Below are 57,671 nucleotides of genomic sequence, written 5' to 3' on the forward strand. Positions count from 1 at the left end.
AATTATATAACTTAATCTAAGTAATATAAATTATATATAAGGAGGAATTTTAAATGATTATTAAAATTTTAGGTTCAGGATGTGCTAATTGTAAAAAATTAGAGGAAAACGCTAAGAAAGCTGTGGCTGAATTAGGAATTGAGGCTAATTTTGAAAAAGTTACAGACTATAAAGACATTGTTTCTTATGGTGTAATGAGAACGCCAGCACTTGTTGTTGATGAGGTACTAAAAGCATCAGGAAGTGTTTTATCAGTAGAAGATATTAAAAAATATTTGTAAAAAAGATATATCACCCTTAAATTAGTAAGGGTGATATTTTTTTTATTATATATATTTAATTATCATTAGAATGAATACATCTTAATAAGAAATATGTATGGAGTATTATGCAAGCAAATATTATCTAATTATGATATATTATAAATAGAAGAAGTGTAGGTGATAAAATGAATAATTTGAATATATTAAATCCTAAACGTTTAAAAGGTGGTGTATATAATGAAATCAGAATTTTTGATCAATTATCTGTTTTAGAATACTTAAAGTGTCAATTGATAGAGATTTATCATGAAGCAACTTTTGAAGGAAAACTAGAATCAAATAAGTTATTTATTTCTGGAATATCATCTTTTTATAAGCCGGTTATTGCCTTGGAAGTAATGATTTTAGGTTCAGCTTATTTTTATCAAGATATAAATACAAATCAACTCATTGTAAAAAATGAAATTAAAGTGAGAAACGGTAAATTAAATGCTAATCAAATTGAATTAAAAGGAGTCGCAGATATTGATTTTTTAGATACTGCTCAATTAATAGTCGATGGCACCATCTATTCATCTGGTACAATTCGTTCTCAAACAATTGATTTTAAGGATAGTTCAAATGGAAAATTAAATTAAGTGATAGGTTCTATGGTTAATATTAAGCCGAAAAATCATATTATACAAATTAATAGCGTATTAGCTTATGAGGTGCATTTAGACAATGCATTGATTAATTCTTTAAAAGCTAAAAACATTCATTTAGGTGAAAATTGTGTGGTTAAAAATATTGAATATTTATAAAGATATTTAGAGATATTTGAAATTAGAAAAATCGTCATTTTTATGGTATAATTAAGTATATGAAATAAAGGTGATGGTTATAATTAATTCATTACCTTAGGATTACTTAAATAATAATGATTAATTTATAAGAATATCTTATAAACTTGCATACAATACAACCAACATTTACCACAATAATCATTATATTGTGGATTTTTATTATTATAAGAGGTGATTAAATGAACCATTGTTTAGGTTATTACTTACTGCCACATCCCCCAATAGCGATACCTGAGATTGGTAAAGGAGAAGAACAAGAAATTCATAACACGATTGATGCATGTAAGTTTATTGGAAAAGAAATTAGTCAATTAGCGCCAGAAACGATTATTATGATTACTCCCCATGGACCAGTTTTTAGTGACGCCATTGCTTTAAGTCATGAGAAATTAATTGAAGGTAATTTATCACGATTTAATGCACCAAGTGTTAATATGAAGCTAGATATTGACTTAGTATTAACTGAAAAGATAATGAATTTAGCTAAATTGACTGATATTCAAACAGTAGGTACTACAGAGAAATTTTTAAATAATTATAATAGAAAATATGAACTAGACCATGGCAGTATTGTTCCGCTATATTATATTAACCAATTCTATAAAAATTATAAGATTGTTCATATTACTTATGGTATGCTTTCTTTTATTGAACTATATCATTTTGGGATGTTAATAAAAGAAGCCATCTCACAAACCAATCATAAAGCTGTTATCATCGCAAGTGGTGATTTATCCCATCGATTAAGTGATGAAGGACCTTATACATATTCAGCTAAAGGATCAATCTTCGATGATAAAATTCTCAACTATTTAGAAACTGGTGATTCATTAGAAATATTTAATATGGATAAAATTGATATTGAAGAAGCAGGAGAATGTGGGTTCCGTTCTATTTTAATGTTATTAGGAGCGATGGGTCAATTCAACGGGAAGAAGTTATCATATGAAGGACCTTTTGGTGTTGGATATGGTGTTATGTCTTTTCAAAAAAATAATCAAGATGATAACTATAGTGTGAATTTATTAGCTAAATTAAAGAAAAATGAAAAAAATAAATTTATTTTTAAAATGCAAAATTCTGATATTTATGTAAGACTAGCACGACACAGTCTTGTCTACTACTTTGAAAATGAAAAAATTATGGATATTCCAGAAGATATTCCTGAGGAATTAATAAATAAGCATGCTGGTGTATTTGTTTCTCTTAAGAAATATGGAAGTTTAAGAGGTTGTATTGGTACTTTTTTACCAACTAAATCAACTTTAGCTGAAGAAATAATACATAATGCGATTGAAGCAGCATTTGAAGATCCACGGTTTAGTCCACTTGAGGAGAAAGAATTAAAAGAGATTGATATATCGGTTGATGTATTAAGTGAACCAAAAAAAGCTAGTATAGAAGATCTTGACCCTAAGATTTATGGTGTTATAGTGAGTTTTGGAAGAAAAAGAGGACTATTGTTACCTAATTTAGAGGGTGTAAATACCGTTAGTGAACAATTAGAAATTGCTTGTCAAAAAGCAGGGATTGACCCTAATAATCATTTTGATATTGAGCGTTTTAAAGTAGTACGTCACATTGAAGGTGAAGTTTAATTGACTCGTAAAACCATGTTTTCGTCAGTAGAAAATAATAAAATTAGGTGTCAACTATGTCCACAGTTTTGTTTAATTAGTGAAGGACAGCTTGGATTATGTCAAACAAGAAAAAATATTGATCAACAGTTGTTTGCGATTAATTATGGGGAAACAACTTCAATTGCATTAGACCCTATTGAAAAAAAACCACTATATCATTTCAAACCAGGTAGTAAAATATTATCGATTGGGACGTTTGGGTGTAATATGAAATGTAGTTTTTGTCAGAATTATCAAATATCTCAAATTAGGGCAAAATCTGATTATATTAAGTGTGACGAACTATTAAGATTAGTTGATACTGTAGAAAATAATATTGGTATCGCATTTACTTATAATGAACCATTTATGTGGTATGAATATATTTATGATATGGCTTTGAATATGAAAGCAAAAGAAAATGATAAGTCAATTGTGATGGTGACAAATGGTTATATAAATCCTAAACCATTGGAAAAATTATTACCATTTATTGATGCCTTAAATATTGATTTAAAAGCATTTGATTCTAGGTTTTATCGTGAAATATGTAAAGCAGATTTAGAACCAGTTTTAAAAACAATTGAAATTGCTCAAAAATATTGTCATGTTGAAGTGACTACTTTGATGGTAACAGAAAAAAATGATTCAATTGAAGAAATTGAAATGATTGCGAAATATATTGGAAAAATAAATAAAAACATACCTTTACACTTAACAAGATATTATCCAAATTATAAAATGAACCAACAACCAACGAAACTAACAAAAATGTTTGAAGCAAAAGAAATAGCACAAGAGTATTTGAATTATGTCTATTTAGGTAATATTCCTAATGAAGACCAAAATACTTATTGTCCAAATTGTCATAAGTTAGTCCTAGATAGAAGGCAATTAAAAAAATCTATATTAGATGGAAATAAATGTTTACATTGTGGTGAAATAATACCAATTGTACTTTAATTTCTAAAATATTCAGTTGATTGGTATCAAATGATTTTACTCAATAAAAAACGTTTATTTTAAAAAAAGATATATGAGTATGGACTATATTTTTATTTATAAATTTAACTGTTTATTTAATAGGTCTTCAATTCTTTTAAGTTGATTTTTTATATCTTCAATTTCTTTTTTTTCTTTTTCTTTTTGATTTTTAATTTGTTCTCTAATGAGGGCTTCTTTACATTGTTCTTCAATTAATTTTTGTTCTTCTTGTGCTGTTTCTATTAAGAACTTTTGTGAATCAAGTAAAAATATATTACTTGCTAATGTGGATAAAAAAGAACCAATAACATCTTTTTCTTCATATGTAAAACAATTTGAAATAATTATTGCTAAAATAGTCGCAATTATAGTCAATTCCTCAGGTGTAAAAATTAATAAAAAAGAACAGATGTTTCTTAAATCAAGGGGTTCGCATTCTTCATCTTCAATCAGTTCTTCTAAATCTGGTATATTATTTGCGATAAAGTCATTTAAATTTCTTTTTTTATTATTAGTTTCTTTTTTATTCATTTGTTGTTTTTTTTTATTCTTGTAACTCATCACCTCACCTCATTTATTACACTAACTTATCATATGATAAGTTAAATTAAGTTGTGATTTGCATAAAATAAAACAGAAGGTAAAATTTAAACTTTTCAGATTTTAAAGAGAACTAGAAAGAGGGGATGTTCCTTATGAAAAATACAATTTTTAAATTAATTAAGGATATTGAAGTTTATGATCCTATTTATCAAGGTGTACAAGATATTTTAATTTGTGGTGATAAAATTGTTAAAATAGAACCTAACATTAATTATGCAGATGCACTAGTTATCGATAAAAAGGGCTTTAAAGCCATTCCTGGTATAATTGATCAACATATTCATATTACAGGGGGTGGTGGAGAAGGAGGTTTTCATACAAGAACACCTGAGGTTTCCTTTATTGATTTAATTAAAGGTGGTGTAACAACAGTCGTTGGCATGTTAGGAACGGATTCTTTAACACAAGGAATTGAAACATTAGTTGCTAAAACCAAGGCTTTAAAAACAGAAGGGGTTACAGCTTATTGCTTAACAGGTGCTTATCATTTTCCCTCGCCAACCTTAACAGGAGACTTAAGGAAGGATATCGCCTTCATCGATGAAATAATTGGTGTAAAATTAGCTTTATCTGATCATAGAGAACCTTTGATTAATCAAGATGAATTGAAAAAATTAGCATCCATTGTGAGGGTTTCAAGCATGATTGCTTCTAAACCTGGAATCATTACTGTGCATATGGGAAATGACAAAAAAGGTTTACAACCAATATTTGATATTCTTTCAGAAACTAGTCTCCCAATCAATCACTTTAGACCAACGCATGTAAACAGAAATGAAAGATTATTTTCAGATGCTTTAAAGTTTTTATCACTAGGTGGATACATTGACATTACAGTGGGTTCTTCATTTGAGAGATTAAAATCTGATTTGACTAAAATAGATGAACAAGATCTTCATCATGTCACATTTAGTTCCGATGGAAATGGAAGTAGATCAAAATATGACGCATCAGGTAAATTAGTAAAAATTGGTGTTCAAGGTTGTGATGGAATCCTAAAAACAATTAAATACCTTGTTAATAATGATGTATCGATTGAAAAAAGTATCAAATTTGCAACAAGTAATGTAAGTGATGCTTTGGATTTAACAAATAAAGGATATCTTAAAGAAAACAAAGATGCTGATATACTAATTATAGATGATAATTTTGATTTAGACAGTGTTATATCATTAGGAAGAGTGATGATGTTAGATAAAGAATTAAGGGTTAAAGGTATGTATGAAAGATGATATCTTCAATTAATTTTCTATATATTATTTATTATTATAATAATTATGTAGTATAATTATTATAATCCAAAAAAATGGAGTGATAGTATGGCTTATGAATTAACTAGTTATTTAGTTGTTGGCATTTCTTCAAGTGCATTATTTGATTTATCAGTTGAGAATAAGATTTTTGAAACAAAAGGGTTAGAAGAATATTTGAATTATCAAAGTGAACATGAAAAAGATATTTTAAAGCCTGGACCAGGTTTCCGCTTAGTTAAAAACTTATTACGACTTAATGAATTAATCCCAGATAAACGATTAGTTGAAGTCATTATAATGAGTAGAAATAGTGCAAACTCAAGCTTACGTTTTTTTAATTCAATAGAACATTATGGTTTAGATATTACTCGTGCAGCCTTAACATCTGGTATACCTATAAAACCATATGCTGAAGCCTTTAATGTCAATTTATTTTTATCAACAAATGTCGAAGATGTACAAGATGCGATAAATGGAAATATTGCCGCTGGTCTCATTTATAATTATGGGTATGAATATTCAGAAACAAATAATGATATAAGAATTGCTTTCGATGGAGATGCAGTATTATTTTCTGATGAATCTGAGAGAATTTATCAAAAAGAGGGATTAGAAGCATTTGCCAAACATGAAAAAATGAATGCCTCTAAACCTTTACCAGAAGGTCCATTCGCAAAATTATTGAAATCAATCTCCCATATTCAAAAATTATTTCCTATAGATGAAAAACCAATTAGAACAGCACTTGTGACTGCGAGGTCATCTCCAGCACATGAAAGAGTAATCAGAACACTTAAAGTTTGGGATGTTAAAATAGATGAAATGTTCTTTTTAGGCGGTGTACGTAAAGCTGAAATTTTAAATGCCTTTGGTGCTGATATTTTTTTTGATGATCAAGATTCACACTTGAAATATTCAGCTAATGTTGTTCCCTCAGCAAGGGTACCTTATAAAAATTTATCAGAACAAATCAGTCTATTTGAAGAAAATGGTGAACACAAAAACAATAAGAAAAAGCCTTGTAAATAAGGCTTTTTTTATTCTTTATCGATATAATGATCCCATATTACAACTTTTTTATGATTTGAGAACTCAAATCCCATCTTTTTAGCGAGTATATTAGATGCTTCATTAAAATCCCAACAAGACCACATAACTTGAAAGTTTCTTTTTAGGGACTCAGTAATCAAAGTCTGGCAAACAATACTTGCAAAACCTTGTTTTTGATAAGATTCAATTGTATCAATGCCAATTTCAATTAGGTTTTTGTGACGATAACAGGTTATGCACTTTGAAATAACTTGTTTTTCTTTAATGATACAATAACCTAATCCATGGTTTAAAAAGAAATCTTCATTCATCCAAGGCTTTATTGAAATATCGAATTCATTGATTAAATCTTTTGTAATTTTTTTTAATTGAAGATTAGGTTCTAGATTTTTTACGTTCACTTTTTTAAATGAATTTTCATTTAATTGATATTCATTACGATTTAACATGATATATTTCTTTTTTCCTAATATCGAGGACAAATCATTCATTAACTGTTCTGGGTAAATAAATAGTTCTAAAATATCAACCTTCCAATCTTCAAAAAATAATTGATTTAATGATTGGAAAAACGTAGTATGGTTTTCAGTTGAAAAAATATAATAAAAGCCATCCTTTGGATAAATTAAAGCTGATTTTGGTAAATTTATATCATCTACAAAAATAACACCTGGGCTCATTCCGTCTACCACAGCATTAACAACCACTTGATTATGACAAATATCTTTGGCTAAATGTTTAACTTTATGGTATTCTGTTTGATTTAATTGATAAAGCATATTTCCCCCCTTTGTATGTAATAAAAAATATTTTGTAACATTATTTATAATTATAGTAGTTTTACATAATCTCCTCCCAAATAAATAATTATCTATATTTTATATAAGAACAAAGAAAATGTCAATATATGGTAGAATTTATGCCTGTTAATAGAAAAAGACACCTATTTAGTGTCTTTTAGCTATTTCTAGAGTTGATCAATTTCTTCTATTAATTCTGTCCATGAATGGATTTTATCATCTAATTGTTTTTGCTTATGCTCTATTGTATCATGGACATCTTGTGCTTTTTGATAGTCAGAATAAACTTCTTCAGTTTGTTGATATATTTTTAGTTGATGTAATTCATCTTCTAGCTGAGCGATTTCTTCTTCTAAATTATCGATTTTTTTTTGTCGCTTTTTTTGTTCACTTTTTAATTTTTTTTGTTCCATGAAGTGATTAGCGTTTGTTTCTTTCTTCGTTTCTTCTATTAAATTTGCTTCTTTTTTCTTTTCTATATAATAATTATAATCACCAATGTATTCTACTACTTCGTCAATTGTAATTTCAATAATTCTAGTTGCGACTTGATTAATGAAGAAACGGTCATGGGATACAAAAATAATAGTTCCAGGAAAATTAATTAAAGCAGATTCTAACACTTCACGACTTAATATATCTAAATGGTTTGTAACCTCATCTAAAATAAGTAAATTCGCTTTAACAAGTGTTAATTTAGATAGAGCTAAGCGAACTTTTTCTCCACCTGATAAATCATTTACACATTTAAAAACATCATCACCTGTAAATAAGAAGGAACCTAACACCCCTCTAATATCTTTTTCAAGCATCATCCTATTTTCATCCCATAATTCATCAAGTACTGTGTTATTAGAATGTAACATTGCTAAATCTTGATCAAAATAGGCAATATTTACACCTGCCCCATACTTAATATTCCCACCAAGTGGATTGATTGCTTTATTAAGTGTTTTTAATAAGGTTGATTTTCCAATACCATTTGGCCCTAGGATGGCTACTTTTTCTCCTTTTTTTATTAGAAAATCAATGTTATTTAAAAAGGGTTCTTCATAACCGATGGAAAGGTTTTGTACATCTAAAACGATATTTCCTGTATTTCTTGAAAAGTCAAAATTGACTTTTATATTTTTATTATCAACATTTGGATTCTCTAGAACCTCTATTTTTTCTAATTTTTTTCTTCTTGATTTTGCTCGACTGGATGTCGTAGCCCTAACAATATTTTTATTAATAAATTCTTGTTCTTTTTGAATCATTTTTTGTTGTAAATCAAATTGTTTTTTCATATGTTCATAACGTTCATTTTTTTGAGTAAGATAGCTATCATAATTACCTTTATATAGAAAACCTTGATTAAACTCAATTTCATAAACTTGATTAACTACTTGATTTAGAAAATAACGGTCATGAGAAATAATGATAATTGCATGCTTATAGGATTTTAAAAAGTTTTCTAAAAACTCTACTGTTTCAAGGTCTAAATGATTTGTTGGCTCATCGAGGATTAATAAATCTGGTTCACTTAACAATAATTTTGCCAGTGCAAGTCTCGTACGTTGACCACCACTTAATTGATTTACTTGATGATGATAATAATCTTTAAAACCAAATTTATTTAGAATTGTTTCGATATGATACTCAAAGGTATATCCACCAATTTCTTCAAATGTTTGAAGCATATTCGTATATTTTGTGAGTGTTTCTTCATCAGAAGTAGTATTTAATTGGTTAGCAAGTTTGTCTAATTTTTTCTTTAAAGTAATTTGTTTATCAAAAACAAGACTCATCTCGTCAATAACTTTTTCCTCAGAATTGATTAAACTATCTTGTGAAAAATAACCTAGTTTTAGATTGGATGAAAGATAGATATTACCACTATCATAGGTCTCTAATCCACAGATGATTTTAACTAAAGTAGATTTTCCAGCTCCATTTCGACCTACAATTGCCATTTTACCATGACTATTTAAACTTAGATTTATATTATCTAATATAGATGTTACGCCAAATGATTTCTTTAAATGATTAACTGTAATTAAATTCATATATATCACCTTTAAAATTTCTCACTCTATTTTAGCATACTTTCGTAAGTTTTAAAAACATTAATCATTTTTATTGGTAATAATAAGCAGAAAAAGTATCTTTTAATTTACTTTTAAAATAAATAGTGATATATTATTACTAAAAGGTTGTGAAAAAAATAATAATGGTGGTGTTAACATGTATAAAATTTCAAAAGCAACTGTTAAGCGTCTCCCTTTTTATCGTCGCTGTTTTGAAAGCTTGCACGAGCAAGGTATAGAAAGAATATTGTCATCTCAACTTGGTGAAATGTTGAAGATTGATCCCGCGACAATACGTCGAGATTTTTCGTATATAGGAGAATTAGGAAGACAAGGGTATGGTTATGAAGTAGATGTAGTATTAAATGCATTAAATGATTTTTTAGATTTAAATAATGTTGAACAATGTGTCTTAATTGGTGTAGGTAACTTAGGTAAAGCATTTTTACAGTATAATGTAATGAAATCACAGACAAAAAATAGTATTAATCCAATTAAGATAAGTCATGCTTTCGATATCTCTCATGAAGTAATTGGAAAAAATTATAGTGGTGTCGAAGTTGTTCATATTGATAGACTAGAAGAAATAATTAAAGAGAATAAAATTAGAATCGCTATTGTCTCAGTGCCTCCAAAAAATGCGAATGAGATAGCAGCAAGATTAGAATCAAGTGGTATTAGAGGTATTTTTAATTTTTCATCTATGAGTTTAAATGTGTCAAGAAACGTATATGTATATGATGTTGATTTGTTGAATGAATTACAATCATTTTTGTTTTTTGTTAAAAACAAATATCAATAAATAATAGGATAATTAATTAACGTTGATTATTGTTGTAAAAAGATTATTTTATAAATTATAAAATAATCTTTTTACAGTTTATGGAGAAAAAATAGAAAAAAATGTATAAAAAAACCTTGCAAAAATATAATATATATGTATAATTATATATGTGATTAGCACTCGAATATCATGACTGCTAACAAGACTTATTAAAGGAGGGTACTGTACGAATGATTAAACCTTTAGGACAAAGAGTACTTTTAGAAAAATTAGAAGTTGAGAAGAAAACATTAAGTGGTATTATTTTACCAGACAATGTAAATGAAGAGAAAAATTTTGCTAAGGTAGTTGCAATAGGGACTGGCAAAAAATTAGAAAATGGAAAAAGAGAAGAATTTGATGTGAAGGTTGATGACAAAGTTATTTATTCTCAGTATGCAGCAACTGAAACAAAAATAGATGGAAAAAAATATTTGGTTGTTGATGAAAAAGACATTTTAGCTATTTTAAATTAATTGAAAGGAGAGAATATAAATGGCAAAGGAAATTAAATTCGGCGAAGATGCACGTCGTAAAATGTTAGACGGAGTGAATCAACTTGCTGATGTAGTAAAAGTAACATTAGGGCCAAAAGGACGTAATGTTGTATTAGAACAAAGTTTTTCTGCACCGATGATTGTAAATGATGGTGTAACAATTGCGAAAGAAATTAAATTAGAAGATAAATATGAAAATATGGGAGCTCAATTAGTTGCTCAAGTTGCAACTAAGACAAATGATATCGCTGGTGATGGAACGACAACAGCAACGATTTTAGCACAAGCGATGATCAAAGAAGGATTAAAAAATATTACTTCTGGAGCTAATCCGATGGTTGTTCGTCGTGGAATTGATAAAGCAATCAAAGTGGCTACAGAAGAACTTCAAAAAATATCTCGTAAAATTCAAAGTAAAGAAGAGATTGCTCAAGTTGCTGCAATTTCAGCTGGTGATGAAGAGGTTGGACAATTAATTGCTGAGGCAATGGAAAAAGTGGGTAACGAAGGTGTTATTACTTTAGAAGAATCTCGTGGTTTAGAAACTGAATTAGAAGTCGTTGAAGGAATGCAATTTGATCGTGGTTACCTTTCTCCTTATATGGTTACTAATTCAGATAAAATGATTGCTGAATTACAAAATCCATATATTTTAGTTACAGATGGTAAAATCTCTAATCTACAAGAAATCTTACCAATCTTAGAACAAATTGTTCAAGAATCAAAACCTTTCTTAATCATTTCTGAAGACGTAGAACAAGAAGCATTAGCAACTCTTGTTGTTAATAAATTACGTGGTAGTTTCCAAGCAGTTGCTGTTAAAGCTCCAGGATTTGGGGATAGACGTAAACGTTTATTAGAAGACATTGCTGCTTTAACTGGTGCAGAATTTATTACCTCTGATTTGGGATATGAGTTAAAACAAACAAACATCGCTCAATTAGGTCGGGCTAGTAAAGTTATTATCACAAAAGATAACACGACTATTGTTGAGGGTGCTGGTTCACAGGAAGCATTAGAAGATCGTATTAATCAAATTCGTTCTGAAATCGTCGAAACATCTTCAGAATATGATAAAGAGAAATTACAAGAACGTTTAGCAAAATTATCAGGTGGAATAGCAGTTATCAAAGTTGGAGCTGTTACAGAAACTGAATTAAAAGAGCGTAAATTAAGAATTGAAGATGCTTTAAATTCAACACGTGCTGCTGTTGAAGAAGGAATTGTTGCTGGTGGTGGTACAGCATTAATGAATGTATTTAATGCCATTTCTGCAATAAAAACAACTGGTGATGAATTAACAGGTGTTAATATTGTGTTAAATGCTTTAGAAGCACCAGTAAGACAAATTGCTGAGAATGCTGGTCTTGATGGATCAGTAGTTGTTTATAAATTAAAACAATTAGCTCCAGATGAAGGATATGATGCATTACAAGATAAATTTGTGAATATGTTTGAAGCTGGTCTTGTTGATCCTACGAAAGTAACTCGTACCGCATTACAAAATGCTGCGAGCATAGCTTCATCATTCTTAACAACAGAAGCTGCTGTTGTTGAATTACCAAAAGAAGATAGTACTCCACAAGCACCTAATATGGGTGGAATGGATATGATGTAAAAAAGATAGGACCATACTTACGGTATGGTCCTCTTTTTTACATATATCTTTTTAAATGAAGATGATATAAGTAATTCATTAATATACTTTCTAATGCAATGATGATTAATAATAGAACTGCGGTATGCATGAAATACCTTTCAGGTAATAAATATATGATGGGATCTGTTACAGGATCAAATAACCAATGATTATTTCTAAAGGTCAATTGATGAAAAAAAGTAAAAATTTCATTAAAGTTAAATAATAGAGGGAAAATAAGGACAAATGGGATTCCAATCAATAGAAATGAAGTGTACCTCAAAAATAAATAATCTTTATATCTATTTATATAAAAAATACCAATAAGTGATAATACAAGAGAAAAATACAAGATATAATCTAATTTTTGAAGAAGAATTTTAACATCTTCAAAATGAATTTTACCACGTTCACTCATTGGTAAGGTAGGTAATTTTAACTCATCATGGTTAAAAGTCTTAAGATAATCAATGAGGGCATCGTAATTCCTAATGATTTCAGATCTAGGCATTTGTGCTGCTTTTGGAATATCTAAATAATTAATATCAAAATAATATAGAGGTCTAAAATGTAACGTAAATTTAACAGCAATAATAATTAATACAAATGTGATGAATATACTAGTTAGAATAGTTACTATGTTTAATTTTTTATTCATTCGTGCTCTCCTTATAAGATTGTCTTATTATTTTAAAATAAAATCGAAGAATATACAAGATTTTTTATTAAAAAAAATGTTTTACACAATAATCATAATATAGAATCTCATTAATATTTATTGATATTTAGTGAAAGACAGTGAAACAAAATGTTATCTGTCTTTTTATATTTTATATAGATTTATCCTTTTATATTATGGTAAATTTTGCTATAATAAATTTAATTAAATAAAGTAAGGGGGATTTCTTGTGGTTACTTTAGGATTAAATTTCGATATATTGTTTATTCTCATCATGATAACATTTATTATGATAGGATATATAACAGGTGCTAATGTCGAATTAATTAAATTAATTAAGATATACATACCCTTTATTGTTGTTTTTTACCTAGGTGGTCCAATCTCAAGATGGATTTACAAATCTGGTCAATTTAAAAAATTAATTGAAAAAGTTAGCTTTATAAATGGCATGGCTTATTTTAATACATTTATTATGTTTTTATCTACTTTTATAGCCTTTTTTGGAACATATCTTATCATCGGATTAATTATAAAATTTGTTCAAAAAAGAATTCAATCTGAGATTGTTACCTATAAATTAGGAAAATTTAATAATAAACTAGGTGGATTAATTGCGATTATCAGATTTTATGTTATTATATCAATTTTGATACTCCCATTTTTTATCTTAGGATTTACATCTACGAATCAATTTTCTACGAATCTTGTTTTAAAGTATCCACCACCATACACACAGATAGGTCGTTTAGTAAATTCATCACAACCAGTATTAAATGCTTCTAACTCACTATCTACTTTTATGGAGGTTGTTGATGTCAATAAATTAAAAGAATATTACAATGTTGTTACTGATTTAGAAACGACTTTAGATGGATATGAACAACAAGTTGATAATACTTGTGAATATACACCTGGAACTGGTCAGTATCCACTATTACATGCATATGTTAATGATCCATCACAATGTATGAGCGAAGAATTAAGTTCTATTCTTCCTTATAAGGGACTTATTATGTGGGTAAGTGAAGATGATGTCGATTTATCTAATTTAACAAATGATGAATTAATCGAAGCCTTTAATGATAAGTATGATTATATTTACAATCATACAGATGATATTAGTATGAAATCTACTTTAGAAAAAGCCCATAAATCATCAGAAATCTACTTAGTCGTTAATAAATGGCTAAAAGAAACTTTAGGTGGAAGTTATGATATCGCTAATTTATTAAATGATGATAATATGAAAACAATTATTGATCAATTAGTTATAGATCATGCGAATGAAAATACAGAGGGTTTATTCTTTGAATTATATCAATTAGATAATGATGAGTTAGACCAAAAGTTAGTTTCAATTGGAAAATTCGTTAAAAACTACACAGAAATATATGAACCAATTATGAACACAATGCCAGAACAATTACCTTTTAAATATAAGTTAATTGCTTCAACCTTAAAGAATTTTAACTTTATGCCTCCATTAGAACGTACACCTTTAATGGCAATGTATGTAATCGACACGTTTAAATTGTTAGATGAAGCTAATATGAAACTCATGGATGATGAACCTATCTATCGAACACTTGTTAAAATTGTTATACCATTATATCTTTTAAAACCAGATGAAAATGGTATTATGCAAACTTATACTGCAGAAGATATGCAAGATCTTTTAACAAAGCATTGTGATAAAAATGTATGTAGTATAGATGATGCATTTAATAAAGTCATTATCACAGAAGATTTCTTTATTGAATTGATGTATGCTTTAACTGATGATGAGGATGGAGACATTCAATCTTATCTTGAATATTTAATAACTGATCAACCCGATACAAATCGTCCACTCATGGAAAAAGAAGTAGTGGATGTCTTAGAAGACTATTTTAATGAGATGTTTAAAAATAGTGATGATGAAAGAGTTCAGGCAATTAAGGATTCATTGAGCGAAGTAGGTGATGTTAATGGGTAAAATTAAAGTTAACCCAAATGATACTTTAGCACAAGAAGCAATGAAAAGAAAATTAAAAGTTTATACCCCTTTTAATCCTTACTTTTCTAAAGATACACAAGTAGAGATTACAACTTTAGAACAAGTTTACTTTTATCATAAAAAATTAGTTAACTCTAGAGTATTAGGTGAAGTTGTTAAAGACAAAAAGATTCGCAAAGGTAAAAGAAGAAGAATTGTGAAAGATTTAGTTAAGTATTGGGATAAAGATTTTAAAGAAAACATTGAATTTCAAAAGAAAATGATGTTAGAAAAAACTACTGAAATAAAGAGTAAAAAAATTAAAAAAATACGCTTTATGTTTGTTTACTTGTTTTCACTTATTTGCATTATTTCTATATTCTTAAGTAAAAGAGTTAGTTATTTGAAAAAAACTCCTTTTATTAAAGATTATATTACTAATTTTTATATTATGATTGAAACCCCCTTATATTTTAATCTCTTGATTATTTTAATTTATTTATCGTTGATTACTGTATTGTATATTATATTATTAAGGACGTATTTCGATATATTAAGAAAAGTAGGGAGTAATGCTGAAGTATTTATAAATGATGAATTTAAAAAGATTTTCGATGGCTTCGTAACTCAACATAAAAAAGTGAAACGTCATTTATTAAAAACGACTAATGCACATAATAAAAAAAGTTTTAAAATTAAAAAAATATTTGATCCTAATGTTGTACTTAAGAAATTGACAGGTTATTCTCAACATGTTGAAAAGAAAATCATTGATTTTAGAAAAAAATATCATTGGTTGCTTTTCTTTCAGTTTTTACTTAAAGCAGGTACGCTAGGATTAACGATTTATTTAGGTTATATCTATTATAATAATTTCTATTAATCAATATAAAAATAGGATATATCCAATAGTCATTATTGAATATCCTATTTTTTATTCATTATTGAATAGGTTATAAAATAACTTTATCATTATGAGATAAAATAATAAAGGTGATACAATGAAGAAAATTAATATAGCTGAAGAATTGAAACATACCGTTAAAGAATTTAAAGTAGGAGTAATTTCTTTTACCTGTTCTGTAGAAAAAACGAGTTTTTTAAATGAAATCATTTTTGCTTTACAAGAGGAAATAAAAACAAACTATTCATTAAGTGATGTTTTAAAAATTACTAATATTGAAGCTGCACGTAAAGGATATAAACTTCTAGGAAAAGACCCTAGTCGATATCGTTTAGCAGTTGAATCTTTATTTAGACGTATAGTTAAAGGAAATGAGTTATATCGTATCAATGATGTCGTAGATTTAGGAAATATCTTATCCTTAAAAACCATGCGTTCTGTTGCTGTCTTAGATGAGGATAAAATTGAAGGAGATATTTTGATACGAATTGGTCAAAATGAAGCTTATGAAGGTATTGGTCGTGGTAATATAAATATTGAAAATATTCCGGTCTATTGTGATCAAATTGGACCATTTGGGACGCCTACAAGCGATACCATGAGAACGATGATTACAAATGAAACCAAAAAAGTTTTGATTTTTATTATATCTTTTAATGGTGAAAAAGGTTTAATTGAAGATATTAAATTGTGCATGGATTTGTATCAAAAATATGCAAGTGGCACAGAATTCATCTATAAAATTATTTAGAAATAGTTATAGTCATTTAATAATTATCATGTTATAATAATTAAATGAATATTCTGGAGGCGATACAATGGAGAAAACATTTGAATCGAATTTTATATCAACAATAATAGGAGAAGATCTTGAAACAGGTAAATACAATGAAGTTATCACGCGTTTTCCACCTGAACCAAATGGATGCTTGCATATTGGTCATTTGAGAGGTATAGCACTTCATTTTGAAACAGCAAAGATGTTTAGAGGTAAGACTAATTTACGTTTTGATGATACCAATCCAGTAAAAGAAGATCTAAAATTTGTTAATGCGATAAAAGAGGATATTGAGTGGTTAGGTTATAGATGGGAAAATTTATTCTGGGCCTCAAATTATTTTGATGAACTGTATAAAAGAGCGATACTACTAATAAAAAAGGGTTTAGCATATGTTGATGATCAAACCCCTGAAGAAATTAGGGAAACCAGGGGGACACTAACTGAACCTGGTATAAATTCTCCTTATAGAAATCGTTTGATTGAAGAGAACTTAGATTTGTTTGAACGAATGAAAAATAAAGAATTTACAGAAGGATCTAAGGTTTTACGGGCTAAAATAGATATGGCTAGTCCGAATATTAATTTAAGAGATCCGATTATATATCGAATCACCTATAGTAAACATCATAATACAGGTGATAAATGGTGTATTTATCCAATGTATGATTTTGCTCATCCTTTATCTGATGCAATTGAAGGAATATCTCATTCTATGTGTTCTTTAGAATTTGAAGATCATAGACCATTATATGATTGGTTTGTTAGAGAATGTGAAATGGAACATGTTCCAACACAAATTGAGTATTCAAAATTATACCTTTCTAATACGATTTTATCAAAAAGAAATCTTAGAAAACTTGTTCAAGATAAATTAGTTGATGGATGGGATGATCCTCGTTTAGCAACCATTAGAGGGTTGCGTAGAAGAGGTTATACCAAAGACGCGCTTAAGAACTTTGTGTTTGATATAGGGATATCAAAATCAAATGGTATTGTTGATTATCAACAACTAGAACATTACATCCGTGAAGATTTAAAATTACAAGCACCAAGAACAATGGCTGTTTTAAAACCATTAAAAGTTGTGATTACCAATTATCCTGAAGGTGAAGTTGAATATTTAGAGGAACCAATTAATAAAGAAGTAGAAAATATGGGAACTAGAAAAATTCCTTTCTCAAGAGAAATATATATTGAACAAGAGGATTTTATGGAAGTTCCAATTCCAAAATATCGTCGTCTTTATCCAGGGAATGAAGTTAGATTAGCACATGCCTATTTTATTAAATGTACGGATGTCATTAAAGATGAAAATGGAAATATTAAAGAAATACATGCTACTTATGATCCTGAAACTAAATCAGGAACAGGTTTTACTGGCAGAAAAGTAAAAGGTACCATTCATTGGGTTGATGCTAATCATAATATACCATGTGAGATTAGATTATATGACCACTTAACAATTGAAAATGATGAATCAAAAGGCTTACCTTTTATTGAGAAATTAAATCCAAATAGCTTAGAAGTATTAAATGGATTTATTGAATCAGAATTAAAAGATGTAAAACCTTATGATAGATTCCAATTTACTCGTAATGGTTACTTTGTGGTTGACCCAAAAGACACATTGGATAATAAAATTGTCTTCAATCGTATTGTTTCATTAAAAAGTTCGTTTAAAATAAAATAGAATGTTATTAAAGACGACTTGTAAGGATTTCCTTTGAGTCGTCTTTTCTTGTATTTATATATTTTTATCTATTTTTTCACCTTTGATTTTTATTTGATTAACTCCAATATTAATTTGTTCTTTTTTAAATGCTTTTAAAAGTTCTTCACGGATATAACGTTGGACTCCCCAATGAGTTTCTCTAACGGTTTGACACATAATCCTTACTTCAAAACCTAATTTTTGAAGTTGATTAACACCTAATATGAGAGGGATTGACAAGATGTTTGTATTAGCTTCCTTAATTTGAAGTAGAGATTTTTTAATGACTTCCATTGTTTTATTTAGATCTGACTCATAATCAATAAGAATATCTACAAGTGCTTTACCATCATCAAGTGAATAATTTATAATATGACCGATTTTAGAATTAGGAATAATATGAACTTCACCTGTAAAACTTTTTATTTTAAGAGTCCTTAAACCAATGTCAATTATGTTTCCTTCGACATTGTCTATTACGACATAATCATCGACTGAAATATTATCTTCAAAGACATTAAAAAATCCTTCTAAGAAATCTTTCATTAAATTTTGACTTCCAACAGCGACAACAACACCTAATATACCAGCACCTGCTAGTATGGTTTGTATATTAACTCCTATGGTTGATAAGATAATTAAAAAAGTGACAAAATAGACAAAATAACGCCATAAACTTAAGACAATTTTCTCTAATGTTTTTTGACGCCTACGAATGAGTTCTGTACGGTTAAAACGAATTGTTTTTAAAGATAAGGAAAAAATTCTTCTAATGATTATACCAATTAAGTAATAGCTTATCATTGTAGCAATTAGAATCAGTATAACCTGTAAGATTTTAATAAGTATGTTATTATAATTAATGTTTAGTTTTAAAATTTGACTAATATCCATTGGTTTCTTCCTTTTTTTATTTCATCATTTATTATTATAAGGAATTTTGTTATAATTATAAGGTCGTCTAAAAGAGATGAAATCAAAAAAATATTATAAAATGATAGTAATGCAAACGGATGTTTGATATAATTAAGAAAACGTTAAGAAAAGGTGATATCATGAATCAAATATTAGAAAATTTAAATCCACAACAACTTGAAGCCGTTAACCATTATGAAGGTCCGATGCTTGTGATGGCAGGTGCTGGAAGTGGGAAGACAAAAGTATTAACTCATCGTATTGCTAATTTAATTGAAGAAAAAAAGATTAGCGAAACGAGTATATTAGCGATTACCTTTACGAATAAAGCAGCTAAGGAAATGAAAGAACGGGTTATTTCTTTGGTTGGGAAAAAAGCAAAAAATATGCATATATCAACATTTCATGCTTTATGTGTCTATATCTTACGTCAAGATATTGATGTTTTAGGTTATCGTCATAATTTTGTAATTTATGATAGTAATGATACAAATAGTGCCATTAAAAAAGTGTTAAGTGATTTAAATATTGATTCAAAACATTATCCACCAAAACGCATTGCAAATACGATTTCTAACGCGAAAAATGAGTGTGTTTTTCCTGAGCAATTTAAAAAATATGTTAAAGATGATTATACTGAGATCGTCAATAGAGTTTATAAAAAGTATCAAGAAGCATTAATGCAAGCTAATGCGTTAGATTTTGATGATTTAATCATGTTAACCTTGCGTTTGTTTGAAAGAGATAAAGAAATTTTAAATTTTTACCAACATAAATTTCAATTTATATTAGTTGATGAATATCAAGATACCAATTTATCCCAATTTAAAATTGTTAAATTACTTGCGCAAAGACATCATAATATTTTTGCGGTTGGTGATTCTGACCAATCAATTTATAGTTGGCGTGGTGCTGATATTAGAAATATTTTAGAGTTTGAAAAAGATTTTAATAATAGTAATGTACAAGTCAAAACCATTTATTTAGAACAAAATTATCGTTCTTATCAAAACATATTAGATTGTGCAAATTGTGTTATTAAAAATAATTATTCTAGTGGAAAGTTTGTCAAAAAATTATGGAGTAATAAACAAGATCTTAACAAGCAGGTTGTTTATTATCGTGCGGTTAGTAGTGATGTTGAAACTGAGTATATTGCACAAAAGATTACGGAAAAATTAAAACAAGATCATTACCAATTAAATGATATTGCGATTTTATATCGAACAAACGCGATGAGTTTAGCGTTAGAAAAAGTTCTTAATCGTTATAAAATTGATTATGAAATTATTGGAAATGTGTCTTTCTTTGACCGTAAAGAAATTAAAAATTTAGGCGCTTATTTAAGACTAATTGTAAATACAAATGATGATATTTCTTTTTTACGTGTTGTTAATGAACCTAGAAGAGGAATTGGAAATTCTACATTAGAATCTTTAAAACGTTATTCATTTGAAGAAGGTATTTCATTATTTGATGCTGCTAAAGAAATAAATACCTTATCTAATCGAGCAAAAACAAGTTTATTAGGTTTTGTTGAAATGATTGAATTTCTACAAAGTCAATTAGTTGATATAGATATTAATGATTTTATTGACCTTGTTTTAGACAAATCCAATTACTTACATACGTTAAAGCTAGAAAATACAGAAGAAGCCAATAGTCGTATTGAGAACTTAGAAGAATTTAAAACCTTAACCCTAGATGTTGAGGAAGATTTAAATGAACAAGGTTTATTTCTCAATCAAACCTTGACTGCCTATGATAAATTATGTTTAATATTAAATAATATTGCCTTATCCTCAGGTAAAAAACAAAAGAAAGAAAACGCAGTAAAAATGATGACAATCCATGCGGCTAAGGGATTAGAATTTCCATTAGTATTTATTTACGGAGTAGAGGATAATATTTTCCCGCTTGGTGGTTATGATGTATCAAAAGAAGAATTAGAAGAAGAGAGACGTTTAATGTATGTTGCCATTACACGAGCTAAAGATGAATTATTTATTACTAATTCAGAAATGAGAAAGATGTATGGTAATTATAAAGTGAATCCTGAATCAAGATTTATTAGGGAAATTGATAATGACTTATTGAGTTATCAAGGGGTTAAAAAAATAAAAGTTATGGATAGAAAAAAACCAAGTTTCTCAATTAAGCATCAAGAAAAAAGTTTTGAAAAGAAAAAAGAGAATGTAAAAGAAGCTAAATGTGGATCAAAAATAATTCACTCAAGATTTGGTGAAGGTGTTATTGTGAATGTAAATAAAGATATTTGTACTATTGCTTTTTCAGCTAGTCACGGGATTAAAAAATTGGATATTAATCATCCTGCTATTACGATTATCAAATAAGTAATTATATTGGTTTACATTATTTAGATTTATGTGTATAATAGATACGTACAATTTAATATTCTGGGGAGCTATAAAGCTGAGAGGTTATTGAGTTAACGACCCGTTGAACCTGTCTAGATAATGCTAGCGTAGGGAATACATGTGTGACTTTTTTAAATCTCTTGTATTTCAAGAGATTTTTTATTTAGTCAAGGGTAAAAATAGCTTCCTTAAATTTAAGGAGGAACAAATGAATAAAAATCGTACTGTTTTAATTATTACTGAAATTTCAATTTTAGCAGCGTTTGCTTTAGTGCTAGATTACTTAGCAAATTTTACATCTTTACCTAATGGAGGTTCATTAAGTATCGCAATGGTACCCATTATGGTTATTTCTTTTAGAAGAGGGGTTATTCCTGGACTTGCTACTGGTTTAATTGTTGGTGTAATCCAAGTTATTTGGAGTGGACATGCTTTCCAATTTTTCCAATTCATATTAGATTATCCAGTACCTTATATGCTAGTTGGATTAGCAAGTATTTTTACTTATTTGAATAAAAGAAAGATCAATTATGTATCCTTAATTGTTGGGGCTTTATTCGCAGGTTTTGCTAGATATTGTTCACATGTTTTAGCAGGGGTTGTATTTTGGGGTGCGTATGCTTCTGATCATATTGAAATTGGAGGAAAAACAATTTTCGGATTAAATGTTTTTACCTATTCACTTTTGTACAATGGTATATATATGGTTCCAACCATTATTGTAACTGTTGTTGTTTTAGTTGTCTTATATAAATATGCAAAAAATATATTTGTTTCTGAGGATAATACAGAATCAACACTAGAAGTATAATTAACAGACCCGATTTCGGGTCTTTTTTTTCTTTTATTGACATATTTAAATAATATTAATATAATGAAAATGTAGGTTATAAATGAGGGTTAAATTTATACATAAAGGGGATATTATGAATATTGAATGGGTTAAAAAAGGATTTTATTATGCGAAATTTTATGATTATTGTTTGAAAATAATAATGAATTATGAAGATCTTAAAGATAAAATTTTGGAGCATATTAATGTGAGTGATAAAAGGATTTTGGATGTTCACTGTAAAACAGGAATTATGACATTTAAAATCGCAAGAGAAAGACCATTTGCGCATGTAGTCGGGATGGAAAATAATCATCAGTTTTTGCGTTTACTTAAAAGAAAAAAGAGAGAAAATTATGTAAAAAACATTGAATTCATGAATTTATCTAATATGGATTCATATGAAGAAAAATTTGATGTTATTACCCTTGTTTTTGTTTTAAATGGTTTACCGATTGATGAAATGATCGGTATACTAAAAAAGATTAAATCAATTCTTAAGGTTAATAAAAAATTAATTATTGTTGATTGTACCAAAGCGAAAAATATTGTTTCTCAGTTTCTTATTAATGTTTATCAAAAGATTTTTATAAATAAGAAATTTAAAACATTTATGACATATGATGTAGGTGATTGTTTGAAAGATATTGGATTTAGGTCAATCACGACTGAGGAATATAATGGGATAAAAATGATTAGTTCCATTAATAATGTGGTTTGAAATGGTTAATTAAAGAAATACTAAAAAGAAATACTTGATAGGTGATGAATATGAATATTCAAAAAAGTTTTGAAAAAGATAATGCAAAATTATATTTGGTGGCTACACCAATCGGTAACTTAGGTGATATTACTTTTAGAGCACTTGATACATTAAAGAAGGTAGATTATATTGCTTGTGAAGACACACGGGTTACTATTAAACTCTTAAACTATTACGAAATAAAAAAACCAATGATTAGTTATCATGAACATAATAAGTATGAAGCAGGTATAAACCTCATTAATAAAATTATTGAAGGAAATAATATTGCTTTAGTTAGTGATGCAGGAACACCTTGTATTTCTGACCCTGGATATGAAATGGTTCGTCTAGCGATTGAAAATAATATCGATGTTGTTCCTATTCCTGGGGCGAGCGCAGTGATTAGTGCGCTTATTAGTTCAGGTTTAGCACCACAACCCTTTACTTTCTTTGGGTTTTTAGAACATAAAAAACAATCAAAGAGAAATCAATTAAAAGAGTTAAAATTTCATCCTTATACGATGGTGTTTTATGAGTCACCTCATCGTTTTAAGGAGACCATCGCTTTAATGAGTGAAATATTTGAGGAAAGAAGTTGTGCGATAGTACGTGAAATCTCGAAACGCTATGAGGAAGTGTATCGGGGTTTGATTAATGATGTTAGCTCATATTATGATGAGATTAGGGGAGAAATCGTTATCATTGTTGAGGCTAATACTCATCCACAACATCCAGATAATTCATTATTAGAGATGGGGGTCATTGAACATGTGAATTATTATATGGAAACTGGATTATCAAAAAATGATGCGATTAAAAAGGTTGCTGTTGAAAGAAAAGTAGCTAAAAGGGATGTCTATAACGTATATCATCAACAGAATTAATGCCTTTGGCATTTTTTCTTTTTAAATAAAAATATAGAGTTTGAGGGGATAAAAAATGAATCAATATTGTGATACTTATATTAAAGTTAGTCGTGATGCATTAACTCACAACGCACAGTTTTTTAAACAAATCAGTCAAAAAAAATTGATCGCTGTTATTAAAAGTAATGCATATGGGCATGGATTACTTGAAGTCGCTAATGTTTTAGAAAAAGAAGCGGATCTCTTTGCGGTAGCTTCTTTAGATAGTGCAGTAACTTTGAGGCAAGCTGGTATAAAAATACCGATTCTTGTTTTAAATCCATTAAACCCTGAATATGTTCATCAGGCAGTTAAGAATGACCTAATGGTAACTGTGAGTAATATTCAGGATGTGATGAACGTTCATGATAAACTAAAAGACACTGACAAAATCGTTAAAGTTCATCTTAAAATTGATTCAGGTATGAATCGAATGGGATTAAAAACGAAAGATGCCTATCAAGAAGTACTATCATTTATCAGTAAAAGCGATCATATTAAAGCAATTGGAGTCTATACACATTTTCATACACCTGGTAATAAAGACTATAGTCAAAAACAACAAGATGTGTTTAAGGATATTTTTCATTCAATGCCATATTCTTTTGAATATGTTCATTTATGTAGTACTAACGCTACTTTAAATAGTTGGGACCTAGAAGAATCAACACATGTTCGGATTGGATTAGGATTATATGGTTTATGTGAAAGTAGTGGGGTAATTCCTGCTTTATCGATGTATTCTACTATTATGATTAAGAAAGAAGTACTACCTAATGAAATAGTTGGTTATAATGCTAATTTTGAGGCTGATAAAAATACATGGATAGGGGTATTACCTTGTGGATATAGTGATGGAATTATTAGAAGTAATGTTGGTAGAAAGGTTTATGTTGATGGTCATTATTGTGAAGTTATTGGTTCTGTTTGTATGAATTCAATGATGGTTAAACTTCCACATAATAGCCTCAATCATGAAGTTCAACTTATTGGTCCTCATGTTAATGCGATTGATATTGCGAAATATTTAGATACAATTTCTTATGAAGTAACCACAATTCTACCACCACATATAAAAAGAATCGTAATATAAATTAAAATATAGAACAAAAAAAAGAGGCTATCTTATCTAGGATATCCTCTTTTCATTTCTTACTATTGAACTATGATAATTCTTTAATTTTTTCTATCGCAATAATAAATGGTGCATCATTTATTTGATTGATAAAACGATACATTAAAACTTGATATTGTTTTTGATTTAAGGTTTTAACATAATTAAGTAGTGTCTCTTTTTCTTCTTTACCTTCAGGATGACCAGAATAAATAACTAATATGATAATGCCATTTAGTTTTAATAGCAATAAAAGTTCTTGAATGGCTATTATGGTTGTTTCTTTTTTTGTTGTGATGGATTTATCACCATGAGGAAGATATCCTAAATTAAAAATAGCACTTGCTATTTGTCCATGATATTTTAAGGGAATTGTTTTTTTAAGCTGTTCATGACCGATTTGGAAAAGAGAAACATTTTGACAGTTATTTTCACCCAGTAATTTTTTTGTTTGATTGATGGCTTGTTCTTGGATATCAAAACCAAATACATGGCCATTCTCTTTTACTAATTGTGATAAAAATAATGTATCATTCCCATTTCCTACTGTTGCATCGATTACTAGGTCGCCTTCACCTGTACAAGATTTTATGAGTGTTTTAGAATATCTTAATATCCTTTCAAGATTCATGATAACACCGTCCTTGATATGTCTTTCTTACTTTAAGTTCATGATCAATTGCGTTGAGTACTTCCCATTTTTTTAGACTCCACATAGGTCCTATTAAATCCTCTCTGACAGCATCCCCTGTTAAACGGTGAATGACAACATGTGGTGGGATTAATTCTAGTTGTTTGACAACTGTATCAACATAGGCTTCCTTGGTCATAAGTGGAAATGGATTGATTAAATAATCTTTTCCCATTTTGGTATTTTTAATTACATGAAGTAAATGTATTTTAATCCCTTGTATATCTAATTTAACGAGTTCTTTTACAGTTTCTAACATTTCATCTTGGGTTTCATAGGGGAGTCCATTTATGATATGGACGATTACTTCAATATTATGTTTCCGTAATTTTTTTACTCCTTCTACAAATGTATGGTAATCATGGCCTCTGTTTATTAATTTGGAAGTTTTGTCGTGAATGGTTTGTAAGCCTAATTCGACAAATAACTTCGTTTTTTGATTTAACTCAGCTAAATAGTCTACAATATCGTCCTCTAAACAATCAGGACGAGTTGAAATAGCTAAACCAACAATGTCAGGATGGTAGTTTAGGACAAGTTCAAACTTCTTTCTTAACTCAGAAACAGGTGCATAAGTATTGGTGTTTGCTTGAAAATAAGCAATATATTTGGCTTCAGGCCATTTTTTATGCATCATCTCTTTAATTATGTCAAATTGAGATAAGAGATTATCATGCTTATCTCCTGCATAATCACCACTTCCTAAAGGAGAACAATAGGTACATCCTCCATATCCAGATTTACCTGTTTTATTTGGACAGGTAAAATTCGCATTTAATGAAACTTTAAATACTTTTTGTTGAAATCTATTTTTATAATATTCACTTAAACTGTAATATCTTTTTTGTTTATAGATTAAATTCATATTATCACCTTTATCTATTCTATCATAAAAGTAAAAATTTTGTTTATTTTTGTAGATAATGTTTAAAAAAATATAAAAAAGCGTTAAAATAGTAATAGTAATCTTAGAGGTGGTACATTTATGACAGAAAAATTAAATAAAATATTATTTCACCCATCAACATTAAATCAATTTAAACACACCCATCTTTTAAAAGTTCTCCTATATTTATTAATATTATCGTTATTTTCTATTATTGTACCGATTATCGATAGGATAAAAAGTCCTGAATTAACAATAGCGGATAAATCACAAGTAGAAATTCTATATGGTTTTAATTTTGATAACGCAAAGGATTTACCTGATTGTTCATTGAATAATGGGACATATACTTGTGAAGATGAGGCATCAGAGACCAAAGAAATTGGGGTTGTTTTGAATTTGTTTAATATCGTCTCAGATGTAGATGATACGATGGGTCATTCAAATTATTATTATACGGTAAAATTAACTGAAAAAAACATAAAAATCAAAGATAGATTTGGTACAGAAGTCATTATTAATTATAAAGACACACCAAGTAAGTGGCAAAGTTTCGATTTTAAAGAAATTAAAGCATCTAATAATCCAAGTGATAGTTTATTCCTTTTATTTATCCGTGGGTTTAATCAAATACTAGTTAAATTAACACCAATTATTTTAGCAATTAATATAACATTTTCATTTATAATAAAATCACTTGAAATTTTATTATATAGTTTATTATTTTATTTGTTTTATAAACGTTTTCAATTTAAATTTATAGAATTATTTAAGATAACTATCTTTGCACATACCTTACCAGTAACTATTGGAGTTATATTAGATTTACTTCAATTTAATGTCGTTAATACTTTTATGATACCAACATTAACCTTTATTTATGTTTATATCGCTATCTATTCATCTCTACCAAAAAACAAAGAATTTTAAATATTTACTTTTTGTAAAAAAATATTGCATAAACTTAGTAATAATTATATAATATAATATATGTAATGAAAGACGATGAATTGGAGTAGTAACAATTACTTTTCAACTAGAGACTGACTGGTTGGTGGAAAGTCAGGGAAAGAATTGCGAACTAGCCATGGAGTTATATATGCCAACGATTAAGTTCTAGTAGTGTATATCGTTTTACTTGCGTTAAAAGTAATCGAGTGGTGAGATTTTCTCACAACTAGGGTGGTACCACGTTTATAAGCGTCCTTAGAATATAAGGGCGTTTTTTTATATTAAAATTTAGGAGGTATAAAAAATGACTTATCATCATAAAAAAGTCGAGAAGAAATGGCAAGATTATTGGATTAATAACAAAACATTCAAAACCAGAGATGATGCAGAAAAAGAAAAATTTTATTGCTTAGATATGTTTCCATATCCATCAGGAGCAGGGCTACATGTAGGCCATCCTGAAGGATATACAGCAACTGATATTGTGTCACGCATGAAAAGAATGCAAGGATATAATGTTTTACATCCTATGGGGTGGGATGCATTTGGCTTACCAGCTGAACAATATGCGATAAAGACAGGAAATGATCCAAGAGAATTTACGACGCAAAATACTGACAATTTTCGTCGTCAAATTCAATCATTAGGATTAAGTTATGATTGGGATAAAGAGTTAAATACGACGGATCCTCAATTTTTTAAAACAACACAGTATATTTTCACTTTACTTTTTAAAAAAGGATTAGCAGAAATTAGAGAAGAGAATGTCAATTGGTGTGAAGAATTAGGAACCGTATTAGCTAATGAAGAAGTATTAAATGATAATGGCATTATGGTATCTGAAGTTGGTGGATTCCCTGTTGTGAAACGTCCAATGAAACAATGGGTGTTAAAAATAACTAAATATGCTGATCGTTTGCTAGAAGATTTAGATACATTAGATTGGCCTAATGGACTTAAAGAAATGCAGCGTAATTGGATTGGAAAAAGCGTTGGAGCTAAAATCCTCTTTAAGGTAAATAATTATGATTTAGATATCGAAGTTTTTACAACAAGAGCAGATACTCTATTTGGGGCATCTTATGTTGTCTTATCGCCAGAACATCCATTTGTAAAAGAGATTACAACAGATGAAAATAAGTTAGCTGTAGAAGAATATATTGCTACTTCAAAAGCAAAAACTGAGTTAGAAAGAACCGAATTGAATAAAGAAAAAACGGGTGTATTCACTGGTGGTTATGCAATTCATCCCGTTACGAAAGAATTACTTCCAATATGGATTGGTGATTATGTGCTTATTAGTTATGGAACAGGTGCAGTTATGGCAGTACCTGGACATGATGAAAGAGATTATGAATTTGCTAAAAAATACGATTTACCAATTATTCAAGTCGTAAAAGGTGATATATCAAAAAAAGCATACACAGGTGATGATGAACACATTAATTCTTCATTCCTTAATGGTTTACATAATGAAGAAGCAATCGCTAAAATGATTGAGTATTTAGAAGAACATAACTTAGGTGCAAAAAAGATCAATTATAAATTAAGAGATTGGTTGTTTAGTCGTCAACGTTATTGGGGAGAACCATTCCCAGTGATTCATTGGGAAGATGGAACCATAACCGTGTTAGATGAAAGTGAATTACCACTTGCTTTACCTGAAGTAAGTAACTTTAAACCTTCAAATACAGGTGAGAGTCCACTTGCTAAAGCAACTGATTGGTTAGATGTCGTAAGAGAAGATGGCGTTAAAGGCCGACGAGAAACCAATACAATGCCACAGTGGGCAGGAAGTTGTTGGTATTATATAGGATATATTTTAAATCAAGGGGATGGAAGTTTCCTTCCATTAGCTAGTGAAGAAGCGAAAAAACGCCTAGAAAAATGGTTGCCAGTTGATCTATATGTAGGTGGAGCTGAGCATGCTGTTGGTCATTTGCTTTATGCAAGATTTTGGCATAAAGTGTTATATGATTGTGGACTTCTTCATAATAAAGAACCATTCCAAAAGCTATTTAATCAAGGGATGATTTTAGGTGAAAACAATGAGAAGATGAGCAAATCAAGAGGAAATGTGATTAACCCTGATGATATCGTTCTATCTCATGGAGCAGATAGTTTACGCATTTACGAAATGTTTATGGGTCCACTCGATGCTAGTAAACCATGGAGTACAACAGGTCTTGATGGAGCAAGACGTTTCTTAGAAAGAGTATGGCGTTTATTTGTGACAGAAGAAAATACTCAATCAAGTCATATCATTGATAAAGAAAATGATAAGTTAACGCGAATTTACCATCAAACCGTAAAAAAAGTTACTGAAGATTATGAAACTCTAAACTTTAATACAGCAATATCTCAAATGATGATTTTTGTGAATGAGGCGTATAAAGCTGAATATATGCCACGTGAATATGCTTTAGGATTTATAAAACTATTGAATCCAATTGCACCACATATTACAGAAGAAATTTGGTCAATATTAGGTAATCATGACACAATCAGTTATGAAGCATGGCCAACTTATGATGAAACAAAATTGGTTGCAGAAACGATTGAAATCGCGGTTCAAATTAATGGAAAATTAAGAGATAGAATTCATGTAACACCTGATACTATAGAAGAAGAGGTAAAAGCCTTAGCTTTAAGTCAAGAAAATGTGATAAGACATACAGAAAATAAACAAATTCGTAAAGTCATTTATGTTAAAAATAAAATCGTCAATATTGTAGTAAGTTAGTTATATCAAAAAAAAGCACACTTTTTAGTGTGTTTTTTAATTAATTTCTACATATTGGCAATACTATAAATGTATTGTTCCTGATATTTATCTTGAAGATAATTTTCGACAATATCAATATCATTATGTTCAATAATATAACCATTAAAAATTTCATATTTTTCATTTCCTTTTCCAGTGATAACAACAATATCATCGTGTGTGGCCATTTCTAACGCTTTTATGATTGCTTTTTTACGATTAGGAATAACACTAACTTTAAACACATTCTTAATTCCTTTAGTTATATCGGAAATGATGTCAAGTGTATCTTCGCTTTTTGGATCTTCACTTGTCAAAATAATATTTGAAGCATAAGCATCAACGACTTTACCCATTAATGGGCGTTTTGATTGATCTCGTTCACCTGCACTTCCAAAAACTACCGTTAAGTTTTTACCCTTTACTTGACTAATATTAGACAGCAAACTGTTTAAAGCATTTGGTGTATGTGCAAAATCAATTATGACAGGAAATGGTTGTCCACAATTGACAATATGCATTCTACCATCAATTTCTTGAAGCGACTGAAGTTTTGGTATCATATTATCAAGAGAAAATCCTAAGGCATGGCAGGTTGCTAAAGCAGCGGTTACATTATATACATTATAATCACCAAAAAGGTTTAAACGTATATTTTTGTAAATTTCATCCTTTAGGATTAAATCAAATGTTGTTTCTTTAAAAGTTGTTTTGGTATGACTAATACGAAAGTCACTATCAACATGTTTACCATAAGTAAGGACCTTTGCTTTTGTTTCAGTCATAATTTTAGAGGCATATGGCTCACTATCTAAATTAACCACAGCATAACTTTCTTCACTAAGCATTTGAAATAATTTTAATTTTGATAGAAAATAATTTTCAATGGTTTTATGATAGTCAAGATGTTCGTGTGTTAAGTTGGTAAAAACCGCAACTTTAAATTTAAGGTAATCAACACGATGTAGATCTAAACCCTGACTTGAAACTTCAAGAGTTGCATAAGGTATTTTTTTCTTAAGGACTTCAGATAAAAATTGTTGAAGTATATTTGGTTTAGGAGTCGTTAATGAATTTTTTAATTGGATTTGTTGAAACATAAATCCATTTGTGCCAATATAAGCGCAAGATTTAAAGTTATCAATTAATTGTTTAATAATAAGCGCGGTCGTTGTTTTTCCATCTGTCCCAGTTATTCCTATTAAATCTAAGTGATGGGTTGGATTTTCAAAAAAATTAGCACAAATTAAAGGTAATACGCTTAAAGTATCAGAAACAATCACATAAGGAATATCAGTTTTAATCTGTTTATTCGCTATTATTAATATAGGTTTGATAGTAAATGTATGTAGGAGTTCATGACTATCAAACTTATTCCCTTTTATGCAAATAAAGCAAGAATGTTCTTTTACATCAAATGTATTTTCTGTTAAGTATTCTATGTTTATAAAATCATGGTAATTATCACTTCGATATAATATTTCTACATTTCTTAATACATCCTTACTAAGCACTTTTCTCCCTCCATTACATTTTAAGTCATTCATTATTTATTATGTTGACTTCGTTTAAAATTAAAAGTAAGATGGAGAAAAATTAATTGTTAAATATTTTATATTTTGGAAACAAAAAAAATAATGAGATATTACTATATAATTTAGTAATTACTCATTATTACAATTGGTAATTTTTTCTATTTTAATTTATTCTTTAATGCATGTATCATATCTTCATCAGGATCAATAAAAATAGTTTTTTGATTATCATAAGTCACGAGACCTAGTTTAGATCCAGGAATCTTTTTCACATTTTTTACTAGAGTATAGTCTACTGGTACACTTGATGATAACTTCCCTTTTGAGTAATAAGCAGCAAGAGACGCTGCTGTTCGAATGACTTTTTCAGATAAGTCTTGTACAGGTCGAATAATCACATGTGCTCCTGGCATATCTTTTACATGCATAAAATAGTCATTTTTATGCGCTAATTTATGGGTGATATATTCATTTTGTAAATTATTTTTTCCAACAAATATTTGCGCGTCATCAACCATGTAAGTCTCATATTGTGGTTTCTTACTTTTCTTTTGTTTAGAAGCATAGCGTTTTAAGTATCGACCTTCTACTAATTCTTGTCTGATTTCTATCGCATCGTTTAATGAAGCAACTTTTATTTGTTCAAGTAAGGTATCAAAATAATTTATCTCTTGTTTGGTTAAATCCATTTGTTCATGTAGATGGCTAAATGCCTTTTTGGATTTTTGATACTTTGTAAAGTATTTTTGAGAATTTTCAATAGGTGTTAATAATGGATCAAGTTCAATGGTGACTTCCTTGTTCGTTTCATAATTAAAAGCAGTAAATGATGTCATTCCCTTTGTTAATTGATATGAATTAGAGATAATTAACTCACCAAAGACCTTATATTTTATCGCCTCTTTAGCCATTAATAAGTCCGTTTCTAAGTTATTTAATTTATTTTTATTTTTTTCAAGTTCATTTTTAATGAATTTTTCTAAATCTTGTGTTTGTTGTTTGATACGCTCATGATTTTCTTTATTAAAGTAGAAACGATCAAGCATTTTACCTATAGATGTAAAAGATTTAATCTCACCTTCCATTTGTTTTAATGGCAAGAGATAAAAATAAGCTTTTTTAGGGGTATAAAGGATAGATGGATTTAAATTTTGTTTTAATTCATTGATAAAGGATAAGTAAGAAAGATATAAACCTTCTTCATTAAAAAAAGAAGTTCTATGTAATAATTCCTTTGCACATAAGGGACTAAGTCCTTCAAAATATTGAACGAGTTGTTTATTTAAATTTGTGTCTAAATAATTAAATTGCGAAAAGTTTTCTTTCTCTGCTTCAAAAAAATTGACTTTATCATGTCCAGGAGGGTAGATATAAGCTGCCCCTGGTTGCAAGGTTCTGAAACTATTAAGAAATGGTGAAATATGTTTAATAGAATCTAGGATGATGTTTGTTTTCTCCTTGACTAAAACAATATTTGAATGTTTACCCATTACTTCAACAATTAAAAGTTTAACATCTTTGTCGCCTATCTCATTCATATGTTCTATATGAAATACGACAACACGATCATTGTCTTTTTGATAGATGTCATTAATTATTCCACCTTCTAAATGTTTACGTAAAAGCATACAAAACATAGGCGGTTCTTGTGGATAAGGATAATCTGATTCTGTAATATGTAAACGGGCATAATTGGGATGAATTGATATTAATAATTTTTGTGTTTTTTGATTCGCTCGTATGACTACGATAAGTTCATAGTTAGATACTTGATAAATTTTATTAATTCGTCCTTTTAATAGATTGGTTTTTAATTCTCTTACCATATAATGTGTAAATATACCATCAAAGGCCATTTTGCATCACTCTTTCATTATTTAAAACTATAATATATTATTTTAACATGTTTTTTAACGAAATATCAGTGTAATAGTCGACAAAATTAAAATAATTAATAAAAATAACTTAAAGTACTTAAAAAAGTACTTAAAAAGTGTTATTATTATATAATAAAAATAAATACGATGTGCAATCTGAAGGGATGAATGGCTATGAAGCTTAATGAAAGAGGACTTTTAATTGTGATTTCTGGTCCATCGGGCGTAGGAAAAGGCACTGTTAGAAAAGCACTTTTTGAGAGAGAAAAACATAACCTCGAGTATTCAGTGTCAATGACGACAAGAGTTCCACGTCATGGTGAAACTGGTGGAATAGATTACTTTTTTGTAACAAAAGAACAATTTGAACATAAGATCCAAGCTGGAGGACTTTTAGAATATGCTGAATTTGTAGGCAATTATTATGGGACACCAATGGACTATGTTGAAAACCGATTGGACCAAGGAAAAGAAGTGGTACTTGAAATAGAGGTACAAGGTGCAATGCAGGTACGTGAAAGAATGCCTGATGCGGTATTTATATTTATTGCACCACCGTCAAGACAAGCCTTAAGAGATCGGATTACAAAACGAGCAACAGAACCAGAAGCAATCATTAATAAGCGAATGGCCAAGGCAGAACGAGAGTTTGGTATGGCACATAAATATGATTATATAGTGGTAAATGATACAGTGGAAAACGCTGCTGATAGAATTATGGCAATTATTCGTGCTGAACATGCCAAAACAGAAAGAACCATTCATAAATACATGAAAATATTGGAGGTGGAATAAAATGAGATATCCTTCGATTGATAAATTATTAAAAATTGTGGACTCAAAATATAAATTAGTCCTTTTATCATCTAAGAGAGCAAAATCTATTGAACAAGGCTCACCAGAACAAATTGAAGACCTTAAATGTTATAAACCAGTGGGAATTGCTTTAGAGGAAATCCTTGAAGATAAATTAAACATAAAATATTAAATCCTTGAAAGTTTTTAAAAAAACCATTCAAGGTTTTTTTTAAGATTTTTTATGATAAGGGGAGCGATTAATTTGATTGCTGAAGTTATTGTAGATGTAAAAGTAAAAAATTTGAATAGACCTTTTAGTTATAGTGTCCCCTCTTATTTTGAAGAGGTTATTGAAATAGGGATGCGTGTTAAAGTTCCCTTTGGATCAAGAGAAATATTAGGATTTGTGGTTGATTTAAAGGATGAAAGTCATTATACTGAACAATTGAAACCAATAATTGATATATTAGATATTACGCCTTCTTTAACGGATGAATTGTTAGTATTAGCCAAACAGATGAGTCAAGAAACTTCTAGTTTTTTAATTAACTGTATTCAAGCAATGTTACCCACTGCGATTAAGGCTAAATATATGAAGAAGGTAGTGAAACTTAAAGAAGAGATAAACCCGAAATTAAATCACTACTTTAGCATTAAAAATGAAATAGTTTTTGATAAGATTATTAAAAATGATTATCATTTAATTAAGAAAGCAATCATGAACCATGAATTAGATATCATATATGAAGTGAAAGATAAACTAAATATTAAATATGAAGCTTATCTTACTTTAATTGATGAGAAGAAAGTCACCGGGAAAAAACAACAAGAAGTGATTGATTATTTAAAATCACAAAAAGAAAAAGTGAAAAAAAGTTTTTTGATGAAGCAATTAAAGGTTACTTCTTCTACAATTAAATCATTAATTAATAAGAAAATAATTAAAGAAACAAGTGAAGAAATATATCGTAATCCCTATGAAGTTGATGAGTTCGATACATTGGTTAAACATACTTTAAATAAGGAGCAACAAGAAGCCTTTAGTTCTATTATAGAAAGTGTTAATAATCAAAGTGAAGATATCTTTTTACTTCATGGGGTAACAGGTTCTGGAAAAACAGAAGTCTATTTAAATGCGATTGAAGAAGTGATTGCTTTAGGGAAAGAAGCGATTATGTTAGTTCCTGAAATTTCTTTAACCCCTCAAATCGTCCGTCTATTTAAGTTACGGTTTGGACAGCATGTAGCTGTTTTACATAGTGGATTATCAATCGGTGAAAAATATGATGAATGGAGAAGAATTCGTAAACAAGAAGTAAAAGTAGTTGTTGGGGCTAGGTCCGCAGTTTTTGCACCATTTACTAATTTAGGGATTATTATCATTGATGAAGAACATGAATCTACTTATAAGCAAAGTGAAATTCCTAAATATCATGCGATTGAGATTGCGAAACTACGAGCAAAAAAATATCAGGCTACACTAGTTCTAGGTAGTGCAACCCCTTCATTAGAATCCTATGCAAGAGCAATAAAAAAAGTTTATAGATTACTTGAATTAACAAAACGTGCTACTTTAATGGAAATGCCTAAAACGACTATAGTCAATATGTCAGATGAGTTTAAATCAGGAAACTTAAGTATTATCTCTAAGACATTAGAAGAAGCAATTCTAGATCGAATCGCTAAAAATGAACAGATTATTTTATTACTAAATAGAAGAGGTTATGATAATTTCTTAATGTGTCGTAGTTGCGGTTATACAGTCACTTGCCAAAATTGTGACATTTCCTTAACCTATCATAAATTTAATAATCGACTGAAATGTCATTATTGTGGGTATGAACAAAAAATCCCTACAGAATGTCCACAATGTAGGAGTTCTCATTTAAAAGGATTTGGTTATGGAACACAGAAAGTTGAAGAAATTATTTTAAAGCAATTTCCGATGATTCGATTAATTCGCATGGATAATGATACTACTTCAAATAAAGGTGATCACGAACGTTTATTAACTGCGTTTAAAAATAAAGAAGCAGATATTTTATTAGGAACACAAATGATTGCGAAAGGGTTAGATTTTGAAGACGTGACATTAGTTGGCGTTTTATCAGCCGATACTGTTTTAAAATTACCAGATTATAAGGCTAGTGAAAAAACGTTTCAACTGTTAACACAAGTATCCGGTCGAGCAGGTCGTCATAAAGAAAATAGTGATGTTATTATACAAACCTATAATCCAAATCATTATGCGATTATTTTAGCTGCAGGTAACCATTATAAAGCATTTTTTAATCAAGAAATGAAAATAAGAAAAATGGGGAAGTATATACCCTATTACTTTATGGCACAAATTGTAGTAACAGATGAAGTATTTCAAGAGACTTTAAAAGAAGCAAATAAGATTGTGAATTATTTGAAAAATCATTTGTCAAGTGAATGCCTATTACTAGGTCCAGTCATTCCGCAAATCAAACGGTTAAATAACCTTTATTCATCACAAATTATTGTAAAATATAAAAAAGAACCACAAATAGAAGCAGTATTAGAAAGCTTAATTGTGTCTTATCAAGATAAATCAGTCAACGTGATCGTTGACCGTTACCCAAACTTTTTATTATAGGAGGATTTTACATGAAAATTGTTTTTATGGGAACACCAGAATTTTCTATAAATGTCTTACAAGCTTTAATTGATAGTGAGCATGATGTAGTAGGGGTTGTCACACAACCTGATCGTTTCGTGGGGAGAAAAAAAATATTAACCCCACCTCCGATTAAAGCATTAGCACTTAACTATCAGATTCCAGTGTTTCAACCTGAAAAAATAAAAGAAGATTATCAACAAATTATTTTATGGAAGCCAGATCTTATTATAACTTGTGCTTATGGTCAAATTATTCCTAAAGCATTATTAGATTTCCCACCATATAAGGCAATCAATGTACATGCCTCTTTATTACCTAAATATCGTGGGGGAGCCCCAATTCATCAAGCAATCATTGATGGTTGTCAGAAAACAGGGGTAACCATAATGTATATGGATGTAAAAATGGATGAGGGGGATATCATAAGCCAAGAAGAAGTTGTGATTGAAAAAAACGATAATGTTGGGACGATGCATCAGAAATTAAGTGTTGTGGGAGCGAAATTATTGATGGAGTCACTACCAAGTATTTTTAGCGGGACTAATCAAAGATTAAAACAAAATCCACATGAAGCCACCTACGCTTCGAATATTAAACCTCAAGATGAACTAATTGATTGGAATAACGATGGTGAAGCCATTTATAATCAAGTTAGAGGACTTAATCCATGGCCAGGGGCTTATACAATGCTAGACCATAAACGGGTTAAAATTTATGATTGCGAAGTAGTCCAAGGTAAACAGCATCAATCTTCAGGTGAAATTATTCAAATAAATAAAAACACGATTATAATCACAACTGGTAATGAAACTTGTATTAAGGTGAATGAAGTTCAATTAGCAGGTAAAAAGCGTCAGTTAATGAAAGATGTTTTAAATGGGCATCATCCATTTGAAATTGGAAAGATTTTTACCTTAGTTTAGTATTTTAATAAAAAAAGGTTGAATTACCTATGGAAATTTTATTATAATAGGAATGTAAGTTAAAAAATAAATGAAGGTGATAATAATGAATAACCCAATTGTGACAATTGAAATGGAGTCTCAAGAAACAATCAAAATAGAGTTATATCCTGATATAGCGCCTAACACAGTCAATAATTTTATTAGTTTAATTCAAAAAGAGTTTTATAATGGTCTTATTTTCCATCGTGTTATTGAAGGTTTTATGATTCAAGGTGGATGTCCACTTAAAAATGGAACAGGAGGACCTGGGTATCAGATTAAAGGTGAATTTAAATCTAATGGAGTTAATAATGAGTTAAAACATACACCTGGTGTAATATCTATGGCAAGAGCATATCATCCTGATTCTGCAGGAAGTCAGTTTTTTATTATGCATAAAAATTCTCCTCATTTAGATGGTCAATATGCTGCATTTGGAAAAGTTATTGAAGGTATGGATGTTGTTGAGAAAATCGCAACAACAAAAACAGATGGAAGTGATCGTCCATTAACTCAACAAGTCATGAAACAAGTAAGCGTTGATACCTTTGGAGTAGACTACCAAGAACCGGCTACTTTATAGTGACATAGGAGAAGATATGAAAAAAGACATATTAATCAAAATAGGAGTTGCTGTTTCCTTAGTTCTTGTTTTTCTTATTATTATTTTTTCTGTAATAGAATCTAATAAAAAAGAAGAAAAAAATGAATTATCTGATTTTAGTGAAGCAAGAACAGTAAAGAAAACACAAGCCTATAGTAAGTATTATAATGGGGAAATCATTCTTGAAAAAGAAAATGAGTATCATGAAAATGATGCAATATATATCTTAACAGCAACGACGATATATGCTAAATATATTTTAAATGAAGAAGATGTTAAAATTTTAAAAACTGATGATCTTCATTTAAATTTATCATTAGATTCAAATTTACGATACTTTAATTATCAATTTAACTATTATTATGTTAAAGTAGCTGATATAAAACGTTTTGAAGAATTATTTAATACGAAAGATGCAGAAGGACTTGATTGGGATATAATTGTTAATCCAGTTATTTTCAAGACATTTTTTACATCATCCATTGAGAATAATTTTTTAAATAAAAATGAATATGATAATAATAATGAATTAATGTTTGTTGGACTTATGCAAAGTCTAGATTACAATAAAGATTATCATTTAACACTAATCGATATGGATAGTAATCAGGAACTATTAAATCAACCACTAACTGATGAACAAATCAGTCAATTAAGAAGAGATAATATTCGTGTTGAAATAGATATGGCAAATATTGTTAATCTTTATGAAAATAAACCATATAAACATCAATTTAAAATTGTTTTATTAGAAAATGATGAAGAGATATTCTCTAAACCATTTAATTTATATGTAACTAGTTATTAAAGAGACAAATGTCTCTTTTTTTCTATATATAATTTGTTTATATCATCAAATTTAGTAATTAATTTTTAGTAATGATTTTAGGCAATATTTATCGTAAATTGCTTTTAATATTTGTTTTTAATTTAGAAAAAAAATGTTATAATGAAAATACTAAAAATGGTAATAAGTATCCGCGAACAATGAGTATAGTGCTGGATCATTTTGGATGTGATGTTGTTTTAATTAAAGGAAGTTAATAAAAAATTTAATTAATTGGGTATACTATAATAAGTTTATTATGCATCTAGAGGTGGTAAAATGAAAAATTTCATTAACAGAATTTTTAAGTACAAGGACAATAAAAAAATACTGAATATATTTATTTGCATTTTGGGGTCTGTTTTATATACTATTGGGATAAAATGGTTTATTATTCCTGCACATCTAAAAACAGGTGGTTTTACAGGAATGGCTCAAATTATCTATGGCTTTATAAGTGATGCATTTGATGGAGTAGTTCCTAATGATGTTGGGGTCAGTATTCTTTGGTTTATTTTAAATATTCCTGTATTTTTCTTAGGTTTTAAAACATTAGGAAGACGGTTTGCTTTATTAAGTTTTCTTTCTGTAATCTGTGGGATGTTAACATTAGCATTACTTCCTGTACCTGAAGAATTAATTAAAGAGAAATTTTTTGATGAGTTAATGTTAAGTGCGATTATCGGTGGTGTTATTACTGGTCTAGGAGTTGGGATAACCTTAAAGGTAGGATCTTCAACGGGTGGAATGGATATTATTAGTCAATATTTATCTTTTAAACGTGACCGTTCTTTTGGTCAATATTCATTCTACTTAAATGCGATTATTATCACAATTGTAGGTATAACAGATTCTTGGGTTCTTGCTTTATACACGATTATTAATCTATTTATTTCAATTATAGTGATTGATAAAATTCATACACGTCATAATAAATTAACATTAATGATTGTAACAGACTATAAAGATGAGATGATTGCAGCCATCCACAAACGGATTTATCGTGGGATTACTGTTATTCCAGCGATGGGTGCTTATCATCGGAAAGATAAATCTGTTTTATTTATGGTTGTATCTAGTTATGAATTATATAATGTTGTTGCAACCATAAAAGATGTTGATGAAAAAGCATTTACTAATGTGATAAAGAGCCAGATGGTATTTGGTAATTTTGTAAAACAAAAAATTGGTTAAGGGGGAGATTCTATGGGTGTTCGGGTTAAGATCTTCGATGAAGAACATGAGGAAGACCTTGAAACAAAAATTAATGATTTTTTGGAAGATTTAGATGAACAACAATTAGTAGATATTAAATATCAACTCAGTACTTTTTATGATTATAAAGATCAAATTTATTGTTATTCAGCCATGATTATATATAAAGAAAGAAAAGAAGAAGAGGATGATGAATAAGTGAATACAAAAACATTTGAAACTACTGCCTTATCATTTTTTCCTAAGGAGACATTAGCGTTTTTTGATGATGGAACGCAATATGGATTTAATCAATTTAGGAATAAAGAAATTAAAAAAATAGGGTATAGTGTTAATGTAACAAAAGATATTATTAAACAAGCAATTAACCAAAAGGTTGATTTGTTATTAACCCATCATAATATTTGGGAAGACCATTATGAATTAAGAGATGATTGTTTAAAATTATTAGAGGAAAATAATTTAATTCATTTTTTTAACCATTTACCACTTGATAGTATGCCATTTGGGCCAACTGGCGTACTTGCTAATGATTTAGACTTAAAGGTAATTGAGAAAATATCACAATTTGAAACATTCTATTTTGGTGTTGTTGGAGAAGTTGAAAAACCATTGACTTTACAAGAATTAACCCATAAAGTTGAAAAAATAATGAATCATAAAGTAAGAGTTTGGCAAAATAATGATCGATTGATTAAAAGAATAGGGATTGTTGCTGGTAGTGGTAGTGACTTAGAATCTTTACATGATGCAGTACACTATCAATGTGATGCATTTATTACAGGTGAAAAAAAATTAAAAACCTTGTTGTATGCAAAACATAATGAGTTGAATTTTATTTTAGGAAGTCATACATTCTCAGAATTAGGTGGTATTAGAGTTTATGCGCATTTAATTAAAGATAAAATGGGAGATATTGAATTAGTTGAATTACAAGATGAATGGATTGAATAACATGAAAAACGTAAGAGAAGTAGCATTAAACATTATTAATAAAGTATTAAATGAAGGGGCTTATAGTAATTTAATATTAAATGAAACCATTCAGACAATCCGATTAAATGAAAAAGATGTTGGATTGTTAACTGAATTAGTTTATGGTACGATTCAGTATAAAACCACATTAGATTATTTTTTAGCCCATTTTATTGGTGAGAAGAAAATTAAAAATGAAGTTCGAAACATCTTAAGAATGGCTGTTTATCAAATGGTATATTTAGATAAAATACCAAATCATGCCATCATTAATGAAGCTGTTAATCTAACAAAGAGAAAGTATGAAGGAAAGTCAGGTTTTGTTAATGCTGTGTTGCGAAACATTACTAGACAAGGTGTCCCAAGTTTAGATGAAATTAAAGATGAGAAAGAGAGACTAAGTGTTGAAACCTCTCACCCTTTATGGCTTGTTAAGATGTGGAGTAAACAGTATGATTTAAGTACAGCAAAAAAGGTTTGTGAACTTAATAATATAAAACCTTATCAGTATGCACGTCTTAATTTATATAAAGATAAAAAAGAAAATATCTTAAATCGATTAGATAAATTAAATATTGATTATGAATTGACTCAAATTGATGAAGGAATCTATTTGAAAAATGAAAATATCGCTAATACTAGTTTATTTAAATCAGGGTATGTAAATATTCAAGATTTAAGTTCAATGCTTGTTGCGAAAGTTTTATCACCTAAACAAGGTGATAAAGTGATTGATGTTTGTAGTGCGCCAGGTGGAAAAAGTACGCATATTGCTGAATTGATGAAAGATTCTGGTGAAGTCATTGCTTGTGATATCTATGAGCATAAAATTAAATTAATCGAATATAATAAAAGACGTTTAGGATTAAAAAGTGTCCAACCAACGCTTATTGATGCAACACAATTAACTAAAGTATTTGATGAAGGTAGTTTTGATCGTGTTTTAGTCGATGTGCCTTGTTCTGGGTTAGGGGTTATACGAAGAAAACCAGAAATTAAATATAATAAAAAACCTACCGACTTAGATGAAATCATTAAACTTCAAAAAGAAATTGTTGATGAATCAATAAAACTGGTTAAAAAAGATGGAACACTTGTATATAGTACTTGTACAATCAATAAAAAAGAAAATGAAAAGATGGTTGAGTATATATTGGAAAATTATCCTGAATTTGAATTAAATTCTGCTCCTTTTGAGAAGTTAAATTTAGGTAATAAAGGTTATGTCCAATTAATTAATCAAATAAAAGGAGCTGATATCTTTTTTATTGCTTGCTTTATAAAAAAATCATAAAAAAATAACATAATTCATAAATAAATTTACTAGTATATAGTATAAACTATAATTGAAAGGTAGGTTTATTTATGGGTTTATTTAATAATACGGATGCCAATGAAGAAAAAATTGAAAAAATATATGAAAAAATGTTAGCAGAAGGAGAAGATGTCATAATCGCATATAAGTTAGTAAGAGATTTAATTATTTTAACAAACATGCGATTAATCACAATTGATAAACAAGGTTTAACAGGTAAAAAGAAATTAATTGTCAGTTATCCATTATTTAAATTGTGTCGTTATCAAATTGAGAATTCACCTTATTTTGATATTGATAGTGAAGTAGCCATTTGGTTTGATGGGGTAAATGAACCAGTAAAATTTAAATTATCGAAGGGGACTAATGTATTTGAATTTTCTAAACATTTAAGTACTTATGGTTTAAGCGTACACTAGACAAAGGAGTATTCAAATGAGAAAATCACACCTTCATATTTTATTATTCATTTCAGCATTAATCGGTGCTTTATTCAATTTTATATTTTTAATTAATCGTCCACTTAATACAAATGAATTAACAGCTATTGAAATATTTGCTTCACCCATTAATCATATTTTATTTTTTATCGCTTTGTTTTTAATGTTTTATACCTTCTTTATACAAAGGAAGTTGATTCATATACTGGGAATGTTGTTAATTCTTTTGGGATTATTATATCTAGTACTGATGTTTTCTTTTGTGAATGTAAGTTTCTATTATTTAATCCCATTAGGTTTATATTTATTAACTGGATTTTCTATGTTAGGTTATCAAAAAAAATATCAGTAGAAATGAAAACAATGACTTTATATTTAGTCATTGTTTTTTTGAAGTGTGCCAGGCATGTCTATTAACTAGGTGGTGAAAGTCCACTACACGGGAAGATGACTAAAGTGTTAGCCAAGTACAAGGGCGCCTATTGCGAAGTAGGGTCTGAAGGAAGTAGGAGGCAAAATTTTGGCTCGAGGAACACGAATCACATCAGGCGGGTATTATGGATGAGTTTGCTTAACAAAACAAAGTCCGTAGTCATCAAAGCAATAATACACGTAAATGTGGCGAGTATATGAAATGAAAGTGAATAGACTTACCCTGGGAGATCTCATGAACACGTCACGAGCGTGGTTGAAAAAGATTTATCGTGAGAAGTCAGCAGAGCCATAGTAGGGTCCAAACCGAAGGGCGAAACAGTATGTTTAATTGTAAATGTAAATTATAAGACTATATGAACAGTAGAAAATCAGGATTACCTACCTAACTTCGATGGTATCGTAAGGAACCTAGGAGCCTTTAGGACAAACAGTATGGTCTTAACAATGAAAGGAGCAATTACTAATGGAAAATCTTCTAGAATTAATCTTAAGTAACTACAATTTAAATGAAGCCATCGCTAGAGTAGTGAAGAATAAAGGTGCTGCTGGAATTGATGGGATGAATGTTGAACAAGGAAGATTACATTTTATGAAACATGGTGATGAAATTAAAAGAGCCATAAGAAATAGAAAGTATAAACCTAACCCCGTTAGGAGAGTAGAAATACCAAAACCTGATGGTGGGGTAAGACTACTAGGAATACCAACGGTTATAGATAGAATCATTCAACAAGCCATTAATCAAGTGCTATCACCAATATTTGAGAAACAATTTAGTGACTCTAGTTTTGGATTTAGACCAAATCGAGGTTGTCATATGGCAATTGAGAGAAGTTTAATGTATTTAAATGATGGTTACAAAGTAATAGTTGATACGGATTTAGAGAAATTCTTTGATAAGGTTAACCATGATAAACTCATGCAAATATTATCTTTAACAATTAAAGATAGTGATTTAATGAGTTTGATAAGGAAATATCTAGTTAGTGGTATCATGATAAATGGAGTCGTAATAGATAGTGAGGAAGGAACACCACAAGGAGGACCATTAAGTCCATTATTATCAAATATCATGCTTAATGAACTAGATAAAGAGTTAACTAAAAGAGGATTAAGATTTGTACGATATGCCGATGACTGTAATATATATGTAAAAAGTATACGTGCAGGACAAAGAGTAATGGAGAGTATAACTAACTTTATTGAAAAGAAGTTAAAACTCAAAGTTAATCAGAGTAAAAGCAAAGTAGATTACTATAATAAAGGAATCAAATTTTTAGGCTTTGGCTTTTACTACAATCCCAGGCACAGACAAGTTAGAATCAAAGTACATCCAAAATCAATTAAAAGAATAAAAGAAAAGATTAAGAAATTAACATCTAGAAGATGGAGTATCAGTTTAGATTATCGGTTACTCAAAATAAAACAACTTATAACAGGTTGGGTTAATTATTATAAAGTAGCCGATATGAAATGGTTATTGATGAAATTAGATGAACAAATAAGATTTCGTGTAAGAATGTGTATTTGGAAAGCATGGAAAAAGATTGGGAAACGATTTAAATCCCTAAGGAAACTAGGCGCAAGTCGTCAAAAGGCTTGGGAATACGCAAACAGTAGAAAAAGCTATGCGCGAATCGCACATAGCTTTATCTTAACAACTACGATTACAAATAAAAGATTAGAACATCGTGGTCTAATATCAATGACCGAATATTATTTATCTGTTAGATAACATATTGAACCGCCGTATACCGAACGGTACGTACGGTGGTGTGAGAGGTCTGAAATGAATAGAAAACTATTTATTTCTTCCTACTCGATTCAATATTATAGTCATTAATTGATATTAGTTTTTTCATTTGATAAATCATCTTTTAACTTATCTTCTTTTTTAGTACCTAAGAATCGATTTAAAAATATAAAGAGTAAATTGATTGATACTAATATAATAAAGACTATGAAGTAATGTTGAATGGGATTGTTTTTAATATTCACCATTAGAAAAATAAGCAGACCTAGAAATAATGTATTTCCAAATAAATTAAAAACCCATTCATTAATATTCTTCTTTTCTACAAGATAGGATTTCTTTTTATGAATCTTCTTATATAATTTGTAAATAAACATTATAGAAAACACACTAAATATTGTTCCGATAATATATGAAACTACTTTATAATTAGATTCAGACTCTATACTCGCAATATAAAAATATAGAGTTGCAAATCCTATTAATTTTAAACCATTAAGTAATTCATAAGTAAATGAATATACCTTTTTAAGCATTTTTTATCTCCTTTATTAAAAGTTCTTTCATTAAGTATAACTAAAATCATAATATTTAATAACAAATATTACGTTAAATAAATTCTAATGAAACTAGTTATTTCTTTCAATAGGCTTCTCTTATTTTTCAGAACCTAGGAATCTATTTAATAAAAATAAAAGTAATTTTACAGTTACCATTATAATTAAAATTTTATAGACTGGTTGAGATTGATAATTATCTATAATCTCCTGCTTATTAAAAATAAAAATCACAAGCCACGGAAAAAAAGACAAGAAATGTACAAAACATTCAGAACTATCATATTTTTCAATGAGAAATGATTTTTTTTCACAAAACTTTTTATAAAATCTGTAAATCACCATAATTAAAAAGATGCCAAATATAGTTCCAATCAGATATAACTCTGTTCTTAAACTTGTGTCAATACTCCCTGTATAAAAACAATAAGTTGATCACCCTATAGATAATGAAACATAAAATAATACGTAAATTAATGAATATATTTTTTTAAACATAGCAAACTCTCCTTAAACCTTAATCTAATTATCTTTTATAACTAATTCTTTTATTAAGTTAATTATTAAATAATTTATGAATCCTTTAAATGTTAAGAATGAAGTTAGTTTTCTATTTTTGTTAAATCATTTAATGACTTATTCTCTTTTTTCGTGCCTAAGAATCTATTTGAAAATAATAAAAGTAAATTAATAGTTAGTAATATAGCGAATATCTTGTAGAATAGATGAAACGGATCAGTATTTTTAACATGTAGCAAAGCAATTAGGTATAATATATTAACTAATAACCTTATTATCCAGTCTTTAACATCTTCCTTGTATATGATATATGATTGTTTTGTATGAACTTTCTTATAAAATTCGTAATTGCTTGCTATAGCGAACATACCAAAAAAAGCTGCAATTATAAATAATTCTTTATTACTTGGTTCTTTACTCCAAATGTTAAAAAAGAGAATTGTTATCCAAATCAAAAGTAAACCCTTAAAACATTCATAAGTAAATGAATATATTTTTTTTAACATGCTACTTCTCTCCCCAAACCCTAATCTAATCTTAATTTCTATTATATTCTTTTTTGATAAGTATTCAAGCATTTTTTTGTTTGTTACAGTTATTTTGTAACAAAAAGATTTATAATGATATTAGAATGAATGCCAGGAGGAAAATTATGAAATTAGAAGTGATTATAGGAAAAAAAGAAAGTGGTAGAGGGAGAGTATTTAATAATATTAATCAAGCATCTTTTTATATGACGTATCAAGAAAAACAAGCGTTAATCAATTTACAAGAAAAGTTAGGTTCTAAAATTGAAACAAGACCTAAATATAAGAATGAAATTAAGCGTATTGTTTATAGAAATGATTCTGGTGATAAACATTATTACATACTTAAAGTAACAAATTAATGTAAATAATTCTAAAATGTGGTAAACTAGTAGTAGTTATTTTTAGTATGGTGATGAAATGAAAGACAATATTTATGCTTATACATTAGAAGAATTAGAAACTTATTTTTCAAGTATTAAAGAGAAGAAGTTTCGTGCATCACAGGTTTTTAATTGGTTATATCACAAACGGGTTAATTCTTTTAATGAAATGAAAAATTTACCTAAAAATTTAATAGAACATCTAGAAGAAACATTTGATATTGAAGTTTTAGAATTAGATATGAAACAGGAATCAAGTGATGGTACTGTTAAATTTTTATTTAGAGTTCGAGATGAACATTATATAGAATCTGTTTTAATGAGACATAATTATGGATATTCTGTTTGCGTTTCAACCCAAATAGGGTGTAAAATGGGATGCACCTTTTGTGCTTCCACAATTGGAGGGGTAGAAAGGAATTTAGATGCAGGTGAAATCACGTGTCAAGTACTTGAAATACAAAAGTATTTGGATGATAAAGATGGCCGTGTAAGCTCTATTGTCATTATGGGCTCAGGTGAGCCTTTTGATAATTTTGATTACACAATGAAATTTATAGAGATTATTAAGCATGAAAAGACGCTTAATATAGGGGCCCGTCATATTACCTTATCTACTAGTGGAATTGTCCCGAGAATTTATCAGTTTGCTGATTTGAATTCACAAGTTACATTAGCGATTTCTTTACACGCTACAACTAATGCCGTAAGAAGTATGATTATGCCAATAAATAAGGCTTATCCACTTGAAAAGTTAATTGAAGCAATTATGTATTATAATCGTGTGACGAATCGTCGAGTGAGTTTAGAATTTGGATTATTAAATGGCGTAAATGACACAATCGAAGAAGCAAAACGACTTGCGAATTTAGTTAGACCATTATTATGTCATGTTAATGTCATTCCAATAAATTATGTCATTGAAACAAATTATGAAAAACCAACACAACACAGCATCAAACGTTTTGTAAAAGCATTAGAAGAAGAAGGAATTAATGCGACGGTAAGACGGGAAAAAGGATCAGATATCGATGCTGCTTGTGGCCAATTAAGGGCAAAAAAAGCAAAAAAGGAGATTGTATGCCAAAAGGATTAATTATTAAAGCATTAAGTGGATTTTATTATGTTGAAGAAGCATTGTCAAAAAAAGTGTATGAATGTAGAGGACGCGGTGTATTTCGCAATAAAAATATCACGCCTCTAGTTGGTGATAATGTTAATTTTCAAATTGAGGCTAATAATCAAGGTTATGTTAATGAAATTGAAGAGAGAAAAAATTTTTTAGTTAGACCGGCTATTACCAATGTAGATCAGGTTCTGCTAGTGTTCTCTGTTAAATCTCCCGAATTTAATCAACCCTTATTAGATCGGTTTTTAGCGGTTATTGAAAGTAGTTTTATAAAGCCAGTGATTATTCTTTCCAAAATGGATTTAATCACTGAGTCTGAAATTGATCCATTTATAAATTATTACGAATCAATTGGATATACAATTGTTAAAACTTCTAAATATGACAAAGAATCAATAGAAAAAGTATGTAATTTATTAGAAAATAAAATCAGTGTTTTAGCAGGTCAATCCGGTGTAGGGAAATCTTCTTTGCTTAATGCTATAAATCCCCAGTTTAAGCTAAATACAGATGAAATATCGAAGGCATTAGGTAGAGGTAAACATACAACAAGACATGTTGAATTATTTAAAGTAGGGAATGGACTTGTTGCTGATACACCTGGATTTAGTAGTTTAGATTTTAGAGATTTAGAGATTGATGCAGAATTATTAGCGCAATCATTTGTAGATTTTTTTGAATTGAGTTCAGATTGTAAATTTAGGGGTTGTTTACACATTCATGAACCTAAATGTGCAGTTAAAGCAAAATTAGAAGAAAATAGTGTTTATGACAACCGTTATCTTAACTATAAAAATTTTCATGAAGAAATTAAAAATCAAAGAGTCATCTATCAAAAAAAACAATAGGAGGAACGATATGAAAGTAGCACCATCAATTTTAGCGTCAGATTTTAGTAGATTGAAAGAAGAAATTATTGATATTACTAAAAATGGGGCTGATTATATCCATCTTGATATTATGGATGGACATTTTGTACCCAATATTACCTTTGGACCAGGTGTTGTAAAGGCTATTAGACCTTATTCAACTCTTCCTTTCGATGTTCATTTAATGATTGAAAACCCTGACCTTTATATTCCTGAATTTGTAAAAGCAGGAGCAGATTTAATTACGGTTCATGTAGAAGCTTGTCCTCATTTACATAGGACATTACAACTAATTAAAAGTTATAATATTAAAGCTGGGGTTGTAATCAATCCTCATACTTCTGTTGAAAGTATTACATCTATTCTATCAATTTGTGACATTATATTAGTCATGTCTGTAAACCCAGGTTTTGGTGGACAAAGTTTCATTGAAAATAGTTTAGACAAAATTAAAAAATTAAAAGAATTAAGAGATAAAGAAAATTATTCTTACCTAATTGAAGTAGATGGTGGAATAAATGATCAAACAGCAAAATTATGCAAACGAAGTGGCGCTGATATTTTAGTGGCAGGGTCATATGTATTTAATCATGAGAATAAGATGGAAGCGATAGATTCTCTTAAATAAGGGGATGATTTAATTGATAATAAATATTGTTGCAGGAGGTCCATTAGATATTGATTTAGTTAAAGCTCATCCAGCTGACCTTACAATCGGTGTTGACTATGGAGCTTATCAACTGATAAATAATAATATGACATTAGATGTTGCTTTTGGTGATTTTGATTCAATTAATACCTATCAATTAGTTGAATTATTAAATACTTGTTCAAAAGTCAATAAATACAAGAAAGATAAAGATAATACAGATACAGAATTAGCGTTTAGTTATGCATTAGAGTTAAAACCAGATGTAATTCAGCTGTTTGGTGTAACTGGTAAAAGAATTGATCATTTTTTAAGTGTACTTTATTTATTTAAGAAAGTTTTAAGCTGTAATGTGAAACTTATTATTATTGATGAATATAATAAAATATATATTAAGAAACCAGGCGTTCATCACATTAAAAAATCAGAATATCACTATTTATCTTTCTTTGCTTATCAAGATGAAGTAGTAAATCTAACGCTAACAAATTTTAAATATAAATTAGATAATTACTTATTAAAAAATCAGGATTCACTATGTATAAGCAATGAATTAATTAGTGATGTGGGAATTGTATCTTTTGATAAGGGAATTTTATTAATTGTCGAAAGTCGTGATTAAATTATCATAACTTTGTGGTATTTATCATAAGATATACTACAGAGTTTATCTAAGGGGGTAATGATTTTGAAGTTTTATATCATTAAATTACCAAAATTTTTATCTGTAATCGTGACTAGTATTTTACGTTTATTTAAACGTGATAAATAAAAAAATCGCTCCAATCAAAAAATTGGAGCATTTTTTTATTAAAAGAAGTATTAGGGTATATCCTTCTGTTTAAGTAAAACTGATATATATAAAAGCAATAGATTAGATTACTTGACATATTCATTATTATAAGCCTAAAATGTACATACTCTTATTTTTATTATAGGATTATTTGTTTATTGAACAAGAAAATTATTTTATAATGAAAAAATTAAATATTTTCTAAACTTTTAACCGATATTAATAGTGGTGATACTATGAAAATATGTTATAAAAATATCGGGATTATCCTCATTCATGGTTTAGGTGGTGGTCTTAGTGATGTTGAACCTTTATCTAAGAAATTAAAGATGTTAGGTTATACAGTAGAAACACCACTTCTAAGAGGGCACACAGGTATAAAAGAGGATATGAAAAAAGTAACTTATCAAGATTGGATTAATGATGTTGAAAATGCTTATTTATCGCTTAAAGATAAATGTCAAGAAATCGTTTTAATCGGATATTCAATGGGAGGCTTATTATCTTTACAGGTTGCGAATAAGTTTAGAGTAAAAGGTCTTATTACGTTAAATACATCAATGTTTTTAGGGAATTTCTTTAATTTTTCTAAAAGATTTATTAAAGACTTAATTCAATTTAATATTTATCATATCAAGATGTTATACACTTCAATCAGAAAATTATCACTAAAAGCGCATCTTAATCTTAAACGATTATCAAAGGAGACAAAGAAAATAATACCAAATATAAATTGTGAAATTTTAGTAAGTCAATCAGTTAGTGATGAAGTGCTACAATATAAAAGCGTTAATTATTTACATAAGAATGTACCATGTAAAATAAAAAAAATACTGTTTTATAATAAAAATGAAGTGATTGAAGATGTAATTGTTGATACAGTAAAGTACATCGAAATTTGTTCATAAGCTTTTAGGTAATAATAAATAAAAAAAAGGTTCACTTTCTGAACCTTTTTGCTATACTCGTTCTACTTTACCTGATTTTAAAGCACGAGCCGACACATATACTTTTTTTGGTTTTCCATCTACTAAGATTCGAACTTTATGTAAATTAGCTTTCCATGTTCTTTTTGTAGAGTTTAAAGCGTGAGAACGTTTATTTCCACTAGTGGTACGACGTCCTGTAACGAAACATACACGAGCCATAGAACAACCTCCTTCATAGGTATTATATCTCATTTGACTATATAAATTTATCATAATTCTAACATTTTTTCAAGTTTTTTTAACATAATATAAAAGAAAAGTGATAAAATGATAAAAGGATTGAATAAAATTGTTGTATTAATAGTCGTTTTATAGTAAAATTTAATAGTAAATGAGGTAGTAAAGTTTGTTATTATACATTGTTAGGAGGCTTTTAGTATGAGTATACATATTGAAAGTGAATTTGGAAGAATTGATGTATCTACTGATGCAATTTCTCAAATCGCAGGCACAGCAGCTACACAGTGTTATGGAGTTGTTGGAATGGCGTCAAACAATCAGCTAAAAGATGGTTTGGCTGTTATTTTGCGTCGTGAAAATTTTGGAAAAGGTGTCGCTATTCGTAGCGAGAATGATTTAATAGACATTGATTTATTTGTAGTTTTAGGCTACGGTATTAAAATATCAGAGGTCTCTTTAGAAATTCAAAAGAAAGTTAGATATGATGTTGAACAATATTTTGGTAAAAAAGTTAGAAGTGTGAATGTTTTCGTACAGGGAGTACGCGTCATTGATGAAAAATAGGAGGTAGTTAAGATGTCAACTTTTAAAATTGACGGCTCTCTATTCAAACAAATGATTATCAATGGAGCTGTTAATCTTGATAATAATTCTGATTATATAGATGAATTAAATGTTTTCCCTGTACCTGACGGGGATACTGGAACAAATATGAAACTTACATTAAATGCGGGCGCAAAAGAGATTGTCAATTTAAATTCAAATTCAATTGCAGAAGTTGCTAAAAAATTATCGCGTGGTTTATTAATGGGAGCACGTGGTAATTCTGGTGTTATTTTATCACAATTATTTAGAGGGTTTGCAAATGGCGTAGAAGGTCATGATATTGCAGATACTGTTATATTCGCAAAAGCATTAAAAAAAGGCGTTGAGACTGCCTATAAAGCAGTCATGAAACCTGTTGAAGGAACCATTTTAACAGTTTCAAGAGAATCAGCAGATGAAGTTAATAGAATGGCTACTCCAGAAATGTCGTTTGAAGAACTTTTATCGAGATTAGTAAATGAAGCTAAACGTTCTTTAAAACGTACACCTGATTTATTACCAGTATTAAAAGAAGTTGGTGTTGTAGATTCAGGAGGAGCAGGTCTTTTGGTTATTTATGAAGGTTTTAAAAAAGCAATTAATGGAGAAATCCTAAAATTAGATGAAAATAAAGACAATAAAAATACCCAAAGTGCACAAGCACAATTTAATGTTGAAGATATCACTTTTAGTTATTGTACAGAATTTATTGTACAATTAGATCAAGAAAAAACTAAAACAAATCCATTTACTGAACAAAGATTATCAAATTTCTTATTAACTATAGGAGATTCTTTAGTTGTTGTTCAAGATGAGGATATTGTTAAAGTGCATGTTCATACAAATGAACCAGGGGTAGCTTTAAACTTTGCTCAAAAATATGGTGAATTCTTAAAATTAAAAATAGAAAATATGAAAGAACAACATAGTACAATTGTATCTGAAGTAAATGATACAATGGAAGTTAAAAAAGAAGTTGAAAAAAAGGAATATGGTATTATAGCTGTATGTTCTGGAGAAGGGCTAGCTAATATCTTTAAAGAAATGGGATGTGACATCATTATATCTGGTGGACAAACCATGAATCCTTCAACTGAAGACTTCTTAAAGGCAATTAAAGAAGTCAATGCAAAAAATGTGATTATCTTACCAAATAACAGTAATATTATTATGGCAGCAAATCAAGCAGCAGATGTTACTGATGATGTTGATGTTAAAGTTATACCAACAAAAACAATTCCGCAAGGATATTCATCATTACTTATTTTTAATCCAACGGCAGATTTAGAATCTAATTACGAAGTGATGGTTGAACAGATGAATGAAGTAAAATCTGGACAAGTAACCTATGCAGTTCGTGATACTCAGTATAATGGGATAGAAATACTTAAAGATGATTATATGGGAATTTTTGAAAAAAATATTGTTGTAAGTAGTCATGATCGATTAGATGTGACGCTTTCACTACTGAATCAAATGGTAGATGAAGATACTGAAATTGTAACTGTCTTCTACGGTGATGATGTAAGTGAAGATGAAGTAGAAAATATTAGTGAATTTATTGAGTCAAACTATAAAGATGTTGAATTAGAAATTTTAGAAGGTAATCAACCAGTTTACTCTTATATTATCGCTATTGAATAAATAGAATAAAGGGATGCTAAAGCATCCCTTTATTTATTATAAAGATATTGTATAGTGATATACTAAGACATACTAACCTATAAATATAAATACCAAGTTTTTCTAATTTAAACGTAATTTCATAGTCTAAATTCCCATTTTATTGCTGTAAAATAACGGTTACAAAATTTCTGGTTATTTTTAAAAAATATTGCTATAATTTTAAAAAAATGACAAAAAATATAAAAAAAAGAAAAAATAAATTGACAAATATTTATTATATGTTAAAATTAGTTTGTACTTCAAAATATTTGAAAGTCTAACTAATTAAGGAGTAAAAATAATGTCTAAAATCGCAATTTTAACAGATAGTTCATCATCTATTTATAATGTAGAACATAGTTATGATAACTTATTTAGTTTAGATATCCCTTGTTTTATTGGAGATGAAATATATAAAGACTTTGAAACAAAGGGTGACAATGTATTTTATGAAGCATTAAAACAAACAGATAGAGTTCCGAAAACAAGTCAACCTTCAGTTGGTGAAACTCTAACAATGTATGAAAAAATAAAATCATTGGGATATACACATATTATCTATTTACCAATATCTAAGGAACTAAGTGGGACTTATCAAAATGGATTTTTAGCAAAAGATATGATTGAAGGAATTGAAATTGATATTGTGGACACAAGAACAACAGTTTCAATCTTAGGTAGTATGGTTTTTGAAGCTTGTAGATTATCACGTTTAGATTTTGATAGTCAGACCATCATAAATAAAGTATTAAAACTTCGTGAAGGAACAGGTTATTATGTCACACTTAATGATCTAACCTCACTTGTTAAAAATGGAAGATTATCAAATGCGAAAAGTATGTTAGCTAACTTATTAAAATTAAAACCAGTTATCGCTTTGACAAAAGAGGGGAAATTGGTAAATGAAAAAGCCGTTAGAACCTATAAAGCGGCCATTAGAGAAGTAATAGAAAAAGTAGCTTTAGAAGTAGATCAACATAAAGGTGTTGTCCATCTTGCTTATACAGAAAATACGAGTGATAAAGATTATGCTTTAAAAGTAATCAAGGATAGACTACCTCATATGAAAATTGAAATATTTACATTACCAGCAACAGTTGTTGCTCATGTAGGTTTACAAACATTAGCCGTAGGCTATGTTAATTATTTAATTTAAAATGGAGGAATTAAAAATGATATTTGAAAAAGTAAGTGAAATTGTTTCTACAGAATTGAGTGTTTCTAAAGATGAGATTACATTAGAGACACATTTACAAAATGATTTAGGTGCAGATAGTTTAGATGCTGTTGAATTAGTAATGACAATTGAAGAAGAGTTTAATGTATCTATACCAGATGATGCTGCACAAAATTTAAAAACAGTTGGCGATATAGTTCGTTATTTAGAAAATAATAAGTAGAAATTTTTAGCGATATTTTATATCGCTATAATTTTTAATATATACTTTGAAGTTCAAAACATTTTTATTGGAGGTTCTTATGGATTTCAGACAAATACAGAATATAATAAAAGACTTTGAGAGTTCAAATATTACTAATCTTGAAATAGAGATGGATAATTTTAAAATAAAATTGAATAAAAATAATCTTCAAGAAGTAGAAGTTTCACCAATTCAAGTGGTTAAGAGTAACAATCATCAAGAGAAAAAAGTTGAAATTACTGATGAAACAGAAATATATCAAGTTAAATCACCACTTGTGGGAACGTTCTATGGTGCTAATTCACCTAAAGATGAACCCTTTGTTAAAATTGGGCAAAAAGTGAATAAAGGAGATACTTTATGTATCATTGAAGCAATGAAAATCATGAATGAGATATCAGCACCGACTTCTGGTGTTATTGAATCAATCAATATTAAAAATGGTGAACCTGTTGGCTTTGATGAAGTCATCATGACTATTCGGTAGGTGTGATTATGAAAAATAAAGTGTTAATCGCAAATAGAGGCGAAATCGCTGTAAGAATAATTAGAGCTTGTAAAGAGTTAGGTATTAGTTGTGTTGCAGTTTATTCTACTGCTGACAAAGATAGCTTACATGTTAAATTTGCTGATGAAGCCATCTGTATTGGTAAGTCAAGAAGTACAGATAGTTATTTGAATATAAATAGTATCATTAGTGCTGCGATAGCTACAGGTTGTAATGCGATTCATCCTGGTTATGGGTTTTTATCAGAGAATGAAAAGTTTGCAGAAATTGTAAAGGAATGTGAAATTAAGTTTATTGGTCCTAGTCATGAAGTTATCGCAAAATGTGGAAATAAATCAATGGCTAAAAAAATTGCTCAAGATAGTAATGTTCCTGTAGTGAGTGGTTCTTTAGGTATTGTTCTTGATGCTAAAGAAGGCGTTAAAATCGCTAATCAAATTGGCTACCCAGTTTTGATTAAAGCAGTGAATGGTGGCGGTGGAAAAGGGATTAGTATCGTAAGAGAAGAGGATGAATTTACTAAAATTTTTGAAAAGACTGTAATGGAAGCAGAGGCAAATTTTGGGGATAAATCCGTCTATATTGAAAAGTATATTGAAAATCCTCGTCACATTGAAGTACAAATATTAGCAGATAGTTATGGTAATGTTGTTCATTTAGGTGAACGAGATTGTTCTGTTCAGCGTCGTAATCAAAAAATGATTGAAGAGGCACCAAGTCCATTTATTCTAGATGAATTACGAGAAGAAATCGGAAATGCTGCGATTAGAATTGCCAAACAAGTTGGTTATGAAAATGCAGGAACCGTTGAATTTATTGTTGATAAAGAAGGAAATTACTATTTTATTGAAATGAAT

Annotated in this window: 60 protein-coding genes, 1 riboswitch and 1 other annotated feature (2 of these 62 cut by a window edge); of the genes, 48 read left to right on the top strand and 12 right to left on the bottom strand. The window is 28.8% G+C overall.

Annotated elements, in window-relative coordinates:
* The 6 genes from KHQ81_03540 to amrS form a co-directional block, all read left to right on the top strand.
* On the top strand, nt 1-20 hold the end of the coding sequence (locus tag KHQ81_03540; GenBank protein QVK18798.1) for a permease. The gene continues 994 nt to the left of window position 1, outside the view; only the last 20 of its 1,014 coding nucleotides appear in the window; the start codon falls outside the window, past its left edge; the stop codon is at nt 18-20.
* Between the two features lie 33 nt (nt 21-53).
* Nucleotides 54-281 (top strand): TM0996/MTH895 family glutaredoxin-like protein, encoded by a 228-nt coding sequence (locus tag KHQ81_03545; protein ID QVK18799.1) that lies wholly within the window; start codon nt 54-56, stop codon nt 279-281.
* Nucleotides 282-448: 167 nt separating this feature from the next.
* Nucleotides 449-901, top strand: coding sequence for a hypothetical protein (locus tag KHQ81_03550; protein ID QVK18800.1), 453 nt, complete (start codon nt 449-451; stop codon nt 899-901).
* A gap of 12 nt (nt 902-913) precedes the next feature.
* Nucleotides 914-1,066, top strand: coding sequence for a hypothetical protein (locus KHQ81_03555; GenBank protein ID QVK18801.1), 153 nt, complete (start codon nt 914-916; stop codon nt 1,064-1,066).
* 221 nt (nt 1,067-1,287) lie between these two features.
* Nucleotides 1,288-2,706, top strand: coding sequence for an AmmeMemoRadiSam system protein A (gene amrA / locus KHQ81_03560; GenBank protein QVK18802.1), 1,419 nt, complete (start codon nt 1,288-1,290; stop codon nt 2,704-2,706).
* A 15-nt stretch (nt 2,707-2,721) separates the two neighbouring features.
* A complete protein-coding gene (amrS, locus tag KHQ81_03565; protein ID QVK19540.1) occupies nt 2,722-3,690 on the top strand; it encodes an AmmeMemoRadiSam system radical SAM enzyme in 969 nt (322 codons plus the stop codon).
* Nucleotides 3,691-3,786: 96 nt separating this feature from the next.
* Here amrS and KHQ81_03570 read toward each other — a convergent pair whose 3' ends face one another.
* A complete protein-coding gene (locus tag KHQ81_03570; protein QVK18803.1) occupies nt 3,787-4,272 on the bottom strand; it encodes a hypothetical protein in 486 nt (161 codons plus the stop codon).
* Between the two features lie 146 nt (nt 4,273-4,418).
* Between KHQ81_03570 and iadA the strand changes: the two genes are divergently transcribed.
* Together iadA and KHQ81_03580 are read left to right on the top strand one after the other, a co-directional pair.
* Entirely contained in the window at nt 4,419-5,546 is a 1,128-nt protein-coding gene (iadA, locus tag KHQ81_03575; protein ID QVK19541.1) for a beta-aspartyl-peptidase, read from the top strand.
* 87 nt (nt 5,547-5,633) lie between these two features.
* Nucleotides 5,634-6,596, top strand: coding sequence for a 5'-nucleotidase (locus KHQ81_03580; GenBank protein ID QVK18804.1), 963 nt, complete (start codon nt 5,634-5,636; stop codon nt 6,594-6,596).
* Between the two features lie 8 nt (nt 6,597-6,604).
* Here the strand turns inward: KHQ81_03580 and KHQ81_03585 are convergent, their stop codons facing one another.
* Together KHQ81_03585 and KHQ81_03590 are read right to left on the bottom strand one after the other, a co-directional pair.
* Nucleotides 6,605-7,396: a GNAT family N-acetyltransferase gene (locus KHQ81_03585; GenBank protein QVK18805.1), complete on the bottom strand. Its 792-nt coding sequence runs from the start codon at nt 7,394-7,396 to the stop codon at nt 6,605-6,607.
* Between the two features lie 188 nt (nt 7,397-7,584).
* Nucleotides 7,585-9,465 (bottom strand): ABC-F family ATP-binding cassette domain-containing protein, encoded by a 1,881-nt coding sequence (locus KHQ81_03590; GenBank protein ID QVK18806.1) that lies wholly within the window; start codon nt 9,463-9,465, stop codon nt 7,585-7,587.
* Between the two features lie 178 nt (nt 9,466-9,643).
* Between KHQ81_03590 and KHQ81_03595 the strand changes: the two genes are divergently transcribed.
* From KHQ81_03595 to groL, 3 genes are all read left to right on the top strand, one after another.
* Entirely contained in the window at nt 9,644-10,288 is a 645-nt protein-coding gene (locus KHQ81_03595; GenBank protein QVK18807.1) for a redox-sensing transcriptional repressor Rex, read from the top strand.
* A 212-nt stretch (nt 10,289-10,500) separates the two neighbouring features.
* Nucleotides 10,501-10,785, top strand: a complete 285-nt coding sequence (locus KHQ81_03600) for a co-chaperone GroES (protein ID QVK18808.1) — start codon at nt 10,501-10,503, stop codon at nt 10,783-10,785.
* Nucleotides 10,786-10,804: 19 nt separating this feature from the next.
* Nucleotides 10,805-12,424, top strand: coding sequence for a chaperonin GroEL (gene groL / locus KHQ81_03605; protein QVK18809.1), 1,620 nt, complete (start codon nt 10,805-10,807; stop codon nt 12,422-12,424).
* A 37-nt stretch (nt 12,425-12,461) separates the two neighbouring features.
* Here groL and KHQ81_03610 read toward each other — a convergent pair whose 3' ends face one another.
* Nucleotides 12,462-13,103 carry a TIGR01906 family membrane protein gene (locus KHQ81_03610; GenBank protein QVK18810.1) on the bottom strand — a complete coding sequence of 214 codons (642 nt, stop codon included), beginning with the start codon at nt 13,101-13,103 and terminating at the stop codon, nt 12,462-12,464.
* A 250-nt stretch (nt 13,104-13,353) separates the two neighbouring features.
* Between KHQ81_03610 and KHQ81_03615 the strand changes: the two genes are divergently transcribed.
* The 4 genes from KHQ81_03615 to KHQ81_03630 all read left to right on the top strand — a co-directional run bounded on the left by KHQ81_03615 (nt 13,354) and on the right by KHQ81_03630 (nt 18,477).
* A complete protein-coding gene (locus KHQ81_03615) occupies nt 13,354-15,102 on the top strand; it encodes a CvpA family protein (GenBank protein QVK18811.1) in 1,749 nt (582 codons plus the stop codon).
* Nucleotides 15,095-15,985, top strand: a complete 891-nt coding sequence (locus KHQ81_03620; protein QVK18812.1) for a hypothetical protein — start codon at nt 15,095-15,097, stop codon at nt 15,983-15,985. The genes KHQ81_03615 and KHQ81_03620 overlap by 8 nt, the downstream gene beginning before the upstream one ends.
* A 118-nt stretch (nt 15,986-16,103) precedes the next feature.
* Nucleotides 16,104-16,757 (top strand): hypothetical protein, encoded by a 654-nt coding sequence (locus tag KHQ81_03625; protein QVK18813.1) that lies wholly within the window; start codon nt 16,104-16,106, stop codon nt 16,755-16,757.
* 67 nt (nt 16,758-16,824) lie between these two features.
* Nucleotides 16,825-18,477 carry a glutamine--tRNA ligase/YqeY domain fusion protein gene (locus KHQ81_03630; GenBank protein QVK18814.1) on the top strand — a complete coding sequence of 551 codons (1,653 nt, stop codon included), beginning with the start codon at nt 16,825-16,827 and terminating at the stop codon, nt 18,475-18,477.
* Between the two features lie 54 nt (nt 18,478-18,531).
* Here KHQ81_03630 and KHQ81_03635 read toward each other — a convergent pair whose 3' ends face one another.
* On the bottom strand, nt 18,532-19,392 hold the full coding sequence (locus tag KHQ81_03635) for a mechanosensitive ion channel (protein QVK18815.1): 861 nt from the start codon (nt 19,390-19,392) through the stop codon (nt 18,532-18,534).
* Between the two features lie 161 nt (nt 19,393-19,553).
* Here KHQ81_03635 and KHQ81_03640 point away from each other — a divergent pair, with 161 nt between their 5' ends.
* From KHQ81_03640 to alr, 5 genes are all read left to right on the top strand, one after another.
* The gene (locus tag KHQ81_03640; protein ID QVK18816.1) at nt 19,554-21,767 is read left to right on the top strand and encodes a UvrD-helicase domain-containing protein; all 2,214 of its coding nucleotides are present in this window, start codon (nt 19,554-19,556) and stop codon (nt 21,765-21,767) included.
* Between the two features lie 54 nt (nt 21,768-21,821).
* Nucleotides 21,822-21,922: riboswitch (TPP riboswitch) on the top strand.
* 77 nt (nt 21,923-21,999) lie between these two features.
* Nucleotides 22,000-22,602, top strand: a complete 603-nt coding sequence (thiT, locus tag KHQ81_03645) for an energy-coupled thiamine transporter ThiT (protein ID QVK18817.1) — start codon at nt 22,000-22,002, stop codon at nt 22,600-22,602.
* A gap of 115 nt (nt 22,603-22,717) precedes the next feature.
* Nucleotides 22,718-23,344, top strand: coding sequence for a class I SAM-dependent methyltransferase (locus KHQ81_03650; protein ID QVK18818.1), 627 nt, complete (start codon nt 22,718-22,720; stop codon nt 23,342-23,344).
* Nucleotides 23,345-23,394: 50 nt separating this feature from the next.
* The gene (gene rsmI / locus KHQ81_03655; GenBank protein ID QVK18819.1) at nt 23,395-24,252 is read left to right on the top strand and encodes a 16S rRNA (cytidine(1402)-2'-O)-methyltransferase; all 858 of its coding nucleotides are present in this window, start codon (nt 23,395-23,397) and stop codon (nt 24,250-24,252) included.
* Between the two features lie 55 nt (nt 24,253-24,307).
* Nucleotides 24,308-25,366, top strand: a complete 1,059-nt coding sequence (alr, locus tag KHQ81_03660; GenBank protein ID QVK18820.1) for an alanine racemase — start codon at nt 24,308-24,310, stop codon at nt 25,364-25,366.
* A 70-nt stretch (nt 25,367-25,436) separates the two neighbouring features.
* On the opposite strand, the gene KHQ81_03665 is transcribed toward alr, so the two are convergent.
* Nucleotides 25,437-26,018, bottom strand: coding sequence for a methyltransferase domain-containing protein (locus tag KHQ81_03665; protein QVK18821.1), 582 nt, complete (start codon nt 26,016-26,018; stop codon nt 25,437-25,439).
* Nucleotides 26,008-26,943, bottom strand: a complete 936-nt coding sequence (locus KHQ81_03670) for a TIGR01212 family radical SAM protein (GenBank protein ID QVK18822.1) — start codon at nt 26,941-26,943, stop codon at nt 26,008-26,010. The genes KHQ81_03665 and KHQ81_03670 overlap by 11 nt, the downstream gene beginning before the upstream one ends.
* A gap of 120 nt (nt 26,944-27,063) precedes the next feature.
* On the opposite strand from KHQ81_03670, the gene KHQ81_03675 reads away from it, so the two are divergent.
* Together KHQ81_03675 and leuS are read left to right on the top strand one after the other, a co-directional pair.
* Nucleotides 27,064-27,894, top strand: coding sequence for a DUF1189 family protein (locus KHQ81_03675; protein ID QVK18823.1), 831 nt, complete (start codon nt 27,064-27,066; stop codon nt 27,892-27,894).
* A gap of 66 nt (nt 27,895-27,960) precedes the next feature.
* Nucleotides 27,961-28,175 (top strand) — a binding site (T-box leader).
* A 44-nt stretch (nt 28,176-28,219) separates the two neighbouring features.
* Entirely contained in the window at nt 28,220-30,658 is a 2,439-nt protein-coding gene (leuS, locus tag KHQ81_03680) for a leucine--tRNA ligase (protein ID QVK18824.1), read from the top strand.
* A 47-nt stretch (nt 30,659-30,705) separates the two neighbouring features.
* Here the strand turns inward: leuS and KHQ81_03685 are convergent, their stop codons facing one another.
* Together KHQ81_03685 and KHQ81_03690 are read right to left on the bottom strand one after the other, a co-directional pair.
* Entirely contained in the window at nt 30,706-32,193 is a 1,488-nt protein-coding gene (locus KHQ81_03685) for a UDP-N-acetylmuramoyl-L-alanyl-D-glutamate--2,6-diaminopimelate ligase (GenBank protein ID QVK18825.1), read from the bottom strand.
* Between the two features lie 179 nt (nt 32,194-32,372).
* Complete coding sequence (locus KHQ81_03690; GenBank protein QVK18826.1) at nt 32,373-34,070, bottom strand: NFACT family protein; 1,698 nt, start codon at nt 34,068-34,070, stop codon at nt 32,373-32,375.
* A gap of 195 nt (nt 34,071-34,265) precedes the next feature.
* Between KHQ81_03690 and gmk the strand changes: the two genes are divergently transcribed.
* The 13 genes from gmk (at nt 34,266) to ltrA (ending at nt 46,022) form a co-directional block, all read left to right on the top strand.
* Nucleotides 34,266-34,886: a guanylate kinase gene (gmk, locus tag KHQ81_03695; protein QVK18827.1), complete on the top strand. Its 621-nt coding sequence runs from the start codon at nt 34,266-34,268 to the stop codon at nt 34,884-34,886.
* Between the two features lies 1 nt (nt 34,887).
* Entirely contained in the window at nt 34,888-35,079 is a 192-nt protein-coding gene (gene rpoZ, locus KHQ81_03700) for a DNA-directed RNA polymerase subunit omega (GenBank protein QVK18828.1), read from the top strand.
* Nucleotides 35,080-35,151: 72 nt separating this feature from the next.
* On the top strand, nt 35,152-37,509 hold the full coding sequence (gene priA, locus KHQ81_03705; GenBank protein QVK18829.1) for a primosomal protein N': 2,358 nt from the start codon (nt 35,152-35,154) through the stop codon (nt 37,507-37,509).
* Nucleotides 37,510-37,520: 11 nt separating this feature from the next.
* A complete protein-coding gene (gene fmt / locus KHQ81_03710) occupies nt 37,521-38,456 on the top strand; it encodes a methionyl-tRNA formyltransferase (GenBank protein QVK18830.1) in 936 nt (311 codons plus the stop codon).
* Between the two features lie 85 nt (nt 38,457-38,541).
* Nucleotides 38,542-39,060, top strand: a complete 519-nt coding sequence (locus tag KHQ81_03715; protein ID QVK18831.1) for a peptidylprolyl isomerase — start codon at nt 38,542-38,544, stop codon at nt 39,058-39,060.
* 16 nt (nt 39,061-39,076) lie between these two features.
* Entirely contained in the window at nt 39,077-39,889 is an 813-nt protein-coding gene (locus KHQ81_03720; GenBank protein ID QVK18832.1) for a hypothetical protein, read from the top strand.
* A gap of 297 nt (nt 39,890-40,186) precedes the next feature.
* A complete protein-coding gene (locus KHQ81_03725) occupies nt 40,187-41,101 on the top strand; it encodes a YitT family protein (protein QVK18833.1) in 915 nt (304 codons plus the stop codon).
* 12 nt (nt 41,102-41,113) lie between these two features.
* Nucleotides 41,114-41,320 carry a sporulation protein Cse60 gene (locus KHQ81_03730; GenBank protein ID QVK18834.1) on the top strand — a complete coding sequence of 69 codons (207 nt, stop codon included), beginning with the start codon at nt 41,114-41,116 and terminating at the stop codon, nt 41,318-41,320.
* On the top strand, nt 41,321-42,076 hold the full coding sequence (locus tag KHQ81_03735; GenBank protein ID QVK18835.1) for a Nif3-like dinuclear metal center hexameric protein: 756 nt from the start codon (nt 41,321-41,323) through the stop codon (nt 42,074-42,076).
* A 1-nt stretch (nt 42,077) separates the two neighbouring features.
* Nucleotides 42,078-43,391: a 16S rRNA (cytosine(967)-C(5))-methyltransferase RsmB gene (gene rsmB / locus KHQ81_03740; protein ID QVK18836.1), complete on the top strand. Its 1,314-nt coding sequence runs from the start codon at nt 42,078-42,080 to the stop codon at nt 43,389-43,391.
* Between the two features lie 71 nt (nt 43,392-43,462).
* Nucleotides 43,463-43,831, top strand: a complete 369-nt coding sequence (locus tag KHQ81_03745) for a PH domain-containing protein (GenBank protein ID QVK18837.1) — start codon at nt 43,463-43,465, stop codon at nt 43,829-43,831.
* A gap of 16 nt (nt 43,832-43,847) precedes the next feature.
* Nucleotides 43,848-44,204: a hypothetical protein gene (locus KHQ81_03750; GenBank protein ID QVK18838.1), complete on the top strand. Its 357-nt coding sequence runs from the start codon at nt 43,848-43,850 to the stop codon at nt 44,202-44,204.
* Between the two features lie 546 nt (nt 44,205-44,750).
* Nucleotides 44,751-46,022: a group II intron reverse transcriptase/maturase gene (gene ltrA, locus KHQ81_03755; GenBank protein ID QVK18839.1), complete on the top strand. Its 1,272-nt coding sequence runs from the start codon at nt 44,751-44,753 to the stop codon at nt 46,020-46,022.
* 104 nt (nt 46,023-46,126) lie between these two features.
* Here ltrA and KHQ81_03760 read toward each other — a convergent pair whose 3' ends face one another.
* Nucleotides 46,127-46,576 carry a hypothetical protein gene (locus KHQ81_03760; protein QVK18840.1) on the bottom strand — a complete coding sequence of 150 codons (450 nt, stop codon included), beginning with the start codon at nt 46,574-46,576 and terminating at the stop codon, nt 46,127-46,129.
* Nucleotides 46,577-47,199: 623 nt separating this feature from the next.
* Nucleotides 47,200-47,622 (bottom strand): hypothetical protein, encoded by a 423-nt coding sequence (locus KHQ81_03765; protein ID QVK18841.1) that lies wholly within the window; start codon nt 47,620-47,622, stop codon nt 47,200-47,202.
* Nucleotides 47,623-47,768: 146 nt separating this feature from the next.
* Between KHQ81_03765 and KHQ81_03770 the strand changes: the two genes are divergently transcribed.
* The 7 genes from KHQ81_03770 (at nt 47,769) to KHQ81_03800 (ending at nt 52,374) form a co-directional block, all read left to right on the top strand.
* On the top strand, nt 47,769-48,005 hold the full coding sequence (locus tag KHQ81_03770; protein QVK18842.1) for a hypothetical protein: 237 nt from the start codon (nt 47,769-47,771) through the stop codon (nt 48,003-48,005).
* Between the two features lie 58 nt (nt 48,006-48,063).
* Nucleotides 48,064-49,122, top strand: coding sequence for a 23S rRNA (adenine(2503)-C(2))-methyltransferase RlmN (rlmN, locus tag KHQ81_03775; GenBank protein QVK18843.1), 1,059 nt, complete (start codon nt 48,064-48,066; stop codon nt 49,120-49,122).
* Entirely contained in the window at nt 49,107-50,003 is an 897-nt protein-coding gene (gene rsgA, locus KHQ81_03780) for a ribosome small subunit-dependent GTPase A (GenBank protein ID QVK18844.1), read from the top strand. The genes rlmN and rsgA overlap by 16 nt, the downstream gene beginning before the upstream one ends.
* Nucleotides 50,004-50,013: 10 nt before the next feature.
* Nucleotides 50,014-50,652 (top strand): ribulose-phosphate 3-epimerase, encoded by a 639-nt coding sequence (locus KHQ81_03785; GenBank protein QVK18845.1) that lies wholly within the window; start codon nt 50,014-50,016, stop codon nt 50,650-50,652.
* A 13-nt stretch (nt 50,653-50,665) separates the two neighbouring features.
* A complete protein-coding gene (locus KHQ81_03790; GenBank protein ID QVK18846.1) occupies nt 50,666-51,295 on the top strand; it encodes a thiamine diphosphokinase in 630 nt (209 codons plus the stop codon).
* Between the two features lie 60 nt (nt 51,296-51,355).
* Nucleotides 51,356-51,445: a stage V sporulation protein M gene (locus KHQ81_03795; GenBank protein ID QVK18847.1), complete on the top strand. Its 90-nt coding sequence runs from the start codon at nt 51,356-51,358 to the stop codon at nt 51,443-51,445.
* Nucleotides 51,446-51,702: 257 nt separating this feature from the next.
* Complete coding sequence (locus tag KHQ81_03800; GenBank protein QVK18848.1) at nt 51,703-52,374, top strand: alpha/beta fold hydrolase; 672 nt, start codon at nt 51,703-51,705, stop codon at nt 52,372-52,374.
* Nucleotides 52,375-52,425: 51 nt separating this feature from the next.
* Here the strand turns inward: KHQ81_03800 and rpmB are convergent, their stop codons facing one another.
* A complete protein-coding gene (rpmB, locus tag KHQ81_03805; GenBank protein QVK18849.1) occupies nt 52,426-52,614 on the bottom strand; it encodes a 50S ribosomal protein L28 in 189 nt (62 codons plus the stop codon).
* 219 nt (nt 52,615-52,833) lie between these two features.
* On the opposite strand from rpmB, the gene KHQ81_03810 reads away from it, so the two are divergent.
* From KHQ81_03810 to accC, 6 genes are all read left to right on the top strand, one after another.
* Nucleotides 52,834-53,199 (top strand): Asp23/Gls24 family envelope stress response protein, encoded by a 366-nt coding sequence (locus KHQ81_03810; GenBank protein ID QVK18850.1) that lies wholly within the window; start codon nt 52,834-52,836, stop codon nt 53,197-53,199.
* 12 nt (nt 53,200-53,211) lie between these two features.
* Complete coding sequence (locus tag KHQ81_03815; GenBank protein ID QVK18851.1) at nt 53,212-54,864, top strand: DAK2 domain-containing protein; 1,653 nt, start codon at nt 53,212-53,214, stop codon at nt 54,862-54,864.
* Nucleotides 54,865-55,186: 322 nt separating this feature from the next.
* Complete coding sequence (locus KHQ81_03820; protein QVK18852.1) at nt 55,187-56,041, top strand: DegV family protein; 855 nt, start codon at nt 55,187-55,189, stop codon at nt 56,039-56,041.
* A gap of 16 nt (nt 56,042-56,057) precedes the next feature.
* Complete coding sequence (gene acpP, locus KHQ81_03825) at nt 56,058-56,285, top strand: acyl carrier protein (GenBank protein QVK18853.1); 228 nt, start codon at nt 56,058-56,060, stop codon at nt 56,283-56,285.
* A 79-nt stretch (nt 56,286-56,364) separates the two neighbouring features.
* Nucleotides 56,365-56,793 carry an acetyl-CoA carboxylase biotin carboxyl carrier protein gene (gene accB / locus KHQ81_03830; protein ID QVK18854.1) on the top strand — a complete coding sequence of 143 codons (429 nt, stop codon included), beginning with the start codon at nt 56,365-56,367 and terminating at the stop codon, nt 56,791-56,793.
* An 8-nt stretch (nt 56,794-56,801) separates the two neighbouring features.
* On the top strand, nt 56,802-57,671 hold the 5' portion of the coding sequence (accC, locus tag KHQ81_03835; protein ID QVK18855.1) for an acetyl-CoA carboxylase biotin carboxylase subunit. Its footprint extends 486 nt past the window's final position; only the first 870 of its 1,356 coding nucleotides appear in the window; its start codon is at nt 56,802-56,804; the stop codon falls past the right edge of the window.

This window comes from Mycoplasmatota bacterium, from assembly GCA_018394295.1.
GTDB lineage: Bacteria > Bacillota_I > Bacilli_A > Haloplasmatales > Haloplasmataceae > JAENYC01.

Coding starts and splice junctions, on each gene's coding strand:
- KHQ81_03545 (QVK18799.1), top strand. CDS start 54: ATGATTATTAAAATTTTAGGTTCAGGATGTGCTAATTGTAAAAAATTA.
- KHQ81_03550 (QVK18800.1), top strand. CDS start 449: ATGAATAATTTGAATATATTAAATCCTAAACGTTTAAAAGGTGGTGTA.
- KHQ81_03555 (QVK18801.1), top strand. CDS start 914: ATGGTTAATATTAAGCCGAAAAATCATATTATACAAATTAATAGCGTA.
- amrA (QVK18802.1), top strand. CDS start 1,288: ATGAACCATTGTTTAGGTTATTACTTACTGCCACATCCCCCAATAGCG.
- amrS (QVK19540.1), top strand. CDS start 2,722: ATGTTTTCGTCAGTAGAAAATAATAAAATTAGGTGTCAACTATGTCCA.
- KHQ81_03570 (QVK18803.1), bottom strand. CDS start 4,272: ATGAGTTACAAGAATAAAAAAAAACAACAAATGAATAAAAAAGAAACT.
- KHQ81_03580 (QVK18804.1), top strand. CDS start 5,634: ATGGCTTATGAATTAACTAGTTATTTAGTTGTTGGCATTTCTTCAAGT.
- KHQ81_03585 (QVK18805.1), bottom strand. CDS start 7,396: ATGCTTTATCAATTAAATCAAACAGAATACCATAAAGTTAAACATTTA.
- KHQ81_03590 (QVK18806.1), bottom strand. CDS start 9,465: ATGAATTTAATTACAGTTAATCATTTAAAGAAATCATTTGGCGTAACA.
- KHQ81_03595 (QVK18807.1), top strand. CDS start 9,644: ATGTATAAAATTTCAAAAGCAACTGTTAAGCGTCTCCCTTTTTATCGT.
- KHQ81_03600 (QVK18808.1), top strand. CDS start 10,501: ATGATTAAACCTTTAGGACAAAGAGTACTTTTAGAAAAATTAGAAGTT.
- groL (QVK18809.1), top strand. CDS start 10,805: ATGGCAAAGGAAATTAAATTCGGCGAAGATGCACGTCGTAAAATGTTA.
- KHQ81_03610 (QVK18810.1), bottom strand. CDS start 13,103: ATGAATAAAAAATTAAACATAGTAACTATTCTAACTAGTATATTCATC.
- KHQ81_03620 (QVK18812.1), top strand. CDS start 15,095: ATGGGTAAAATTAAAGTTAACCCAAATGATACTTTAGCACAAGAAGCA.
- KHQ81_03625 (QVK18813.1), top strand. CDS start 16,104: ATGAAGAAAATTAATATAGCTGAAGAATTGAAACATACCGTTAAAGAA.
- KHQ81_03630 (QVK18814.1), top strand. CDS start 16,825: ATGGAGAAAACATTTGAATCGAATTTTATATCAACAATAATAGGAGAA.
- KHQ81_03635 (QVK18815.1), bottom strand. CDS start 19,392: ATGGATATTAGTCAAATTTTAAAACTAAACATTAATTATAATAACATA.
- KHQ81_03640 (QVK18816.1), top strand. CDS start 19,554: ATGAATCAAATATTAGAAAATTTAAATCCACAACAACTTGAAGCCGTT.
- thiT (QVK18817.1), top strand. CDS start 22,000: ATGAATAAAAATCGTACTGTTTTAATTATTACTGAAATTTCAATTTTA.
- KHQ81_03650 (QVK18818.1), top strand. CDS start 22,718: ATGAATATTGAATGGGTTAAAAAAGGATTTTATTATGCGAAATTTTAT.
- rsmI (QVK18819.1), top strand. CDS start 23,395: ATGAATATTCAAAAAAGTTTTGAAAAAGATAATGCAAAATTATATTTG.
- alr (QVK18820.1), top strand. CDS start 24,308: ATGAATCAATATTGTGATACTTATATTAAAGTTAGTCGTGATGCATTA.
- KHQ81_03665 (QVK18821.1), bottom strand. CDS start 26,018: ATGAATCTTGAAAGGATATTAAGATATTCTAAAACACTCATAAAATCT.
- KHQ81_03670 (QVK18822.1), bottom strand. CDS start 26,943: ATGAATTTAATCTATAAACAAAAAAGATATTACAGTTTAAGTGAATAT.
- KHQ81_03675 (QVK18823.1), top strand. CDS start 27,064: ATGACAGAAAAATTAAATAAAATATTATTTCACCCATCAACATTAAAT.
- leuS (QVK18824.1), top strand. CDS start 28,220: ATGACTTATCATCATAAAAAAGTCGAGAAGAAATGGCAAGATTATTGG.
- KHQ81_03690 (QVK18826.1), bottom strand. CDS start 34,070: ATGGCCTTTGATGGTATATTTACACATTATATGGTAAGAGAATTAAAA.
- gmk (QVK18827.1), top strand. CDS start 34,266: ATGAAGCTTAATGAAAGAGGACTTTTAATTGTGATTTCTGGTCCATCG.
- rpoZ (QVK18828.1), top strand. CDS start 34,888: ATGAGATATCCTTCGATTGATAAATTATTAAAAATTGTGGACTCAAAA.
- fmt (QVK18830.1), top strand. CDS start 37,521: ATGAAAATTGTTTTTATGGGAACACCAGAATTTTCTATAAATGTCTTA.
- KHQ81_03715 (QVK18831.1), top strand. CDS start 38,542: ATGAATAACCCAATTGTGACAATTGAAATGGAGTCTCAAGAAACAATC.
- KHQ81_03720 (QVK18832.1), top strand. CDS start 39,077: ATGAAAAAAGACATATTAATCAAAATAGGAGTTGCTGTTTCCTTAGTT.
- KHQ81_03725 (QVK18833.1), top strand. CDS start 40,187: ATGAAAAATTTCATTAACAGAATTTTTAAGTACAAGGACAATAAAAAA.
- KHQ81_03730 (QVK18834.1), top strand. CDS start 41,114: ATGGGTGTTCGGGTTAAGATCTTCGATGAAGAACATGAGGAAGACCTT.
- rsmB (QVK18836.1), top strand. CDS start 42,078: ATGAAAAACGTAAGAGAAGTAGCATTAAACATTATTAATAAAGTATTA.
- KHQ81_03745 (QVK18837.1), top strand. CDS start 43,463: ATGGGTTTATTTAATAATACGGATGCCAATGAAGAAAAAATTGAAAAA.
- KHQ81_03750 (QVK18838.1), top strand. CDS start 43,848: ATGAGAAAATCACACCTTCATATTTTATTATTCATTTCAGCATTAATC.
- ltrA (QVK18839.1), top strand. CDS start 44,751: ATGGAAAATCTTCTAGAATTAATCTTAAGTAACTACAATTTAAATGAA.
- KHQ81_03760 (QVK18840.1), bottom strand. CDS start 46,576: ATGCTTAAAAAGGTATATTCATTTACTTATGAATTACTTAATGGTTTA.
- KHQ81_03765 (QVK18841.1), bottom strand. CDS start 47,622: ATGTTAAAAAAAATATATTCATTTACTTATGAATGTTTTAAGGGTTTA.
- KHQ81_03770 (QVK18842.1), top strand. CDS start 47,769: ATGAAATTAGAAGTGATTATAGGAAAAAAAGAAAGTGGTAGAGGGAGA.
- rlmN (QVK18843.1), top strand. CDS start 48,064: ATGAAAGACAATATTTATGCTTATACATTAGAAGAATTAGAAACTTAT.
- rsgA (QVK18844.1), top strand. CDS start 49,107: ATGCCAAAAGGATTAATTATTAAAGCATTAAGTGGATTTTATTATGTT.
- KHQ81_03785 (QVK18845.1), top strand. CDS start 50,014: ATGAAAGTAGCACCATCAATTTTAGCGTCAGATTTTAGTAGATTGAAA.
- KHQ81_03795 (QVK18847.1), top strand. CDS start 51,356: ATGATTTTGAAGTTTTATATCATTAAATTACCAAAATTTTTATCTGTA.
- KHQ81_03800 (QVK18848.1), top strand. CDS start 51,703: ATGAAAATATGTTATAAAAATATCGGGATTATCCTCATTCATGGTTTA.
- rpmB (QVK18849.1), bottom strand. CDS start 52,614: ATGGCTCGTGTATGTTTCGTTACAGGACGTCGTACCACTAGTGGAAAT.
- KHQ81_03810 (QVK18850.1), top strand. CDS start 52,834: ATGAGTATACATATTGAAAGTGAATTTGGAAGAATTGATGTATCTACT.
- KHQ81_03815 (QVK18851.1), top strand. CDS start 53,212: ATGTCAACTTTTAAAATTGACGGCTCTCTATTCAAACAAATGATTATC.
- KHQ81_03820 (QVK18852.1), top strand. CDS start 55,187: ATGTCTAAAATCGCAATTTTAACAGATAGTTCATCATCTATTTATAAT.
- acpP (QVK18853.1), top strand. CDS start 56,058: ATGATATTTGAAAAAGTAAGTGAAATTGTTTCTACAGAATTGAGTGTT.
- accB (QVK18854.1), top strand. CDS start 56,365: ATGGATTTCAGACAAATACAGAATATAATAAAAGACTTTGAGAGTTCA.